The sequence below is a fragment of the Lysinibacillus sphaericus genome (assembly GCF_006864135.1).
In the GTDB taxonomy this organism is placed as follows: Bacteria; Bacillota; Bacilli; order Bacillales_A; family Planococcaceae; genus Lysinibacillus.
Map to the genome: position 1 here is coordinate 1 of NZ_SADV01000015.1, position 57,671 is coordinate 57,671.

Here is a 57,671-nt window from a genome sequence, read left to right on the forward strand (position 1 = left end):
GCACGAAGCGAAGCGTAGGAGGAGGCTCGGCGCTCGCCCGCGGAAAGCGAGCGGAATGCTTCGGAAAACAACAGTAGAGTCACAGTGCCAAATGAAAAAAGCGAGCTATTCAACGATTTAATCGTTGAATACCTCGCAATGTGAAAAGATATAGACTTTTTCAGTGCCCTCTTTTTATGGAGCCTCTTTTTAATATCTTTGCTCCACCTTAAATTAAACGATAATTCCGAAAATTAAGAATATAAGAAAGGGAAGTCAGAAAAAGTGGAGGTCTGTCCTATTTCCCCTATTGGTTGGCCTCGTAAAAATTATTCAAAGTCAGGGGCCATACTACCGAAAACCATTGCGGAAAAATTATTACCCTTCTCTGGAGAAAGGTAATACTGCCGCCGGATGGGCAAACGTTAATGGCATAGTATCCCCCTTCTATTTAACAAAGTATTTATTACTACGTTTTACATCTCTAAAAGTTACTTAGAGATGTAAAGATCAGCTGATTCCATCAACAAATTTTTCTGTTGTAATAATTTATTAATAATTTAATAAGGACCTTATAATAATTCCCCCTTACACTAAAAGAAATAAAATCAAATGAAGGAGGTATTCTCGTGGAAAAAGAGGTACTTATTCAGGCCCAAAATCTATGTAAGACATATTCCACAGGTAGTGAGCAATTTCATGCAATAAAAAATATTAATATCAAAATATATAAAGGAGATTTTACTGTCATTATGGGAAACTCCGGTTCAGGTAAATCGACATTGCTTTATCTTTTAAGTGGTCTAGATTCTATTACAGCCGGTGAAGTCTATTTTCATGGAGAAAGACTTGATACATTTACTGAACAGCAGTTAGCTACATTTCGTTCTAAAAAAATTGGTTATGTCTATCAAAGTAGTAATCTCGTTCCGGATATGACATTGCTAGAAAACATCACCCTCCCAGGATACATTGCAAAATATCCTAAAAAAGATGTGATAAAAAAAGCGGAGACGCTATTAAATAAAATGGGTCTTGAAGAGCAACGAAATCGTTTACCTTCGCAAACCTCTGGTGGACAGCAACAAAGGGCTGCTATTGCCAGAGCATTAATAAATGATCCAGAGATTCTGTTTGCAGATGAACCGACCGGGAGTTTAAATTACGATCAAGGTGTAGCTGTCTTAGATATTTTAACGAATTTAAACAAAAAGGGTCAGTCTGTTGTGATGATTACGCATGATATAAAAGCTGCTTGTCGTGCAAATCGGCTTATTATTATTCAGGATGGAAAGCTTGAAGGTATTTTAAATTTCGATCAATTCGATGATGCTAGCATACAAGAGCGTGAACATATTATCTTCTCTTATGTTGCGGGAAAGGAGTAAAAAATGCGCGCAATACTTACTCTTTGCTTTGCACATATCAAGAAAAGAAAAATCCAAAATGTACTACTAGCAGTTCTAATTATGCTATCCACCCTTTTATTAGCTACCTCTGTAACGATTATTATGAATATAAACAATATATTTGAGAAAACACATCATGATTCCAATGGGGCTCATCAAATTTTAACGATGGGTAAGGATATTCATAACCCTATCACTGTAAACAAGTGGTGGCAAGAGCAACAAGGAGTTACTCCCTCGAACCTTATTCCATATAGAAATTTATCTGGCTTTAAAGCGAGTGGTGTAGAAACGGCAAATCATCTTTACCTGTATATGATGAATACACCAAAAACGCCCTTTGTTATTGATCAATTACTATTTTCAGAGGGCGAAAATCAGGACTATCCTATAGAGGGAACGATTTGGATTCCCACATCGATGGCTGCTACTTCGAATATTTCACTTGGAGATGCTATCGAATTTAACACCGGCGAAAAAGCTTTTATATTAAATGTTTCTGGTATCGTTGTAGATTTGCCATATGGTGGATCCTTTACAACGAATGCTCGCATTTGGATGAACGACTCTGACTACCATAAACAATTTGATACGTTGATAGGGTCTGAAGAGTATATGATGGCCCTTCGCTTTGATGATTATCAGCAAAGTGCAAGCTATTGGATTGAGTTTGAAAAGTTTTTAAAAGGTCCATACCTTGAATCAAAAATGGATTACGAGCAAATTTCTTCATTTTATTTAATTATTAATAAAATTATCGGCTTTATCATGATAGCTTTTGGTGTAGCAATGTTATTCATTTCATTGTTTATTATTGGTTTTAGTATTTCAGATGCCATTTTAACGAACTATAAAACGATTGGTGTTATTAAATCTCTTGGACTCACTTCTCGGAAAATTAGTGCAACCTATGTTTTACAATTTGGTTTATTATCAGTGTTCTCAATTATTCCGGGTCTTATTGCCAGTACAGTCCTTTCCAGAGTGATCATAGAAAGCTCTTTATCTTATTTAAAGGCCGGAAAGCATTTAACGATTATTCAAGATTTTAGAATCGCCATGCTACTTGCTGTAATAATCCTTGTCATTGTTATCCTTACTGTGTTCATTTACTCAAACAAAGCACGCCACGTTGAACCAGTACAGGCAATTAAATACGGTATGTCAGAATTTGCAAACAGTAAATTGAATCGGCGTTTAAACAACTCTAATCGTCTTTCTAATTTAGTCAATTTGCCGTTTCAACTTCAAATTGGCATTAAAAATATCACCAAAAATATGAAAAGTTCCATTCTTATTATTGTTCTTACAGCCATTACTTCTGCTATTTTAGTGTTTAGCGCAGTCATTCTTAATAGCTTTATTTCCATCAAACAAAACACACCAGCATGGGGCTACGATTCATCAGATGTCGTAGTAACGGATATTAATGAGGCAACATTTTCAAAACAACAGTTTGAACAATTTTTACGCTCAGATGAACGCATTAAAAATCACGCTTGGCTAGATCAATTTATAGGAGTATTCCCTAATGAACCCAATCAACCGCTAAATATTAGTGTCGATACTATTGAAGGTAGTTTTGATGATGTTGGATACGAGACAATTTCTGGACGTAATCCTGTAAATAAAAATGAAATAGCCCTTGGTATTAATGTCGCGAAGGCTTTACACAAAAATTCAGGGGATATTGTAGAAGTCTATATCGAAGGCAAGCAGCATCATTTGATTGTTACTGGTATTTATCAATCGATAGCAAATATGTCTAATTCAGCGAGAATTACCGCTGATGTTATTAAAGTTTATAATGCTACCTATTCTGCTTCAGAACATAGTATGATCAATTTGGTCGATGAGACATTATCAGCTCAAATCGTTGATGATTTAAACAATAAATTTAAAAGCTCTATCTCAGCTGTCACCCAACAAACATTATTAGATGCTGTCTTTAAAGAAGTGATCGCTGTTTTAATAATCCCATTATCTGTTATCGGAATTTTATTTATCGCTGTAACATTCATCATTATTTTTAGTGTTTCTAGAATAAACGTAAGAAAAGAATGCGGAACTTACGGCATTTTTAAATCTATTGGTATGACCTCAAATACTATTAGATGGTCGATTTCATCAGGAATCCTGTTTCTTTCAGCACTAGGGACTATATTCGGGATTTTTATCGGTGTAAAAGTAATACCAGTAGCTTTACAAAGTATTATTGTAGAATATGGCATACTGGAGTTACCCCTTGTGATAAATTGGCCAATAACCATCGGATTATCTCTCTTAAGTGTTGTGGCAGCCTGTCTTGGATGTTGGATATCAACGAAAATCATCTCCAAAACCTCTCCCCGAATTTTGCTTGTTGAATAAAAAATTGCCCCCATCTGCCTAGGTAGTGGGGGCAATAATTTTGATATATGGATTGTCATTAATCAAGCTGTTCCTTTAATTTATTTATTTCAGTTAATGTTAATTCTGTAAATTCAGCAATTGTTTCTAAATCAATGCCTTTCTGTAACATTGTCAAAGCTATTTCTTGCTGCTTCTTTTTCTCCCCTTGTTCAATACCTTGTTCAATACCTTGTTCAATACCTTGTTCAATACCTTGTTCAATACCTTGTTCAATACCTTGTTTTATTCCCTTAGCTAATCCTTCTTTTTCCGCCAAATATTTTGCATCCTCTAACTTCGCTCCCTCGTCTAATATATATTTTAAACGGGATTCATAGGCAAATATTTCTTCTGGAGATTGACTTAATTCTTGCCAAATAGTTAAAGCATTTTCTATTTTTTTATCGTCCATAGCAAGTTCCTCCAACTCCAAATAGATTTCTTTATAGACTCTTTCCTTTCTTGCATCAACCATCCCTAGTAACAATAGCCATCTCGCAAGTACATTATCTAATGGGTTCAATTTATTATCAAACCAATGCTTAATAAATTTATTCATTTCTATAAAGTGAATTTCAAGAACATCATCAATTCTAAATTTTTCATTATCTTCATACAGATGAAATGTAGTATGATAAGCATCAGTTTGCTCAAACAAACTAAAATTACAAATATTAATGGTAATTGTTGGTCGTAATTTGTGATAAGCTGTACCCTTTCTAAGCTGTGAAGTATATATTCTTGACCAGTAAAAAAGGGTTCGCTTAATCATATCGTACTGATTGCTTAATTGAATTTCTACATTAATCATCAGATTTTCTTGGGTTCTCACGAGAATATCTAGCCGAGATTGCTTATCATCCCCATGCTCACCACTAAATTCTTGACTCAAAAAAGAGACTTCCTTAATAGCATCGCGACCTGTACGATTTAAAATTGCGTTAAGAAAGACAACCGTTATATCTTTATTATTATCATTTCCAAATAATTGCTTAAAGGCGTAATCAACTTTGAGATCTACAAATTTTTCAAGTGGAATTCTACGTAAAGCCTTTTCATTCATACCCATCACTCCAAATGATTTACCTTAATTATAGCATTTTGGAGCAAAAGAAGATAATTAGCTATATTTTGTTACATAACTATTATTTTTGTAGATTTATTACTATCGGTGCAAGCGTTGTTTCTTTATAATCCGCTACTTCTGTTGTCCCATTGCTAACAACTGATTCACCGAATGGTTGTTCACCATCATTTTCCGATGATTTGGTGAGGCGAACATGTGGCACAATTGTCAAAGTCTTTGCCCTTTCATCTATTTTCTCAAGCGTCTTACCCGTGCTTATATCGTTTGGAAAGCCACGACCTCCAAAATTTGTGCCACCATATACATTTCCGATATCATCCTTTATCGTAAAATCCAAATCAATACTGTCTCAATAATCTAATACTTGCTGGTCCAATTGTTGCCTCGCGTAAACAATTGCCGACATCATCACAATGTGGATAGCTTACTTAATTTCAAATAAATTAACAAAGGGGCTTATCCACGGCTCTGCTATCGCAATAGTGCTTGGTTGAATTTTGGCTTATATTGGTGGGGTTACAACTGGTGGAGCGAAAGGTCTTTCAGATGTTAGTTTCCTTGCGGGTATTGGCTTCTTAGGTGGTAGTATGCTTCGTGATTTCGCCATTGTTTCTATTTCTTTTGGGGCCAATTTCGATGAAATAAAAAAATCAGGACTTCGTGGCATCCTCTCTTTGTTCATCGGAGTAGTCTTATCTTTTATAATCGGTGTTATTTTTGCTACTAGTTTTGGCTACAATGATGCGGTTAGTATTGCAACAATTGGGGCTGGCACAGTTACGTATATCGTTGGCCCCGTTACAGGAGCAGCTTTAGGTGCAAGCTCTAAAGTAATTGTTATTAGTATTGCTGCTGGTTTGGTAAAATCAGTACTTGTGATGGTGGGCACACCTTTTGTTGCAAAGTATATCGGCTTGAATAACCCTGTTACTGCTATTGTTTATGGTGGGTTAATGGGAACTACTTCAGGTGTAACAGGATGATTAGCAGCTACAGATCCTAAACTAGTACCTTATGGAGCAGGCAGTTACTGCAACTTTTTATACAGGCTTAGGTTGCTTACTAGCACCTACCGTACTCTATTTATTAACAGATATGATTTTTTAGCAATAACAATAATGCAAAAATAATTTTTTTAGTAGCGCAAACGTTATCTAGTTTGTGCTACTATTTTTTCATCTACAGTTTTTTTGATAAGAGCAATGGCATTTACGTTCAAATGCTTAGTTTTTTTGCTTTAACAAACAAAAAGGAGGGACAAGACTTGGTTGAATTTACAATTTGCTTTCTTAAGAAGGGTGATCAAATATTATTGCTAAATAGAGACTTTCCAGAATGGATGGGAGCTTGGAACGGTGTAGGTGGAAAGATTGAGAAAAATGAAACGCCACTAGCTGGTGCCTTACGAGAAATTAACGAAGAAACGGGCATCTTACTGAACGATATTACATTCAAAGGAAAAATAAACTGGACTGATGGAATGACCGACTACGGCTGTATGTATGCTTTTATTGCTGAATTACCAGAATCCTATCATTATGTGACACCGATTAAAGTTGCAGAAGGCATTTTAGATTGGAAAGATCTATCATGGATTTTCCATCCTAAAAATGTAGGAATAGCAGATTTAAAATATTACTTACCGAAAATGTTGGATGAAACAACCAACTATGAATATATATTTACATATAAAGATAATAAATTGATCAACGTTACTTCTACCCCATTTGCACAAACATTTACTGTCTAGATGACACAAAAACTCGTAAACACAACAGAGGCGTTTACGAGGATTAATTATTCTCTTGGCTGTGCAAATCTCATTTTGCACAGCGACACTTGCATACTATCCACAGAACAACAGAAATCGCTTTGGCTAGCATCTATCATTTTTGAACTATAGTAAAAAACGTACAGGTTCCTCTAAATAGTCTGCCACACTACGCATAAATGCATTTACTGGCTCGCCATCAATAACACGATGATCAAATGTGCAAGACAGTGTCATTGTATGGCCAATTTGTATTGTATCTTCTACTACGATTGGCTCTTTCACAATTTTATGAGTGCCCAGGATTGCTACTTCAGGATAGTTCGTAATCGGCGTCGCAAATGTTGCCCCGTCCTTTCCTGTACTAGAAATCGTAAAAGTACTACCTGTTAAATCTTCTACCGTTGCTTTTTTAGAAAGAGCCTTTGCCAATAAGCTTTCTAGCTCCTCTGCAATTTCAAAAATACTTTTTTTATTTGCATGCTTTATCACTGGCACAAGTAGACCATCTGAAGTAGCAACTGCAACACCAATATGAATATAAGGGAAAATCACAAGTGCTTTTTGATCTTCATCTACCTTGGCATTAAACTGCTCATGTTCCTGTAAAGCTGTCGCTACTGCCTTGATAAAAAAAGGTAAGTAAGTTATTTTTTTGTCCTTCATTTCCGGCAGTTGTTGAATACTTTTCCTAAAAGCCACTAATTTCGTTACATTAATTTTTTCCATTCCGGTGCATAATACTGCTTTAGAAACAGCTTTTTGCATATTTTCAAAGATTGCTTTGCGCAAGCCACGAATAGGGATGATTTTATTTTCATTCACTTCATCTTCACTACGTTTTGACTTATTTTGCACTAGTGCTATCGCAGACGATGATTGTTTAGCATGTCTATCTAAATCACCTCGCAACACCCGTCCGTTTGGTCCACTGCCCTGTATTTCTTCAATGTTAATGCCCATAGTGCGCGCTGCTTTTCTAACTGAAGGGGCTGCCATCACCCTTCCTAATACTGAAAATTCAATCTTCTCTTTTGGCAAACTCTCCTCTTTTTTCTCTTCAAATGGCTGTGTTTGCTGGGGTGGTGACGAATCTGAGGTTTTACTAAATTGACAAAGCAGACTACCTACCGTAATGGTATTCCCCTCCTCGCCTCCAAGCTTCTCAATCACCCCTGTAATTGGCGCTGTAATCTCTACAACGGCTTTATCGGTTTGAACCTCTACTAACGGCTCATTAATCGCTACTTTTTGCCCTTGTTTTACAAACCAGCCAACAATTTCTGCTTCATGTAAACCTTCCCCTATATCAGGGAGTAAAAAATCATACATTACTATCCCTCCCTATTCTTTCATGACATTTTGTACTGCACTTACAATGCGCGCTACGGTTGGCATCCATTCTGCCTCAATGCTCGATACTGGGAACGGTGTATCATAACCTGTGACACGTAAAATAGGTGCATGCATAGCATACATACAGTTTTCGGCAATAACTGCTGCGATCTCCGCCCCTACACCGCCTGTTTTTGCCGCTTCATGAACAACGACTAGTCTGCCAGTTTTATCTACCGACTGAATGATAGTCTCATAGTCAATAGGTGCGATTGTGCGTAAATCAATGATTTCCACAGACACACCCTGCTCTTGTAATTGCGCTACTGCCTGTTTTACCGTTACGACACTCGGACCATATGTAACGATGGTCACATGCTCCCCTTCTTGAACAATCGCCGCCTGACCAATAGGCACTTCATAGTATTCTTCTTGTACTTCCTCTTTTATCGTTCGGTATAGCTTCAATGGCTCTAAGAACAATACTGGGTCTGGATCTTTAATCGCCGCTGCGAGTAACCCTTTAGCATCGGAAGGTGTACTTGGCATAACTACCTTTAAACCTGGTGAGTGTAAAAACAATGCTTCTAAACTATCTGAATGTAATTCAGGTGCATGAATCCCTCCTCCGTACGGTGCTCTAACAACCAGTGGCACGGTAACTGTACCTTCCGTTCGAGAACGAAGGCGTGCAGCTTGTCCTACCATTTGATCCATCGCCTCATAAATAAACCCTAAAAACTGTATTTCTGCTATTGGTTTAAGTCCTCTAGTGGCTAAACCTACTGCAGCTCCGATAATTGCAGACTCAGCAATCGGTGTATCAACTACACGCCTTTCTCCAAAACGTTCTATGAGCCCGTCCGTCACACGGAAAACCCCACCATTCTTTCCGATATCCTCACCGAGACAGAGGATTGTTTCATCATTTTCCATTGCTTGGCTTAAGCATGTATTGATTGCCTGTACTATTGTCATCTCCATCATTACACCCCTCCTCTTTGTTGCATTTGTCTTACTAAGTTTTGAGGCATTGTTTCATACGTTGCTCTTAGTACTTTTGGAATCGTTGTCTTTTCAATTGTAAGTGCCTTTTCATAGGCTTTTAAAACGATTTCTTCGCAGTCATTTAACAGCTCCTCCTCTTGCCTCTCATCCCATAGCCCAGTAGAAACAATAAATTTTTTCATTCTTTCTATAGGGTCATTTGTCAGCCATTGCTCAACTTCAGCTTGGTCTCTATATTTCGTCGGATCGTCTGCAGTTGTATGAGGTCCTTGGCGAAATGTAACAGCTTCAATCAGCACAGGCTCTCCATTTTTAGCTTTTTCTATAGCAAGCTTCGTTGCCTCATAAACTGCTAATACGTCATTGCCGTCTACTCTAATTCCTGTAATCCCATAAGCCAAAGCCTTTTGTGCGATTGTTTGGCTAGCGGTTTGTTTATGAATTGGATTACTAATTGCCCATTGATTGTTTTGAATAAAGAAAACCACTGGTAATTTATATACACCTGCAAAATTTAATGCTTCATGGAAATCGCCCTCAGAGGTACCTCCATCACCCATATAAGCAACCGAAACACTATCTTCCCCTTTATATTTACTAGCCCATGCCCCACCTACCGCATGTAAAAATTGCGCTCCAATAACGATTTGAATAGGAAAAATAGATAAATCAGTTAAATGCTGCCCAGCCATTTTACCCATTGTGTAACAAAAGAACTTATCGATAGGCATCCCGTGAACAAATGAAGCCGCAATATCTCGGTAACTAGGATAAATCCAATCATTCGAAGTCAATGCGTAAGCGCTTCCAACCTGTGCTGCTTCTTGCCCTCTAATTGGTGGATATGTTTTTATTTTACCTTGGCGCTGAAATTTCAATGCAATGCCATCAAAGATTCTTCCTTGTACCATATGTTTATACATTGCGATGCATTGCTCATCTGTAGCCGTTCTTTTAAAGAAAGTTTCCGAAAGCGAACAATCTTCCTCCAAAACTGACGCGGTGTCAATTTTTAAACACGACTGATTTAACCACATTTCAATTTCTCCCTCTAAACATGACTGATTTAACCACATTTCAATTCCTCCCTTTATAACGTTATTTCTATTATAAGTAAGAAACCGTAGCCGCGTCATTAGCTAATTTTGTTTTTATTTAGCTTTTTTCCACTTTAAGAAGAATTATTTAAATAAACCGTATATATACATGGTTGACATATCACGTGCAATTTCTTCAATCGGAATGTCTGTTTTGTCCAAAATAATTTTCCATAAATACCGCTCTCCAATGTAATACAATGAACCCGCAATAACCTCTGCATGATAATTTTCATTGCGAATCAGCCCCAGCTGTCGAACAATTTCTACGTTGGCAGATACCCTTTTAATAAATTGATCCGTGATTGATTCCCATTTCTCCTCAATTAACGGGGACACCCCCTTTGCTTCATGAATCAATCTAAATATTTCCTTGTTTTCAACTGCCAAGGATAAGTAATTATATGTATTTTTAAACGTAAATTTAAAAGCCTCTTGCTTATTTTTAGGCGTATAATTTAGTTCTACAATTTTATAGAATGGGCCCATGACATCCTCAACTAAAGTTGCCAAAATTTCCTCTTTCCCTAAGTTAAAATGAGAATAAATCGTCCCGTAACCTAGTCCTGCTTCCTTGGCAATTAACTTGATCGTCGTTTCCTTATATCCATTTGCTAAAAAAACATTTTTTGCCGCTACTAATATTTGTGCTCTTGTTCGCTCACGCTTATCCACCTATATCACCCTCCCAAATTTTCGCTTAACTAAACATAATAAATAATTTCTTTTATAGTCAACTTTTGCGTTTAAGAGGCTTGGCTAATTATTTTCTTGGTTGAGCAAATCGCATTCTGCACATCGACCAATTCAATGGTTTTTTGAATTTCATCATAGATGTTCCTCAAGTTATCGACTACCCGTAATTCAACATTACTTATCAATTATGCCTCGGCATAATTGCGTCCGGAATCGGCTTTGTGCTTGGGCCCGCGTGATGCAGGTCAGTTAGCCGTTATCGCATGGATGCGATGGTTTTAAGCTACCATCCTTTATTGAACTCCTTTCCGATTACCGTGACATCCGCCGGAGGCTTTAACTTCTTTCAGCGGATGTTTAGACACCCGCTGAAAGAAGTTAAGCATTTCCTCTACTAGATTTTCTATTTCAAATTTAGCAAAAGGATATTGTGTTGTTTCACTTGTAAAATAACCAGCATTTTGCTCCTGTAGTGAAAATTCGCGGATGTCAAACTCATATAAGTAAAGTTTTGTATTTTCCATTGCCTCAAACCACTTGCTTTCAATTACGACAACATGATCACATGACGCTGATGTTATATAAGCTCGTTTATCTTCTTCGATTATACTCTCACCAATATGGAAGCAAACTCGTGGACAATTTCTAGGTGTTAAAAAATTAGGCAAGCATGTATCGTTAATTGCCCATACTAGACCTTTTTCTGGATTTAAATCAGGCCGATCAGGTAATCGTGGATGAAATACTGTAATATCACTATCCTCACTGACATGCTATATGCGCACATAGTTCCCTCCTTTTTAATCGTCTCTTTATTCGTTGCTGTTCTTATTATGCTATTTACTCATTGCTGTATAGAATCGAAACGTTATGTCCCTTATGCACATTCATATTTTTTATATCATGTAGATGATGCATGCCATCTTTAAGTAAAAATACAAGCCAGAAATCCCCGATCGAATTTCTAGCTTTTCTAGTTTAAGGACTAGATTGAGTTTTGATAGGCAATACATTGTCTACAGTGGCTTGTCGTTTAACAGTGATCCACCTTCCACATAACATAACAATCAATGCAAAAAATACAATGACTCCTGCAAAGACAAGTGCTGCCTTATAGCTACTATAAACTGCTACAAGCTGACCCGCGATGATCGGTCCGATAATTTGTCCAAAGGCATAAAATGTTGTTAATAATGATACGACTGGACCGCTTTGCGTCGGGAATAGCTGACGTGCATAAGAGGTCGTTAACGTCACAATGCCTACAAATGTTAAGCCGAATAAAAATGACGATAATAATACACTCCATACTGTTTGTGAAAATACTGGTAACAGTATACCTAATACTTGCAATACATAGGCAACAACTAAAATTTTGATGGCAGAGAATTTTTCTAATAAAACAGTCCAAACAGGTGCTGATGGAATAGCCGCTACCCCAACAATGACCCAGCTATACGAAGAGTATGCTTGTAGTGAAGGAATATTGTGAATAATATCCACTAAAAATGTACCCGTGATAATATAGCCTAATCCTTCAAAGCCATAGGCGACGATCAACCATGGCATAAAGCCCTTTGTCATTTTTGCATCCGAGGATTTTACGGTTTTCACACTATCTTGTACATGCAAATCTCTCCAAAGTATAAATGTTGTCACTAAAAAAACTGCAGATAAAACCCCTAAACCGATCCATGTACCTTGCCAAGCAAAACGTACTTCAATAGCAGGGACTAATAAACCTGAAATAGCAATTCCTAATCCGATACCACCAAATAAATAACCTGACCATCGTGTAAGTGAATGCTTTGCTAAATAATCCATAACAATACTACATGTTAATACAAAAATAAGTCCCCCTGTAATGCCCGCAATCAGACGAAGTACAAGCCAAATACTATATATTTCAATGATTCCCATAAGAACAACAGAAAGGACATTCAAGACAACACTTAACAATAAAAAGTTCTTCTTTTGGCGATTGATAAATCCTGCCCACAAAGCGCCAATGAAATAGCCAATATAATTACTCGATGCTAAAAACCCTGCAACTTCAAACGAAAACCCGACATCCTGACGCATAAATGGCAAAATTGGTGTGAATGCAAACCGGCTAATCCCCATAGCCACTACAAGTAATAGCACCCCACCAAATAAAATTCCGATGTGCTGTCGATTCATCATGTCCCCCACCCCCTAAAAACTTTTTGTAATTAAAAGGATACAGAGTGAAAATTAATAAATCTAATATATAATTTATATAAAAGGATAAAAAATTTTTATAAGAGGTGGGATACATAATGAATTTACATGCTCTTAGATTATTCACAAAAGTAGCTGAGCTCAAAAGTGTTTCTAAGGCAGCGCAAGCTCTAATGATTAGTCAACCTGCCGTTACCATTCAAATTAGAAATTTGGAAAAAGAACTAGGCTTAACGCTGTTAGAACCAAAAGGTCGAGGAATTACCTTAACACAAAATGGGGAATTTTTATTTAAACAGGCTCAGCGACTATTTGATTTAGAATTGGATATTGAAAACAAACTAGAGCAATTAAAAAACACAGGTAATGAAGAATTACAAATTGCTTCTACCCATGTCCCATCCCATTTTTTATTACCAAAATGGCTCGCAAAGTATAAACAAGCCTATCCGACAACTAATATCCACATAAAAACGGCTAACTCCCAGCAGGTTATTGAAGAATTGCTTCACTATAAGGTTGATATGGCTTTTATCGTAAAAGAAGATGGGCATCATCCAGATATTAATTATCAATTTCTCATGAATCTTGATTATTGGTTTATCGTCCCATTTGGTCATCCGCTGGCAGAACAGAAAGTGACATTAGCGGAATTAATGCAGCAGCCATTTGTTTCACGTGAAGATGGTAGCTCTACGAAAGAATATTTGAATGCTTTATGTAAAGTTCATAAAATTCCACCACCAAGAGTAGGGCTTCAATTGGACGGGATCAATGAATCCATTTACGCCATTGCAGCTGGGTATGGTACGATGCTAGCTCCATCCATAGCGGCATCTAGCTTTATTCAACGACAGCAAGTAGCGCGAGTTTTTATAAAAGACATCGATATTCAGCGTCCTATTTATCTTTGCACAAGGAAAAATGAACAAAATACCTCTTCGACCTTTATTACTTTTAGTAACATCATTAATGATTCAATTTCATAACAATTACTTTTCAAAAGTTTGAACTACACAAAATTTGTGCAATAACGAATTGATGTGTAGTTTTTTATATCTAAAATTTGTCATCTACTATATCCCATTATCCCATCACCTACAGCTATAGTAGCCATCGTATTAAATAAAATATTACCTAGTGTGAAATAGCTTTTAAACGCAATGCACAATACTCCCGTTAGGAGGTTGTGCATTTTCTTATCTGAAAAATTTTCTGAAATTTCTGTCCCAGTCTCTTTTGTTTTGTTATACTAGAGTAAAAAAGTAGGGATTAAAATGATATACGACGTGATTGTAATTGGTGCAGGGTCGATGGGGATGGCTGCAGGCTATAATTTAGCGAAAGCAGGCAAAAATGTCTTGATGCTTGATGCCTTTAATCCACCTCACGATGAAGGTAGTCATCATGGTGAGACAAGAATTATTCGCTTTGCATATGGTGAAGGAGCTAGCTATGTACCTTTTGTCAAAAGAGCGGGTGAATTATGGAAAGAGCTTGCAATGTTAACGGATGAAGCTTTATTTTTACAAACAGGTGTAATGAATGTCGGTGAAGAGGCCCATCCTTTTATTCAAAATGTGAAAACTAGTGCTAAGCTCTACGATTTATCATTAGAGCAGTATTCAGCATCTGAGGCAATGGAAAAATGGCCTGGATTATCCTTACCCGAAGACTTCGTTGTTTGTTTTGAGCCTACTGCTGGAGTCCTTCGTGTAGAAGCCTGCATTAGCGCTTATAAAAAATTAGCCATTGAAGCAGGAGCAACCTTACATACAAATGAAAAAGTGCAGAACATCAAAGCTGGAGAAATTGTCCGTGTACAAACAGCAAATAATATATACGAGGCCAAACATTTAATTGTGACAGCTGGTGCTTGGGCAACTGAGTTACTACAAACAATGGACATCGCCATTCCTGTAACACCGACGCGAAAAACATTTGCATGGTTTGAGGCGGATGAGCAGCTTTATCATGAAGAAATTTTCCCGGCCTATTGTTTTGAATTTGCTGATTCTATGTACTATGGTTTTCCCAGTATTGATGGAGCTGGCCTAAAGCTTGGCAGACATGATGGCGGTGAGGCTATCAATCCAAACGATCCGCTACGGCTATTCGACGAACAGGATTTAATAGATTTACAAAACTTTATTAATCGTTTTATGCCTAAACATGGTGCGTTAAAATTCGGAAATACATGTAAATATTCGATGACACCAGATGAAGATTTCATTATTGATTTTTTACCAGAGTATCAAAATATTGTCATTGCAGCGGGCTTCTCAGGACATGGTTTTAAATTTAGTAGCGCTGTTGGTGAAGTACTAGCGGATTTAACGCTTAACGGAAAAAGTAAGCAGGATTTATCACGCTTTAGGCTTAGTCGATTTAATACAAACTGATACTTTGCTTCACTCCATGCACTTACTACTGTGTCGGATTACTGCTAGAGGACTGCCATAAAAGCAGTTTTCTGCTGTTTATGTACACTTATCATTTCATTATCTTTTTTACGAAATAGACGAAGACATCCAACAAAATAGCGTATAATAACCCAAGCCCAATGCGCACGATATAGAGAAAGAACGTAAAATCATTAGCAACCATATACTCTCGTACTGGGTCGTTATGGAGCAACCACGTATAGACAAAATCGATCGTGAAAAGCGACATTAAAAGTTCCTTATCATCTTGACCTATCCAATGTAAGATGCAAATACCAATCATAATGATAACAGTCCACGTAGTGAAATTATTAAATGGCACTGGGGCATAGCGTCTTCCAGCTAAAATCACTGTAATTGGAAATACAATAATAGCGAGTATACCAAGTATCCCCAGTTGATAGAGATCAAATAGATTGATACCAATTACTGCCACTAAAAACGCAACAATACACATCATCATAATTTTAACATGCAAAGAACGTAAAAATGCCATTTCATTCCCTCCCGAAGCCATAACTCAATCAAGTATGCTTTTTTTCGATATCCTTCAAATTTGCCTACGCAACCAAAATAACATCATCAGTGTAATTTTACACTGATGATGTTATAATTCAATCCGTATTCGTTATCCATGCCGATCGTTTTAAATAAGATATGCCTGCTGATTATTTTTGGTTGGGCAGTAGCCATCAAACTATTTTTTTGTTTGCTATCCTAAAATTTTTTTCAACATAAACTTTTTACTCACTTTTTGTGCCAATCGTAATTGTTTTATACGTTGTAAAGAACTCTTTCGCTGCCTGCCCCTGCTCACGGGCACCGGTACTTGAGTTTTTCATTCCTCCAAACGGCGCTTGTGGCTCAGCTCCACCCGTTTCATCGTTAACTTGTACAAGTCCAACCTCACTACGGTTAATAAAATCAAATGCTTTCGGAATGTTATTTGTATAAATAGAAGCACTCAATCCAAAATTAGAATCATTCGATAATCGAATCGCTTCTTCATAATCTTTTACTTTGATAACGGCTAAAACTGGTCCAAAAATCTCTTCATAGGCAATCGACATCTTATGTGATACATTCGTAAAAATTGTTGGGTCAATATAGTATCCTTCAAATATACCTTTTGTAGGACCCCCGCCAAATACTAGCTCTGCTCCCTCAGCTTTTGCTTTCTCGATGGTGGATAATATAGAATCATATTGTCCTTTAGATGACACAGGCCCCATCGTGACACCAACTTCTATTTTTTTAGCTTCTTCAATTAACTGCTCTACTACCTTTTCATAAACCGCTTCCTCGATGTAAACTCGACTAGTTGCTGTACAACGCTGTCCAGTCTGTTTCATCGCACCTTCAATCGTTAATTTTGCAGCTTGCTTGATATTGGCATCAGCTAAAATAATTGCTGCATTTTTCCCGCCAAGTTCAAGCTGAATTTTTTTATTAGTCGATCCAGCAGTATCTAAAATACTTTGCCCCACACTATTTGAACCTGTAAATGTAATCGCTTTTACTTCAGATGCCTCCAATAATACTTGCCCAACCTTTGAACCACGGCCTTGCACGACATTTAACACGTTTTTTGGCAAACCTGCTTGTTGAAATAATTCCCCTATTAATTCACCAGTTAAAGCACTTTCAATAGAAGGCTTCCAAACAACCGTATTGCCGTACACTAATGCCGGTGCTATTTTCCATAGAGGAATAGCGACAGGGAAATTCCAAGGCGTTATGGCAGCAACGACACCAAGTGGTACTCGCATTGTGTACAATAATTTCGCTTCATTGGCAGAAGGTAACACTTCCCCTGTTGCCCGCATCCCTTCTTGTGCAAAATAACGTAAAATGGAAGCGCCACGTTTCACTTCACCAAGCATTTCATGTTTCGTTTTACCCATTTCACTCGAAGCTATTTCAGCTACTCTATCAATATTTTTCTCAAGTAAGTCTGCTGTCACGCGTAAAATTTCTCCACGCGCAACAGAAGACGTATTTTTCCACCCTTCAAATGCTTCCTGAGCTACAATGATAACGTCTTTCGTTTCATCTATTGTCAAAAGCTCAACTTGGCCTATACATTGAGATGGTTTCGCTGGATTAAACTGTTTTCGTATTTCTCTAACGATAGTTGTCATAAAACTCCTCCTTAAAATAATGATCGCTTCGTTGACATTAATCTTTTTCAACAATTGTTTTACGTATATGCTCAAATGTCTCGTCTAAAATACGTAACATTTCATCTAGCTCTACTTTTGATAGAATGAGAGGTGGAGAAAAGACAACTGTATCTTGATCATACGTAACTGTTCGTAGAATCAATCCTCGTTTCATCGTTTCTTGTACAAAAATGGGACTAAGAGGAGACTCAAACAATTCACCCGTCTCACGGCTCTTCACTAATTCAATGGCTCCAAGTAATCCAAGCGTTCGCACGCGTCCGATAAAGCTATATTTTTCTTGCAGTGCTCGGAATCCTTCTAACATGGCATCGCCCATCTTTGCAGCATTTTCAACGAGATTTTCGCGCTCAAGAATCTCAATATTTTTCAACCCAACTTGACAAGCGAGTGCATGGCCGCTGTAAGTGTATCCGTGCATTAATGTCCCTTTAGAAAGTTCGCAAAGATCTTGATGCAGCTTTTCGGATATCGCCACACCACCAAGCTGAACATAACCACTCGATACTCCTTTAGCGAATGACATCATATCTGGCACTACCCCGTAATGTTCCATACCGAAAAATTTCCCTGTACGACCAAACCCGGTGATGACTTCATCTGCAATGAATAAAATACCGTACTCATCACAAATTTTTCGCACTTCTTTAAAGTAATCTTTTTGTGGAATATTAACCCCACCTGCACCTTGTACAGGTTCAGAAATAAACGCCGCCACAGTCTCAGGGCCTAACGCTTCAATCGTTTCACGTAAATTACGTACGGATTCGCTATATACATAATGGAAATCAGGTGCGTGCGAATTCGTAAAGTCACGAAATGCCTGTAAGCCTGTCGCATTTGTAGCACCCATTGCGACACCATGGTATGAATGGGTACGTGAAATAATTTTTTGGCGCTCTGGCTGTCCTTTTAGTAACCAGTAATGACGAGCTAACTTAATCGCTGTATCGTTCGACTCTGAGCCCCCAGAAGTGAAAAATACAGTGTTTAAGTCTCCAGGAGTTAAAGAAGCAATTTTCGTCGCTAAACGAATAGCCGGTTCATTGCTAAAAGAAGCGAAGCAGGAACTAAATGCTAATGTAGATATTTGTTCCTTCGCCACTTCGGCAATTTCTTTACGACCATGCCCAATATTTACATTCCATAAAGAAGACATCCCATCAATGAAGACATTTCCTTCTATATCTTTTAAATAAATGCCATTGCCCTCTGTAAAAATGGCTGCTGGCCCTTGTGTTTGTTGTTGCTCAATCGACGTTGTTGGGTGTAGAAAATGTTTTTGATCTAACTTTTTTAACTCTTCTTTTAGTTGAATTGTCATAAATGCCAACCTCTTTTCGTTTAAAATTTCATACACAATTTTAATAGCAATTCTCATGCCAACTGAAGAAAAAATTCCTTAAGGCGTTGTAATTTTTTTGACTCATTTCTAAAAGAAAAGGAATTGATTTTTATATAAGTTGATTGGAGTGGAGATTGGGCGACTCCTTGGGGATCAGCAATAGAGGAACGAAGGCTAAAAGCATCACATCATGTGATAATGCCTTCGTGACCAACATCGTGTTGGCCTGAGACCTTGGAGCGAGCAACGCGAGTGAAGCGGCTCATCGGACGCCCCCAGGAAGCTCTGCTCTGCGCGAAAGCGAAGCGTCAGCGGCAAATGTTCTCTGTAGCGAAAGCAAAGCGACAGCTACAAAGCGCCCAATCGGAACGGAAATCAACCCCACGTTATGAGAAAGCAGCATTTTTTTCTATTAGTTACTTCACAACAACTGCAACAAAATGAAAAAGGAACACTTTCATTTTTCGAAAATGTCCCTCAATCTATTAACATAATGATGCATTACATCATTTTCCTTGTATGAATTAGTAAGCATTGCAATATTACTAGTTACTGTGCATAGATGAAGTTTTGATGCAAAAATACATCATTAATCCTTTAATCCTCATATGAAATTTGTTTCGTTAATTGGAACTTTTGTATTTTACGTACTAATGTTGACTGATCACATCCAAGTGATTTAGCAGCTTGCCTAATACTTGGATAGTTAGATAGAGCTTCTTTAATAATCTGCTTTTCAAACGCAGCTACTTGCTCCTTTAAAGCACCACTAAACTTCGGAGTTACAACCTGTTCCTGAATGCTTTGTATTTCTACTGGGTTTTCTAGAACACGTGTAATAGTTGGGTTACTATCTAGCTCTTGTTGCACAATAAATGCTGTTATTTCTGGCTGCGTTGCTAGTAAGCAAATACGCTCTACCATGTTTTTAAGTTGACGTACATTGCCTGGCCAATCATAAGATTCTAATATTTTCATTGCCGATGACTCAATTGTCCGATGGATCCCATATTTATCTTCAACAATAGCCAAAAAATGGTTGACTAATGGGATGATATCTTGGCGACGTTGTCTTAAAGGAGGAATTTCAATAGGTATAATATTTAAACGATAATATAAATCCTCACGAAAATTACCTTGCCTCACCATCTCCGCTAGATTGCGATTTGTCGCAGCGATAATGCGTACATCAATAGGAATAGGCTTTCCGCTACCTAGACGCTGTACCTCTGATTCTTGGAGCACACGTAATAATTTCGCCTGTAGTAGCAAGGGCATCTCTCCAATCTCATCTAAAAACACTGTGCCACCTGACGCAATCTCAAATAACCCTGCCTTACCACCTCTTGACGCTCCCGTAAAGGCTCCAGCTTCATAGCCGAAAAGTTCAGATTCTAATAAATTCTCTGGGATTGCACTACAGTTAATCGTTAAAATTTGCTTATCATGACGGCGGCTATTTGCGTGAATAAGCTTTGTTATCTCTTCTTTACCTACGCCCGATTCACCACCAATTAATACAGTAGAATCTACCTGTGCAACTCTCATAACACGCTCTACAACCTGCATCATTGCTGAAGATACAGCGATTAAACTACTTTTTGTGTTTTCATTATGTAAGGCATGTAGTTTATTTTTAAAATTCTCGTTTTGAACTTCTAATTTTTTTACTTCTTTCTCTAACAGCTTTAATTGTGTCATATCACGAGTAATAGCAACTACATATTGTAATTCGCCGTATTCATCAAATATCGGTTTTCCAGAAACTAAAAAGCATTTGCCATTAATGAACGTCTGCAAAATAGTTACTTTTTCTTTTGATTCAATTACTTTCATCGAGATGGAATCACTCATTATTCCTTCAGCGATGACGTCTTTTGCATATCTCCCCATTAAATCAATGCCTACAATTTCAATATCTATATCATTTTGAAATATAATTTTGCCATCGCTATCACAGACTGTAACGCCATCGGATATGGAGTTTAATACTTTAATGGACAATGAGTTCATAAAGTCTATATAGCTATACTGCATGAATGGTTTGACATGGAATAAGCTACCTTGCGAAGTCTCTATTACATGAATAAAATTGCCTTCTACATCAAAGGTTTCTATTCCTTTACTATATTTTTTTATTATTTTTTCAAGAAGCTCTATTTGGATATCACTTTTAATCATTACCTCAGCATTTTTTACAATAAAAAAATGCTCCTCTTTATGTAGTTGAGTTATCGACATCTAGATCACTCCCTCTTGAACTTTAAAGGCTTTTTCATACAAAAAAATTCGCTCTTTCTACGGGGCATCTGGAAGCCTAAAAGGTATTAAAGTTTCCTTTGGCTTGATATCTCGCAGAAATATTGCGAATTTTTTGTATTTTTATAGTATTCTACTCTGATGCTAGCTTTTCCTCTATTTGCTCTGCTGGCCTTGTCGACAGCTTTCGCATAATCACGAACAACACAACTGAGCCAATTAATACAAATGTACTCAAATAGAATTGTGAACGTAAAGATTCGATGAGCGCTTGGCATAAATAGACGACTGTTAAAATAGCAATTGTCACATACGATAAATATGGAAATAACCACATTCTAATCGATAATGGCTCATCTGAAACTTTATCGTAATAACGTCGGAAACGAATTTGTGAAATAGCAATAAAAATATAAACTGCAATCATTAATCCTCCAACGCAATTACCTAAAAAGTAGAAAATAACTTCAGGTGAAATGAAGTATAGCATCGCACAAATATAGGCTACTACTGTACTACCAATAACAGCTGGTACAGGCACACCTCGACGATTTTTAATTTGCGAGAATATTTTTGGTGCATCCCCTTGACGCGACATTTCAAGTAGCATACGTGAGCTTGTATAAAGGGCTGAATTTAACACAGAGATTAGTGAAATAAAAATGACGATTTGAATAAGTTGAGCAGCAATTGGAAGCCCTGCCATCGTTAATATATTTGCATAAGGCGCTGCCAATATTTTCGAATCATTCCAAGGGATGATTAAAACCATAATAGCTACTGAGCCTACAAAAAATAACCCTAATCGAAAGACAACGTTGCGAATGGCGCGGACAATATTTCTCGCTGGATTTTCAGACTCTGCTGCCGCAATGGCTGCAACCTCAGCACCACAAATTGAAAATATAACAAAGACAATGGCCGTAAAAATCGGGACAATACCATTCGGAGCAAATCCACCGAATTCCGTTAATATCCCTAACCCCTTCGGTTCATAATTTGGCCAAATTCCTAAAATCATAGCTATACCAACAACTAAAAATACAATAATTGCCGTAACTTTAACGAAGGACAGCCAATATTCAAATTCACCAAATGATTTTACTGAATAAATATTAACAATTGTCATCAATAATGTTATGCCTACGCTTCCGAGCCATGTTGGTATCATCGGGAACCAATTATGGAGCATTCCCCCTATGAGTGCCGCTTCTAACCCCACAATAAATACCCAGCTTGCCCAATAAAGCCATCCTACTGTAAACCCTGCCCACGGACCAATATACTTCCCTGCATAGGAAGCAAATGAGCCTAGTTCTGCCGAACCTCCTGATTTCTTTCCTAATACTATTTCTCCTGATGCCATTTCCCCAACCATTTGCATGATCAGAACTATAAGCATGCATGCAATCGCATAGGAAATCACCGCCGCAGGACCGGTACTTAAAATATTTTTTCCTGTCCCTACGAAGAGCCCTGTACCAATAACCCCTCCAATGGAGATCATTGTAATATGCCGTGTTTTCAATGATTTTTGCAAAGCCCCCATTAAACCACCCCTTTGTGTTATGTAGACATTTACTAGCCCCTTTCCTCTACTTCAATGTCTATCGTTTAATGAGCAATTCTGATGCCAAACCTATTCAATTATTAAAAATTTCAAAAAATTATCAACCTGTACATCTATTGTTGCTAATATTTTTCTAACTCAGCGATTTTAGTATAGCGTGAGGTTGATTACCGTTCCGGCTGGGCGCTTTTTGCTGTCGCTTCGCTTTCGCACAGAGCAAAGCTTCCTGGGGGAGTCCGATGAGCCCCAAGGAGTCGTCCAGCCTTCACTCCATTCAACCCATACATAATATACGTTTTAACTTCTTTTTCAGCGATCCCTGAATTTGAGTGATAAGGCATTTTTTAGCGCCAAGTGTTTTCATATGCGATTTTAAAAATTTGATGCAAAAATACATCATTAACAGTTCATTTACATCATCTATCCATATACACGATTAAATGAACTCATAATATTCATCTCTTCCCTGTACTTCGCTACTGTCCGTCTGGATATTTGGATACCTTCAGCACTTAAAGTATTTGTAAGCTGTTGATCCGTTAATGGCTGTCGTTTATCCTCTGTCTCAATCAACTGCTTGAGCCGCTTTTTAATAAACATAATAGAATCCATCTTTCCAGAAATATTCATTACTCCTTTTGTAAATAACGATTGTAAAGCATATACGCCATGGGCGGTTTTTATATATTTTCCACGTACTGCCCGACTAATCGTTGATACATGTAGACTTAAAATGTCAGCTACATCTTTTAACCGCATAGGCTTTAATGCTTCAATGCCTTTATGAAAAAAATCTTCTTGCAATTCCACTAGCAATCTAGCTAATTCGTACAGTGTTTTATCACGTTGTTCGATCCCTTGTAATAATAAAAGTGCATCTTTCATTGTGTCTTTAAAATAGGTTTTACAGTTCGGATCATTCTTTAGCATTTCAACATAATATTTATCGATAGTGACGCTTGGTAAATATCCGCGATTTAATTTAATCATCCATTCCTCTCCTAATTTTTCTACTTCGATTTCTGGAATGACATATGGAATCGCTTCAAATTTATCTCCTGTCATCACTGGTTTTAAATTTTTTATATAGTTGACAGTTTTCTTCACGTCATGAAGAGACGTCTTATACTTTTTACTTAATTGTTTAATAGCTTGTGCGGCCACTAACTCTAAATCCTCTTCGATCAATCGAGAGGCTAATTTCGGTGCTAGCGCATCACTGTCTACCTGAATGAGTAAATACTCCTTATAATTACGTGCCCCTACTCCCATTGGCTCGAAAGTTTGAAGTAAGTCCAATAGCGCCTCTACATGCAAAACATTTGCATTACACTTATTTGCGACGATTTCTACATCAACATCTAAAAATAGACGTTCATCTAAAGATTGAATTAAAAACGTTATGATTTTTAAATCTACAGTAGATAGATTTTTATGCATTGGTACTTGTTCCAATAAAAACTGCTCATAGCTCTCTTTTGCTGCAAGCTTCATCTCAATGGGATTAAATGATTGATGTTGCGGTGCATAATATTGCGCAGAATAACTCTTATCAGAATAACTTGCTAATTGCATAATTTCCTCATATTGCATTTTCACCGTCGCATCAGTGACAACTAACAGTGGATTTTCGTTAGCCTTATCATAAATATACTGTTCTAATTCATTTGTTGAATATTGTAGTATTTCTAAATGCTGTACTAGCTGTGGTGATAACACTTGCATTATTTTTTGGGAAGTTTTGATAGCTATTTGCATACCCCATACCTCCATCGCGTAATTTTCTACATAGTAACACGTTTATTCTCTCTTTTTCCATTTTTAATCAAATGTTTTTTCGAATTATAGGGTAGCTGACATCCTTTTTGCCGAAGTAACTCATCGGACGCCCCTAGGAAGCTTTGCTCTGTGCGAAAGCGAAGCGGCAGCAACGAAGCGCTCAGGCGGAACGAAAATCACCCCCACGTTTTGGTGATAAACCACGAGCCTCCCTACTCTATGTATTAAAATTTTCTAATAATTCCAAAAAAGTAATTGACTGCAGTTATAAGCCATCATAAAATACACATATATAATAACAGTTACCACATTACGGTAAAAAATAAGGAGTGATCAAATGTTTCATGTACCAACTGTGCAATTTACACAAGAGCAGGAGCAATTCCGCTTAGATGTTCGAACGTTTCTACAGGATGAATTAGCAAAAGGAACTTTCACGCCTAAATGTGACTCTTGGCTTAGTGGAGATGATCCTGAATTCTCTAAATTAATTGGTCAAAAAGGTTGGATTGGCTTAACTTGGCCTAAAAAATATGGTGGTCAAGAGAGGAGTACTATTGATCGATACATTTTAACGGAAGAATTTTTAGCTGTTGGTGCTCCGGTTGCTGCACATTGGTTTGCTGATCGCCAAACAGGCCCACTTCTTTTACGGTATGGAACAGAAGAGCAGCGAGAATATTTCTTACCGAAAATTGTGAAAGGCGAATGCTACTTCGGCATAGGTTTAAGTGAACCAAATAGTGGATCAGACCTGGCTTCGGTTAGCACACGTGCTGAAAAAGTAGAGGGTGGATGGATTGTCAACGGTCAAAAAATATGGACGAGTAATGCACACCTTTGCCACTATATGGTGACTTTAGTACGGACTAGTCCTTTTGATGGCAAAAGCAAACATGCAGGGCTCAGTCAATTGATTGTTGATTTACATGCGGAAGGAGTAACGGTTGTTCCAATTAAATTTTTAACCGGAGAGCATCATTATAACGAAGTATTCTTTGACAATGTTTTTGTACCTGACAATATGGTTGTAGGGGAGATCGGTAATGGCTGGGCTCAAGGATTAGCAGAGCTTGCCTTTGAGCGCAGTGGTCCAGAGCGAATTTTAAGCACTTTCCCATTAATCGATGAACTTATTCAAGAGTTAAAGCGCCAAAAAAATTTAGAAGGGTTACAGCAAGCGTCTAAAATAATAGCTCGTCTTTGGGGCCTACGTAATTTGTCAATTGGCGTAGCCCAGCTTTTAGAATCTGGTAATGGTGAAGACGTATCTATTCCTGCAGCACTTGTGAAAGCACTCGGTACGAAATTTGAGCAAAGTATTCCTGAAATTACACGCTTAATCGTACAGACTTATCCTACTCTTGACGCTCATCGAAAAATTGATCGCTTTATGGCTGAATCCATTTTACATGCACCAGGTTTCACTATCCGAGGAGGAACTTCAGAGGTACTGTATGGCGTTGTAGCGAAAGGGGTTGTAGCACAATGAGTGAAATGAAAGATATGATTCTTGATGTTGTAGAACGCATGTTAAAAGAAAAAGTCGATAAAGAGTTAGTCGATACAGTGGAACAAGGTCATTGGGCACCAGAACTATGGGATTTGTTTAAAGAAAACGGTATGACAGCTGTAGCCTTTACAGAAGAAAATGGCGGTGCAGGTGGCGACATAGAGGATTTATTAAATATTGTTCGTTTAACTGGAAAATACGCGGCACCAATCCCATTTGCAGAAACAACATTTGCAAATTATTTATTAGAGTTTACTAGTTTACAAGTAATTGAAGGCTTGGCCACGTATATGCTCTACCCTAACCAAGCCTTTACGTTAGAGAATGGCAAATTAACGGGAGAGGCGATCCACATCCCTTGGGCACGTCATACAAAACATCTAGTGACACTTGCCTATAGCACAGAGGGTACTCATCTTGTAGAAATCGATTTAAGCCAAGCTGAAATTAAGGTAGGATCAAATTTAGCAGGCGAACCGCGTGATACCGTGATATTCCATCATGCTAAAGTTTCACAAGTATCTGCTGTGTTATCTCCTGACAAGATACACGCTATTACAACACTCAAAACTGCTTTTCAATTAGCACTGATGACTGGTGCCGTCGATAAAATAAATGATTTAACTGTTCAATATACGAAAGAACGTGAGCAATTCGGTCGACCGATTCATCGCTTCCAGCTCGTTCAGCAGCATATTGTACATTTAGCAGGTGAAACAGCGATTGCTCTAGCTGCATTTAATAATGTAACGGAAGCACTTCTAAAAAACAATCAAAATAGTGAGGTTGCTTACGCCTGCATTCGTTTCGAAGAAATTATTCAAGCAGTGACAACAATTGCGCATCAAGTACACGCTGCAATTGGTACGACACACGAGCATAGTTTGCATCAATTTACACGCAGACTTTGGTCATGGCGCGATGAAGGGGCTAGCACCTCTTATTGGACTAATTTAGTAGCAACACAGCTACTAAAAAATAGCGGAGATAGTCTATGGGGATATTTAACTTCAAGTAGCGCAAACTCTCCACTTCTCAAAGTAGAAGGATAAGGCCAATGACCAACATTAATTTGTGACAAACCACTAATGACATGATAAGGAGTGTTATCAATGACTGATTTACTTTTTGAAGTGCAAGACTATGTTGCTACAATTACATTAAATAGACCTGAGGCGTACAATGCTTTTAGTGAAGAGATGATTGCTAAATGGATTGAAGCCCTTGAAACTGTTCGTGATTCAGAGGATATTCGTGTTGTCATCGTAAAGGGTAATGGAAAATCATTCTGCGCTGGTGGGGATATTAAGGCGATGCAAGCTGGGGAAGGATTTTTCCAAAGCGAGGACGATATCTCTTCTACAGGCTTAGCACGAAAAAATTCTCTGTGGAAAAAGATTCAGCGTATTCCCCTTCTCCTTGAAGAAATTGATAAGCCCGTTATTGCACAGGTACATGGATTTGCAATGGGGGCAGGACTTGATATGGCCTTAATGTGCGATATACGGATTGCCGCAAAATCTACAAAGATTTCAGAAAGCTACATTAACGTTGCGATCGTGCCAGGCGACGGTGGCGCTTATTACTTACCAAAATTAATCGGCATCGATCAAGCCTTGGACATGTTCTGGACAGCTCGTGTATTAACTGCCGACGAAGCAAAAGACAAAGGTGTTGTGACATTTGTTGTAGAAGACCATGAGCTTGACGAATACACATTGAATTATGCAAAGGAATTAGCTAGTCGTCCAACTACGACATTGCAATTCATAAAGCGTGCTGTATATCAAAGTCAACGGATGGATTTACGTAGTGCCCTTGATTATATTTCATCACAAATGGCTATCGTTACAGAGCTAGATGATTTTAAAGAGGGTGTGAACGCAGTTGTAGAAAAACGTAAGCCTATTTATAAATGACGTGTTTAGGAGGACGAACAATGCAACCTCTTGAAAATATTCGAGTATTAGATTTATCTCGCGTTTATGCTGCTCCTGCTGGCTCCATGTTGTTGGCAGATTTAGGGGCAGAAGTAATTCGTATAGAACATCCAAATGGTTCTGATAGCATGCGTGATTGGGGGCCATTTGTGAATGGTCAAAGTACGTATTATTTATGTGCCAATCGCAATAAAAAATCGATCACATTAGATTTAAAGACAATGGAGGACAGAGAAAAATTTAAAGAACTTGTCAAAGATGCTGATGTCGTCCTCGAAAATTTTAAAACGGGTGACATGGAGCGAATGGGGCTCAGCTATGAAGAATTGAGCAAAGTGAATCCTAGAATCATCTATTGTGCAGTTACAGGATTCGGTCAAACTGGTCCTCTTGCACACGAACCAGGCTTCGATCCAGTAATTCAAGCGATGAGTGGTTTAATGCATGTCACAGGCTCACCTGATGGAGAAGCGACAAAAGTTGGTGTTCCTATTGCAGATATTTTAACCTCTAACTATGTCGTCATTAGTATTTTAGCCGCTTTACGAATGCGTGATCAAACAAATAGAGGGCAATTTATTGACTTAGCTTTATTAGACGTTCAGATGAGTAGCTTAGCGAATGTAGCGAGTGCTTATTTAAATACAGGTTTTATTTCAGAACGTCTCGGTAATCGTCATAATAATGTTGCGCCCTATCAAGTATTTAACTGTGCGGATGGTCCCCTAATGATTTGCGTTGGGACAGATGGACAATTTAAAAAGTTTTGCACGATGTTGCAACGTGAGGAATGGGTCAATGATCCGCGCTTTTTAACGAATACGATGCGCAAGCAACATGAAGCGGAGCTTGTTCGGATGATTACTGACATTACTATGACAAAAACACGGGATGAATGGATTACCTTGTTACAGCAATACAAAATTCCAGGTGGACGTGTGAACACAATTGCTGAGGCACTAGAACAACCGCAATTTATGGCACGAGACATGATTGGTGAAATAGAGCACGAACAATATGGTACAATCAGATTCATCAAAAGCCCGTTAAAGTTCTCTGATTTAGATATTCAATATAAATTAGCACCACCGATACTTGGTGAACACACAGACCAATTCCAAAAGTCCTCTCTACAAAAATAAAACTGCGCTATAATAGAAGTACTTTTATGGTTCATCACTGAAAGTTCGGAATGACATTTTATAAAAAAGTATGTCATGTGGATAGGTTGATTGGAGTGGAGACTGGGCGACTCCTTGGGGATCAGCGTCACAGATGAAACCCTGCAGCGAAGCGAAGCGGCTCATCGGACGCCCCCAGGAAAGCGCCCAGTCGAAACGGAAATCAACCCCACGTTATGGTGATGGGCCAGTTTTATCTTCATTAATAAATGTTTTTATGCGCAAAAGCATAGCTGCATGTATATCTGAAGATAAATCCTCCGGCGGATGTCGAAGAAAATTTTATTACGTAGGTGACGGAATGAATCAGAAGATTTTCGAAAAAAACTATACAATGTCATCGCTGCACAAAGCTATTAAAGTGTTAAAAGCTTTCTCAAAAGATGAACCAAGCCTTTCCCTAACTGAGCTAAGTAAAAAAACAGGGATCAGCATTTCGAGTTTACAGCGCTTCGTTTCTACCTTTGTGTACGAAGGCTTTCTTCACAAAGATGAACGTACAAAGCGCTATCAATTAGGTCATTCACTTCTGTATTTAGGCAATTTAGTAAAAGAAGAATCAAGTCTTATTATTGTCGCAGAACCTATTTTAAAAAAGCTAAACGAAGAAATCGGCGAAAGTGTTTCCATGAATATTATTGATGGATTGGAAAGACGATGTATATTAAACTTTGATTCAACATATCCGCTTTCAACGAAAATGTTTGTAGGTGACACCTCTCCCCTTTATGCCGGTGCTTCATCTAAAATATTGCTCGCATTTATGCCGAATGTTGAAGAATATGTAGAGAATATAAGTCTTGAACCTATCACTGATCAGACAATACTTTCAAGAGAGCAGCTGTTAAAGGAATTAAAACATATCCGTTTACAACAGTTTGCGACTAGTAAAAGCGAACGTGTACGTGGCGCATGTTCTATATCTGCACCGATATTAAATGCATCTCAACAAATCATCGCTTCAGTAACACTGGTCATACCAGAGGTACGCTACAGTGACTACGATGAAAATTTATTAATTGACACTATTCAAAGCGTTGCATTAGAAATCGAAAAGCAATTGTATTAATCGAAACAAAGAATAAAGTGATAGTATTATGCATTTGAGCGACTCAAAAAGGAGAGCAGCGTTTATTAACGCACTCTCCTTTTTAACATTTAATCGACTTAGCACCAAAGTCAGCGATACTATTTTTTCAAGTAAATATTAGTTGATTGGAGTGGAGACTGGGCGTCTCCTTGGGGATCAGCGTCACAGATGAGACCCTGCAGCGAAGCGAAGCGGCTCATCGGCTCATCGGACGCCCCCAGGAAGCTCTGCTCTGCGCGAAAGCGAAGCGTCAGCGGCAATGTTTTATCTGTGCGAAAGCGAAGCGGCAGCAACAAAGCGCCCCGTCGGAACGGAAATCAACTACACGTTATGGTGATAAGTTAATTATTTACTAATTCCAAGAAATCATCCCAATAATTTAAGCGTGGCAGTTCAACATGCTTGTTATAGGATTGATTTTTTAAAATTACTTTTGTCTTCACATCTTGCAGTGTTTCTAATACAGCTGGTTTATCATCTACATAAACATCTAAAGCTAGCTCTTTGATGATCGCTACTTTCTCTGTATCTTGCATTCCGCAGAAAAAATGACCTTCTGTAATTGGAAATCCTTGTGCTTTCATCCATGCTTGTGTTTGCTCACAATATTGCTTAGGACGTGAAGTAATATAATAAATGTCATGTCCCTGCTGTGCCAAAGCTTGAAGCGTCTCTAGTGCTCCCTCAAAAGCAGGACAATCCGTAAAATAAATTTCCTCTAATGAACTATTCCACATCGCTGCTCCTTCAGCATCTGTTAATGCAAAAGGTTCGTGAATTTCAACTCTTTGCAAAGCTTGAAATACTTCTAGCGAAACATTTTTATCAAGTTTTTTATTATAGAGCGCAAAGGCATGTGCTCGTAAATCTATGAGTGTGTCATCTATATCAAAGCCAAATTTCATGTTGTTTTTCTTCCCTTCAAGAAGCCTTGGTGATAAAGTTAGTCGCGAATGTTTGCTCTTTTTCAATTTGCATCGCTAATACTTCTTCAATGGCTCGCTCGCGCATTTGTTGAAAATCGTGTACGTTAAAATGAACAAGTGTATCTTTATTTAATAATGACGCAAGACAATCTGCATCCTTGAGTGCACTATTGAGCCCGAATGCTCCAGTTGGTGTCATCGTGTGAACAGCATCCCCTAATAGTACAAGCCCCTCTGTCCCCCAGCAGTCACAATGACTACTGAATACATCAAGCAAGACAAAATCTTGCCAAGATCTGATATGTTCGTTTGCAGTATCAGACAGTTCTGGGAATTGTTCTAAAAGCCGTTGGATAAATGGTGTAAATGCTTTTTTTCTGAGCTGAGGAAAACTCCCTTGTTCAATATTCCAGCCGATTTGAATGAACCCACCTACCTGCGTAAATAAGGATAGCTGTTTTCCACCTATTAATGCCATTTTAATCGATGGTTCCCATCCCTGAGGGGCAGGAATTTTTGCCCACAATAAATCAAAGCCATGTTTATGCTTTTGAATCTCAATGTGCGCTTGCTTTCGAATAGTAGAGTAACGCCCGTCAGCACCGATAATTAACTGACTACTAATTTCAATCTTTTCCCCATTTCTTGATGCAACGACACCCGTATATCTGCCCAAAGAATCAACTAAGAGCTTCATTACCTTCGTATTCAAGAAACAAGAAAAGTGAGGAAAATGCTGTGTTTCTTGTAAAATTCCCTTTAATAGATTTGCTTGCGGCACATGAATTCCTAAATGTCCAACAGCTTCAACAGGGAAAATAGTTTTTATTGCTCTACCGTCTGCGTAATATTCAAGTTTTCCCATACGTAATAAACCGAGCGCTTCGACTGCTTCAAATAGCTGATGACTTTTTAAAACAGCTTCACCCTCCTCATTTAAATGCTCACCGCGAAATGCCTGCCCAAGTGCTGCGTTTTGTTCCAGTAGAATTACGGAAAGACCTTTTTTCGCTAGTAAGTGCGAAAGAAGTGCTCCACCTGGCCCAGCCCCTACGATACAAACATCTGCTTGATAATTCACTTTCCTTCACCTATCTTTGGATAAGCAATAATACGTAAATCTTGCCCAACCTGCTCAAACGAAGCAAACTCTACATCCCATGCTTCATCCATAGTAGATGGATTTGGACCAGCAATCGGTGTTAATGATAAGCGACCACCGAGAATTTTTGGCGCTATATAAATCACATATTTGTTAATAGCACCTTGCTGTAAAAAGGAAGAGTTGATCGTACTTCCACCCTCTACTAAAATATCCGAAATGCCATATTGATATAGTTTTTCAAGCATATCGTCAACAACAAGGCCCTCAGAGTCATGTCGAACTGGCAATACAGTCACGCCTTTTTCCTCAAATGCTGTTATTTTTTCTTGGCCGGCATTCTCACTACATACAATAATTGTTTTCGCTTCTTCTACATTCAGAACATTGGCATGAGCTGGTGTACGAAGGGAGCTATCCATAATAATGCGTACTGGATTTTTTCCGTAAGCTTCTTTTAATCTTGTTGTTAAGGATGGATTGTCAGCTAAAACAGTACCAACACCAACTAAAATACCATCCACCTCATGTCGAATACGGTGAACATCCTCACGCGCTGCCTCACCAGTTACCCACTTGGAATGTCCTGTATGAGCAGCTATTTTCCCATCTAAAGTCATCGCATATTTTGAAATAATAAATGGTCGTTTTGTTAGCATATTGTGAATAAAACGTTCATTTAAACGGCGAGCTTGAGCTTCTAAAACACCCACCTCTACCTCAATACCCGCATCTCGTAACAGCTGTATACCACGTCCAGCAACAGCAGGATTTGGATCTTGCATGGCTACTACTACTCGACTAACTGCTGATTCCTTCACTAAATTTGCACAAGGAGGTGTTTTTCCGTAATGCGAACATGGCTCAAGAGTTACATAAAGTGTCGCACCTTTAGCATGTTCTCCAGCCATACGAAATGCATGTACCTCTGCATGTGGTTCCCCTGCTTTTCTGTGTAAACCTGTTCCAACAATTACACCGTCTTTGACGATTACAGCCCCTACTAGTGGATTAGGATTTGTATTTCCTTTTGCACTAGCGGCTAAGTCAAGTGCTAACTGCATATATTTTTCATCTGTTGTCATCTTCGTTCCTCCACCTCTTCGCGCAAATGGCCAGATTTCTCTACTTTCGTGTCTAAATAAAAACGATTTGTCTCCGTTAATCCTCCCCATAATGGGACATGTCCTTCTGCTGCTAAACCATGTGCCTGTAATGCGGCAAGCTTCTTCGGATTATTGGTAATGAGTGTAACTGGTTTTGAACGAAGTGCTCCTAACACAGTAATGGCATCTTCGTAAGAACGAGTATCATCTGGGAAGCCGAGAGCATGGTTTGCTTCAACCGTATCTAACCCCTCTTCTTGTAATAAATAAGCAAGCGATTTCGAGAACAATCCGATGCCGCGGCCTTCATGATCAGCTAAGTAGAAAATGGCCCCACAGCCATGCTCCACAATCATTTTCATCGATTCATGTAATTGATAACCACAGTCACAGCGTTCGCTTCCAAAAATATCACCTGTATGACAAATGCTATGCATGCGAATTAAAGCATCCTCAGCATGTGTAAAATCTCCATAAACAAGCACTGATGACTGTTGTAAAAAAGCTAAATTTGCAGATGCTAACCCATCAATAATTTCCTCTTTTGACTGATTGGCTCCTACTTTTAACCAGTTATACCATTGAAATGTCGCCGAAAATTCACCCTGTTTTACCGGTAATTTCACTGGACCAACTAGGCAAATACTTTCAGTTTCTGATTGCTTCACGATCGTCATTTTGTCTTTCACTATATCTAAAACTTTAGTAGTAATTGTCATATTTTCTCCAACCTTCTAATGTTAACAGCTAGCAAAACAAACTAACTGAGCACTTGTATTTTTACATAACTTACATAACGTAACTTAGTTTATAATAATAACTAACAACTGTCAAACTCCAGCTCCTACTCTATTAAGAAACAAAAACTGCTATATTACGTTTTTATCATATACTACTAGCTTATGGAGATGCTATTTTTTCTGTGCAGGCTAGTCTATAATAAGCTGAGGGAACTGTAATGACGAAAGGAAGTTTAGAATGCAATTAGAAAAAAATGTGCAAGTGAAACAGCCAAAATATCAACAAATAGCTGTCGACCTAGCCTCAAAAATCGTGGAAAGAAAGTATCGAATTGGCGATAAAATTTACGCAAGATCATCCCTAGCTAGTCAATACAATGTCTCTGCGGAAACTGCAAGAAGAGCAATTGCTGTTTTGCAAGACTTGGAAATTGTGGAGGCCACCAAAGGTAGTGGAGTTATCATCATCTCATATGAAAAGGCTGCACATTTTGTCCGCCAATTCCATGATGTTCAATCAGTCCATGAGCTACAACATGAGCTTATGTCTAGCATTCAGAAGCAGCACCAAGAATTAATAAATCTACAGGAAAAGACCAAACAACTGATTAGTCGAACTGAACATTTCCGATCCGTCAATCCGTTTATTCCTTATCAATTAGAGATGACAGCTGAAAGCCCTTGTATCCACCAAACAGTACAGGAATTGAATTTTTGGCAAAATACATCTAGCACGATTGTCGGAATTCGTCGTAAAAATGAATTATTACTATCACCTGGTCCATATGTCTCCTTGGAGGAAGAAGACATTATTTACTTTATCGGGAATGATGAAAGTTTCGCTCGAGTTCAGAGCTTTTTATATCCAAATTAAAATCCGCTTAAACGCTGATATAGCAGCGTTTAAGCGGATTTTTTCTATTTTGTCGATTTGACAGAAGTAACAACTTTTTGTTAGGGTTAAGTTGTTACTTGTTTATATTTGGGTATCATTATCCTCAAATAGTATTTATCTTTATTTAGTGAGTGTCCAAACACCTACTAAAATAGAGGGACTCAGCCTAAAAATGCCTCGTCTAGTGGCAATTTATATGTGCGTAGTGAAGTAACACCCATTACGCCAAGGCGAAATTGATCTACGAAAGGAGTGGTTCTAGTGGAAAAAATAAAAGTGGAACATGTTTCTAAAGTTTTCGGGAAACATATTCCCCAAGCCTTAGAACTCGTCAAGCAACAAAAAAGCAAGACTGATATCTTAAAAGAAACAGGTGCAACAGTCGGTGTATACGATGCAAGTTTTACCGTAAATGAAGGTGAAATCTTCGTTATCATGGGATTATCAGGAAGTGGTAAGTCGACACTGATTCGACTTTTAAACCGTCTCATAGAACCTACAAGTGGAAATATTTACATCGATGGAGAAAATATTTCTAAAATGGGCAAAGAGAGTTTACGTAATGTAAGAAGAAACAAAATGAGTATGGTCTTTCAAAACTTCGGTTTATTCCCCCATCGTACACTTCTTCAAAACACAGAATACGGCCTTGAAATCAGAGGCATCTCAAAGGAAGAACGGCAAGCAAAAGCAGAGCAAGCTCTCGACAATGCAGGCTTACTTGCTTATAAGGACCAATATCCTAGTCAATTATCAGGCGGTATGCAACAGCGTGTTGGATTAGCACGGGCACTTGCAAATGACCCTGAAATATTACTAATGGATGAGGCTTTTTCTGCACTCGATCCATTAATTCGAAAAGAAATGCAAGATGAGCTACTCGATTTACAAAGCACATTGAAAAAAACAATTTTATTTATCACCCACGATTTGAATGAAGCATTACGTATTGGTGATCGTATCGCCATTATGAAAGATGGCTCAATCATCCAAATTGGTACTGGAGAAGAAATTTTAACAAATCCTGCAAATGATTATGTTAAAACATTCGTAGAAGACGTCGATCGTTCTAAAGTATTAACTGCTGAAAATGCCATGGTTCGACCTGTATCTGTCAATGTAGATGTAGATGGACCGACCGTAGCACTTAAAAGAATGCGTGAGGAAACGGTTAGTTTATTAATGGCCGTTGACAAGAATCGACATTTAAAAGGCTATATTACTGCTGACGACGCACGGGCTGCAGCTAAAAGACAAGAACAAACGGTACATTCAATTGTTCAATCTGATATGTTAACCGTTCCACCAGATATGCTTTTACAAGATATATTAGGTTTGATTCATAATAGTCCTACTCCTATTGCGGTTGTAAAAGATGAGCGCTTGCTTGGTGTTCTTATCCGGGGCGTTGTCATCGAAGCACTTTCAACTAGCGATGAGGAGGCGAATGCACATGAATAATTTATTAGACAATATTCCCGCAATACCAGTTGGACCATGGGTAGAATCAGTTATGGACTGGTTGACGAGTAATTTTTCAGTGTTTTTTAACTTGATTCAAAAAAATGGAAAACTACTCATGAATCAGGTCACTGATTTATTAGTGAGCATTCCTCCGATTATTCTTATTTTACTTGTTGTCATTTTTGCTTTTTTCGTTACCGGTAAAAAATTCGGGCTCGCAACGTTTTCATTAATTGGTTTGTTATTTATTTATAATCAAGGCTTATGGACGCATCTTATGGAAACAACCACACTCGTGCTCTTTTCAAGTATCATCTCAATCATATTAGGTATTCCTCTTGGCATTCTAATGTCGAAGTCAACTGTAGCAGAAAATGTGATTAAGCCGATACTCGATTTCATGCAAACAATGCCTGGCTTCGTATACTTGATTCCTGCCGTTGCCTTCTTTGGTATTGGGATAGTCCCTGGTGTATTTGCATCCGTTATTTTCGCCTTACCACCAACTGTACGTATGACGAACCTAGGAATTCGCCAAGTACCAAAAGAATTAGTAGAAGCTGCGGATTCATATGGAAGTACCTCAAAACAAAAACTATTTAAAGTAGAAATTCCTCTTGCCAAATCAACTATAATGGCAGGGATTAACCAAACAGTTATGCTATCACTGTCAATGGTTGTAACTGCCTCAATGATTGGTGCACCTGGTCTAGGACGTGAAGTATTAACTGCACTACAACGTACACAGGTTGGTAATGGCTTTGTTGCAGGTTTAGGTCTTGTAATTTTCGCGATTGTTATAGACCGCCTAACGCAAAGTTTTAATAAGAAGAAAGTCGTATAGAAAAAGAGGCAATTTATTGACGAAAATCTTAGTTCTTTACTTTCACCGCTGAGATTTACGATTTGTAGTTTGCTACAAAACTATTAATATTTGAAAGGAAGATTCGATGAAACTGAAAACATTAACTAAATTAGGAATGGCTTTAGGGCTTGGCTTTTTGCTAGCCGCATGTAATGGTGATGATTCAAGTAAGAGTAGTGGTAACTCAAAGGACGTCAATCTAGCCTACGTTGAATGGGATACAGAAATTGCTTCAACTAATGTAGTTGGTCAGGTACTAGAGGATTTAGGCTACAATGTATCATTAACACCACTTGATAATGCAATTATGTGGGAGGCTGTTTCAAAAGGTGAAGCAGATGGCATGGTCGCTGCATGGTTACCAAATACTCATGCCCCACAGTACGAAAAATATAAGAACGACCTTGATGAACTAGGTGAAAACCTTACTGGTGCCAAAATAGGTCTAGTAGTACCAAGCTATATGGACGTTAACTCGATTGAGGATTTAAAAAACCAAGCAGATAAAACAATTACGGGTATTGAACCTGGTGCTGGGATTACAGCTTCTACTGAAAAGGCCTTAGATGAATATGATAACCTAGCAGGTTGGCAGCTATTAACTTCTTCATCTGGAGCTATGACCACTTCTCTTGCTAAAGCAATTAAAAATAAAGAAGACATTATCGTGACAGGCTGGTCTCCTCACTGGAAATTCGCTAAATATGATCTTAAATATTTAGATGATCCAAAAGGCGTTTATGGTGGCGAAGAAACGATTAACACATTCGCTCGTAAAGGTTTAAAAGAAGATCAACCAGATGTCTATTCTGTACTAGATAACTTCCACTGGACATCAGAAGACTTAGAGAGCGTAATGCTAGAAATTATGGATGGCAAAGACCCAAAACAAGCTGCTAAAGATTGGGTGGAAGCTAACGCAGACAAAGTTGCTGAATGGACGAAGGATATTAAATAATTATTAAAAATGCGTGTCTAAATAGCAGTTTTGAACTGCTTTTAGACACCTTTTTAATTTTCTACTATATGGACACCTCGTATATAGATAAAATACATATTGTGTTAAAATAAATTTATGGTTTACAAAAGGGAATTATTAGTATTTTGTGTATAATAAAGCTAAATGTAGAACCAATAGGGAAAATGATTGGTTTTATAGTTTAAAAAATGTATTGTCGAATTAGTTAATCCAAAAAGAAATTTACTTTGGAATTTTTTTCTCATATTATATAAATTATAAAGGATTTGAATATAAGATGATCGAATTATTTGCTATGAATATCAATAATTCCATTTGTTTTTCAACGTACAAACAACTAATGCAATTATTACCACAAAAAAAACAAGACAAATTAAAAAAATTTACTAGAATAGAAGATTTGATAAGAGGTCTTTTTGCGGAAATTTTAATACGAAATATTATTATACAACAAAAACTTAAAAATAATTTTCAATTTGAGTTTGCAACGAACCCTTATGGAAAACCATATTTATCTGATGTAGAAAGCTTTTATTTTAATTTAAGCCATTCAGAAGATTGGGTAGTATGTGCATTAGATAGTAACCACATTGGCATTGATATAGAAAAAGAAAAGTCTATTGATATTACGCTAGCAAAGCAGTTCTTTACAGAAAAAGAATGTGATTACATTTTTTCATTAGAAAATTATCAATTGAATAGATTTTTTGAAATATGGACTTTAAAAGAAAGCTATATTAAAGCAATCGGATTTGGTCTATCCCTTCCTCTAAACTCTTTCTCCATTATAAAAGATGGCATTGATCAAACTTTTAAAATTGAGTCACAATTCAAGGACATAAAATTTTATTTAAAAAATTATTTAATAGATACAAATTATCAGATCGCAGTTTGCGCACGTAATTATGATTTTCCTTCTGCTATAAAATATGTTGATCCTGAAGATTTAGTGATAGCAGCTTTAAATAATAGCTCACTTAAATAGAAATAAAGTCTTTATACTGTCCTCATAAATTATTCTTTTAAGTTATTATTCGGATTGTAAACACTTAAACCTGAAAGATTTTTTTCTTTAGTAGAACGCTATAATTTAATTTCAGCTTAAAAATTAGCACTAACGAGTATGATGTTGCATTTGAAGATCAAACTTATAGCTTTCCTGAATTAAAAAATTTCTTTACTTTTTATGTAATAAAAAAAGGCGCCCTTTCAGAGTTATCTTAAAAGTTGGCGCCAATGTTAAGATTCGTTCTATCAATTCTGTTTTAAACCAAAGAGCTTTTAAAAACAATTTTTAAAATCGAAATTTATTAACTTGCAATAAATAAACTTGGATTTGTTCTTCATCAAGCTTCGCATTATAAAGATTAGCCAAATGCTCCATGGTTGCGATATGATGGAACTAACCAATCATTTTCATTTAATGCTAATGCGCTTCCGACTTGTGATGCCTCTTCCCTTCGAATGGTACAAACGTTCCTATCTTGCCCTGCCGCTGTAAACTTACTGCTTTTCTATCAAACGCTCTAACCCTTAATAAATGATTATAAAATTTTTCTACCTATTCTTTTGTAATAAGAGATTCATAATATTTAAAAGTTTTCCTTCTTCACATACCAATCTTCTTATCGGAAAATATTATTCCAAACAATCCACCCTCTATTATTTATTCACTTCAAATCAAAAAAGTTTAACTTTTACAATTTCAGCGTTTTAATCTTTTATATTAATAGAAAAGAGTTCAATTTTATATAGTTTGGTAAAGGCTGAAGGTTCATTAAATCGTTTTCGAACAATACTAAATTTTCATTTTCTTCAATCTCTTCGAATCCTGAAAATCTATAAGTCATATACATCATTCGATTTTTAGTAGTTGGAACGAATTCTGCACGTAGACGTACATTTGCATTCTTAGCTAGATGTATAACATAATTGAGCATAATTGTACCAATTCCCCTGGACATAACTCTGCACGACATAAGTAATAGCTTTATTGTCCATACATTTTTGTCACATTCAATTAGTACAACTCCTATTTTTCCATATGGCCCATATTTATCATTTAAATCAGCTATTAATAATTTATGCCTATCCGATTTACTAAAATTATCGAGTTCTTCATAGGAATAAGTATACCCCGTTGCATTTAATTGATGGGTTCTTACCGTTAACTCCTCTGCTCGCTGCAAATCACCATCACTAACTGGAGATATGGTAAGTACCATATTAAGGGTTTTTAAAAATTCCTCCGTTGTACCTTCATAGCTTTCTTCTTCTTTATTGCGTTCTATATCACTTAAATACATTTTTCTTCTCATTTTCGAATCTTCTGTTATAAAATTCGGATTCATTTCAGGTAGACTAAGTAAGCCACTTAAATCATTTGCATCTATACACATAATTTCCGGGACTGAAAAACTGACTTCCTCTCTTTCGAAAGGCTGATCATCTATAAATGCCAAAGTATCAAGTCCAATATTAATAGACTTTGCTATCTTTTTAATAGATGATCCCTTTGAATTCCAGTTAATTTGAGGATAAATAAAATACTTCTCAATACCAAATTCTTTAAGTTTTTCAATTGCTAAATGATGTTCATTTTTACTTGCAATAGATTGTAATATGCCACGATTATCTAATTCTTCTAAAATTTCTTTTATATCTTCATGTAATTTAACACTCTTATCTTCAAGTAAAACACCTTGCCATAATGTATGATCCAGATCCCAAACAACACACTTTACCTTTCTCTCTTGTGAACTAATCTCTAACATGATACACCTCCGACAAGAATCACTCTTCTAGTTGTTTCCAATAATATTTTTAGCAATTAATATTTCATGCATCTGTGTAGTTCCTTCAATGATTTCATTAATCTTTGCATCTCTATAATATCTTTCTACTGAATATTCTTGGCTTAATCCATTAGCACCATGAATCTGCACAGCATCTCCTGCAACTTTATTTAGCATTGTAGAAGCAAAGTACTTTGCATTCCATGTCTCCATAATAGTTTCGGGGTCTCCGGTATCCTTTAGATAGCCAGCATTTAAACACATTAATCGCGCAGCCTTTACATTAACAACCATTTCTGTTATCATTTTTTGAATTAATTGATTTTGACTTAATGTACATCCAAATTGTTTTCTTTTCTTTGCATAACGTACGCTTTCTTCAATACACGCCTGTCCAATGCCAACACACCCCCATGCAATAGTATATCTACCGTAGTCTAAACAAGAGAATGCGACATGGGATAATCCAGTGCCAGGTCTACCAATCATATTTGTCTCAGGAATATGGCAATCATCCATGCATAGTTCTGCTACCATTGATGCCCTCACACCCATCATTCCATGAATTTCTTTAGCCGAAAAACCTGGGCTATTTTTTTCTACTAAAAATGCAGTTGGTTTACCATCTAATTTTGCAAAAATAATGAAAATATCAGCTATTTGGCCCATAGTAATCCATTTTTTGCTACCGTTTAAAATATAGTTGCCATTTATAAGTGCAGCAGATGTTTCTATACTTTTAGCATCACTACCTATTTGGGGTTCAGTTAAACCAAAAGCTCCTATGATTTCACCCTTCGCCATTTTTGGAAGCCAATATTCCTTTTGCTCATCTGTCCCCCACTTTTCAATCGCAAGTGCTACCATACCATGTACTGTCAACAATGCTCTAGTTGATGAACATCCTCTTCCCACTTCTTCATTAAGTAATCCCAAAGTAATCATGTCGTAGCCTAATCCATCATACTTCTTAGAAATAGTCGCTCCTAAGTACCCACTTTGGGAAACCTTCTCTATAAGTTCGGTAGGTAAATATTCATTTCGGTCATATTCACCAGCGTAAGGAATTATCTCAGATTGAACAAATGCTCTAAAACTTTCTTGATATTTTAATTGTTCTGATGTAAATTCTATATTCATATTTTCACCATCATTCATTTAGTATTTACTTCATTTTCGATAGTTGTTTCATGTTGCTTTTTACTAATAAAAGAGACAATTGAATCAATCGTTCTGAAATTATTAAGATCTAAATCTTTATTCTTAACTTTTATATTAAATTCTTTTTCAATAAACATTACTAACTGCATTGCGAAGAGTGAATTGACAAATCCTGTTGAAAATATATCTTCATTATCCATTATTTCATGGTTTTTAAAAAACTTAGAAAGATAAGTTTTTATTTTCATTTTAGTTTCAGACATTTTATCATACTCCTTTGGGCATTTTTTTAATAAGTATAGAATCCTTGACCAACTTTTTTGCCGAGCAATCCTGCATCAACCATCTTACGTAGTAAGGGACAGCACCGATACTTTGAATCTTGAAAGCTTTCATATAAAACATCTAGTGAATTTACAACAGTATCGAGTCCAATTAAGTCAGCTGTTTCCAGTGGTCCCATCTTATGTCCATAACATTTTTTAAATATGTTATCTACATCGTTAGGTGCAGCTACTTGATCCTGTACAACAAAGGCAGCCTCATTCATAAAAAGATGAGAGATTCTGTTTGATACAAAACCAGGTGAATCATTAACAATAATGCACTCTTTCCCAATATGTTTAAGAAGCTCTTTTGTTAGCAAAATAGTTTCCTCAGATGTATGATATCCTTTAATTACCTCAATAGTAGTCATAAGCGGTACAGGATTCATAAAATGTGTTCCAATAAACTTCTCTGGCCTCTTGGTTAATGCTGCTATTTTAGTAATAGGAATACAAGAAGTATTAACTAAAAATACGCAATTTTCTGTACAAATTTCATCTACTTTTTCATAAACTGATTTTTTAACCTCCCATTTCTCAGGGACGTTTTCAACAACAAAGTCTACTTGTTCTAATAGTTGGTAATCTGTTGAAAAATTGACTCTTGATAAAATTATTTCGGAGTCTTCGTCTATCTTGTTTTTGTTAAATAAAGCGTGAAAACGAATATTTTGTCGTATTTCTTCTTTTGCATGCTCTAATTTTTCCTCAGAAATGTCTAATAATATGACATTTACCCCCTCTTGAGCAAAATTCTGAGCTACTCCTCTTCCCATTACTCCTGCTCCAATGACGGCTACTTTTCTCATACTAAATTACTCCTTCTGATTTTATTTACATAATTTTAATAATTATATAAAAATTTAATTCATCTCATTATTGGGCATTCATTCAATAAACACGTTTATTTTTTTTTAAAATATATCCATTTTAATGTTTGCTGTTCAACCTTACTATTTTCTTATATGATAAGAACTTATAATCTGTATTTATCACTCTAGATATTTTTGTAAGGGAGTCATCTAGGCTAACTTCAATAAAAGTAGTTATACCAAAAACAATCATTTTTTCTATTGAACATTTCCAATTCATTGAACTTGGCATATTTTTCACTAGTTCTTTCTTTAAGTCAGAAGCACTTTGAAGAGCATTTTGGGTAAATACTGAAATTATCGGTATTCTACTATCATCAACCTTTATTCTTTCAACAAGATCTATAAATTTATCAATCCCTTTTTCAGCAAACGGAGTATGGAATGCATAGGGGACATTTATTTTTACAACCTTTATAGCGCCCTCCTCTTCCGCTCCACCTAAAATTTTAATTATATCACTTTTATTTCCAGATATAACAATGCAGTACTTACTATTTTCACTAGCAATCTTGACAGTATCGGAAAAATTGTTTTTTTCTATTAAGCTTACAACTTGTTGGTAATTCAAACCTATTATAGTTGCCATAGACTCCTCATGCCTTGAAATATCTTTCGGATATTCATATATAGTTAGGAGCATGTGCAATCCTGTTTCAAAAGAAATAGATTTTCCACATGACATTGCAGTAATCAAGCCCATACTATAACCTAAAAATACTTTAGGCTTTACACCTATGGAAATATATGTATCGAACACTATATTATCGCAGGTGTAGATAGCTATCCAATCATTGAAAAAGTCATCGTATTTCGTTTTTTTGGAATAAAATAGATAGTCCCACAAATCTAAATCTAATTCCTTTTCCACAATGGAGCAATATTTACGCAATAATTCTAATTGCTCTTCATCGAGTAAATGTAATAAGCTTTGATATTCTGATCCAACTCCCTGAAAAAGAAACGCATTTCCACCATCAAAATAATCCACTGTTTCCCTCCTATGATATAATTTAATGCACCATTATTCTGATATTAAAGTATTCATAGTATTGATATAAGTGCAATCAATACTATGAATACTTATTCTCCAAATACTTAAGAGATTTATAAGTTTTCTTCTATTATTCGAGCTATCTTTTTCACATTTACATTATTGTTAATAAAAAAATGGTTGCCGTTTAAATCGTATAATTCACAATCTCCATCGCATAAATATTTCCAGCTTTTTTTTTGATAGAAATCTATATTATCTTCTGTCCCATTTAAAACAGATATATTACACTGAATCTTTTCTTCCCTTTCTTTGTAAACATAATTTTCTACTATCCTTATATCATTTTTTAGAATAGGTAAAATAAACTCTAGTAATTCTTTCGATTCTAGTACCTCATCAGCAATTCCACCTAATGCTACGATACTATCCATAAACTCTTTATCAGGCATTTTATGACTAATAATAATATTACCTTTTACATTGGGCGAAAATCTGCCTGAAAAAAATAAATGCTTTGGCTTTCTATTGCTAGTATTAATGATTTTATAATATAGCTCATACGTCAAAAGTGCTCCCATACTATGCCCATAAATTGCAAACTCTTCTTGTTGGATTTTATCTTGTATTTGGCAGTAAATATCTTCCACCGCTTCATTTATATTTTGATAAAAACCTTCACAGAATCTTTTTCCTCTTCCTTTTAATGCAATAGCATGTATTTCTATACGTTGATTTATAAATTTATTCCAATTACGGTATATCAGCTCTGAACCACCGGCATATGGCAAACAAAATAACAACATCACGAGTTCCCCTTTTATGTTTATCCTATTTTAGTCTTTTTAATGATCTGTTGATCGAATCACCTTAAAAGTGCTATAAGTTCATTAAATATTTTAAAAGGTTCACTTATAACATTACTTTTATCAGCTGCATCTTGGTTTACATGAATGACAAAACTATATCCATTATATTTATAAAGAATATTCTGAAACCCTAGTCCATGCCCCTCATGCCCTAACATATCGTTCACATTAAAAATACCTAATCCCATATTCACTTTGTAGTCAGTTGGATAATTCATTGAAATATCTATATAGTCATTGAATATTTCTTTGTTTTTTAGTAATAATCCATCTACAAATGCATCAAGCCATGTAAGTAGATCCTTAGCATTAGATATCATACCTCCAGATGCCCAACTTGCACTTAAAGCATTATTTGTCACATCTTTTTTCTCAGGGTTAGTATAGCAATGACTAAAATTATCTAAATTAGGTAACTTATCTATTAACCTCGTTTGTTCAAGCCCCAACTTATTGCAAATTCTATTTTGTATATTCTCTTCTAAACTTACATGTGTAATTTTTTCGATAATTAATCCTAATAATATATATCCGGTACTAGAGTATATCCAAATGTTATTATTAAATGTCTGATCATATGGTAAAGATAAACCATAGTATAATAATTCTTCCTTAGTCCATTCTTTATTACTTTCTAAACCTTTAATAAAACTAGGATGTTTTACAAAGTCATGTATTCCACTAGTGTGATTTAATAAGCTTTTTATTGTTATATTATTAAAATACTCTGCTTTATATTGTTCTACTAATTCTGGTAAAAAACGTATAACGGAATCCTCTAAATTTAATAACCCTTCCTCCATCAATTGTAATATTATAGTTGCCACAAATGTCTTAGTAATGCTTCCTATTTTAAAATTAGTAGTAGACTTCAGATTTATATTATTCTCAATGTCCGCAAACCCTTTCGAAATAACCGTATTTTGTCCATCAGGAGCTTTTATTCCCAATATCAATCCTGGAGCCTTGTATTTATTTAAAAACAACGATAAATTGTTTTCTAAACTAGCTATATTTAATTGCTTTTTATTTAAAGAAATAAATCCTAATAAAACTTCTTTATATTTTTTTGCTAAATTAGCTATAGTATTAGATTTATATGCTTTTGTATTGAACGTTAATAATATTTTTAATTTCCCATTGCTTATGTTCCCGTTAAACTCCAATTCAAAATGTCTTTCACTATTGATACTAATATTACTTCCATATTCCTCTTCAATTATCTCAAATATACTATTTTTATTTTCTATATCTGTTTCTCCATGATAATTAAAACAAATTTGAGGAGTCATGAACCAATCCATATCTTTTTTATTTTCTTCTTCAGTTAAATATTTCAGGATGTGATAGCCTATACCATTTCTAGGGATAGCGTTTCTTATTAAGATTGTTCTATCTAAATAATCTATCAAATTATTAGTTTCTGGAGCTTCTAAAATAATAGGGTAGATAGATGTAAACCATCCTATCGTACTTTGAATACTTACATCATTAAATAAATCTTCTCGTCCATGCCCTTCAAACATAATTGCATTTTCTCTATTTCCAGTCCAATTCTGTAAAACAAACGATAACGAAGACAGCAAAATATTAACAACACTTGTTTTGTATAATTCGGAACATTTTTCCAACAAAGCCCTGGTTTCTTCTAGACTAAGAGATATTTCATAAGTATCGCTATCTCTCATAGTATTAGTATCGTGACTAAAATCAAAAGGAATGTTATTTATTTTTTTTTGGATATTTCTCCAATAGGACTTTTCTTTTAATAACGCTTCACTATTACTAAAGTGATAAAGTTTTTTAGACCACTCTTTGATTGAATTAGATTTGTTCGTTAATTTAATATCTTTCTTACGTAAAAACTGATTATATAAACATTGGATATCATTTATTAAAATACCCCATGATACAGTATCGACTGCCAAATGATGAATTAAGATGTATATATAATCAAAACTGTTTGTTTTAACTACAACCGTACTCATCAGTGGACCTAATTTTAGATCTACAGTTTTTTGTAATTCCTTTACTTTTTCCAAAATAATTGATTTGTCCTGTTCTAGATCATCCAGGTAAATGACTTCATAATTAAAAGGATAATTTGCCCCTACTATCTCCCCAGCTACTTCATTATTAACTGTTGTAAAGCGCATTCTTAATGAATCATGAAGCTTTTGTACTTCTTTTAATACGTCCCTTAACACATCCACATTAAGTCTTTCATTACATTTTAAAAAAGTTGCTTGATGAAAATACTCTGGATCAATTTTATGTGATTCAAAAAACCATTTTTGAATAGGAGTTAATTTAAACTCACCTACAGTAGGTTCTATTAATAATGAACTACTTTCAAGTGAATTAATAACTTCTACGATTTTTTTAATAGTTCTGTATTTAAAAATATCACTTAGCTTTATTGTTAAATTCTTTTCATTTAACTTATATATAAATTTAATTGCTTTAATGGAATCTCCACCCAAGTGGAAAAAATCATCGTTTATCCCCACTTTTTTATGAACAAAAATTTCTCCCCAAATTTCCACAAGTAAACTTTCGTATTCATTTGAGGGCTTTTCATAATTATTCTCTTTTAAATATCTATCGCCATTTAGTTCCTTTAAAATTCTTCTATCAGGTTTATCACTTTGATTTTTAGGTATAGAATCTAATTGCATAAAATAAGTTGGAACCATGTATTCGGGTAACTCATTCAATAAAAAAGTTCTTATTTCTGAAGGCGTCATTTTTTTATCAGCTACTACATAACATGCTAGATTGTTTTCATAATGTTGATCCTTTATTGTTACAACTACCGCTTCATTTATATGTTTATTTAGAAGTAATCTTCTCTCGATTTCTTCTAATTCTATTCTATATCCCCTTATTTTTACCTGATAATCCTCTCTGCCTACATACTCAATATTTCCGTCTGGTAACCAACGAGCTATGTCACCTGTTCTATAAATTTTTTCGCTTTCAATATAAGGATTTGGAATAAATTTTTGTTCCGTTAATTCTAGATTATTTAAGTATCCTCGCGCTATACCAATTCCACCAATACAAAGTTCACCATGAACTCCTATAGGCTGTATTTTTTGATTTTTATCTAAAATATAAATATTTGTGTTATATATCGGTTTTCCAATTGGTACTGTTTTATTATCTTCGTTTATTTTATTAGCTGTCCAAGCGGCTGCACATACAGTAGTTTCAGTTGGTCCATAGGCATTTACATATTGAACTTTACCATTCCATTTTTTAACTAATTCACTATTTGATTCGGAACCTGCTGTTATTAATAATCTTAAATAGTTATTTTTTTGAGGACTTAAATTTGAAGCATAGACAGGAGGCAATGTAGCTACCGTTATTCTATTGATATTTAAAAACGCTTCAAAGTCGTTTATATCCTTAATTACATATTTAGGAACAATAAAAAGTGTTGCCCCGGTTAACAATGCCATGCTCATTTCCCAAACCGCTGCATCAAATGTACAATTTGCAAATTGCATGATGTTATCCTTTTCACAAATGTTATACTCATTTTCAAAATAGGATTTTAAATTAGCTAAACCTTTATGTTCAACCATTACTCCCTTAGGTCTACCAGTGGATCCGGATGTGTAAATAATATAAGCTAAATCATTTTTCTCATTTACATTTTCCAAATTTTCAATATCTTTTTTATACACTTTATTATCTTCAATATGGATCGTTTCCTTTTCTTTCAACAAACCTGTATTGATATTCTCCTGGGTTAAGAGAATTGCTACTCTACTATCTTCTAGAATATATTGGATTCTCTCTTCAGGATATTCTGGATCAATAGGTAAATATGCACCACCAGCTTTTAATATTGCTAATATACCTACTACCATCTCTATAGATTGATTGACGAAGATACCAACTACAGTATCGCGTTTTACGCCCTTGTCCCTCAATATTCTCGCGAGTTGGTTAGACTTCTCATTAAGTTGACTATATGTCGCCTTATTATTTTCGTATATAACTGCAATTTGATCGGGTGCCTTTTTAACTTGTTCTTCAAACAATTGATGCATTGTTTTATTCTTGTCAATTATCATAGATTTATTATTAAATTGATTTATTTTATCTTTTTCCTTTTGGGAAAGTATATTAATATCTTTCAATTTTCGATCTATATTTTCAATAATTGAATATAAAAGATTACTAAAGCAGTCAATCATCAATTCTATTGTTTCTCTTTTATAAATTTTTGTACAAAATTCAAAACAACAATTCATTGCATTTTTTTCTTCTGTTATATTTAAAGTCAAATCAAATTTTGATGTTTTATTTATATAATTGTATTTTTTTATTTTCAATGCATCCATTTCAAAATTAGCTTCATCTAAATTTTGATAAACAAACATTGTATCGAATAAAGCATTCCTACTTGTATCTCGATTAATTTCTAGCTTTCCTATTAACTCATCAAATTGATAATCTTGATAATCAAATGCCTTTAAAACCGTTTCTTTAGTTTCTTTTAAAAATTTTTTAAATGTCTTATTTGACTCAGGATAATTCCTTATTGCAACAGTATTTACAAACATACCTAACAGATTTTGTAAATCATTGTGATTCCTACCGGACATTGGTGTCCCTATAATTAAATCTTCTTGATTTGTATATTTTGATAAAAGAGTTGAATATGCAGCAAGTAAAACCATATACAACGTGCTATCATTTTCCTTTGCAATCTTTTTTAGTTTATTTGTTATAATAGAATCTATTTCAAGTGTGAGAGAATCCCCTTCAAAGTTAAATTTACTAGGTCTTTTATAATCAGAAGGTAAATTTAATATTGGTAATTCGCCTTTAAATACATCTAGCCAATATTTTTCTTGTTCTTTTATCTCCTTTGTATGGAAAAATCCCTTTTGCCAAGCAGAATAATCCTTATATTGTATATCATTCACCATTAAATCTTTTTCATTAACATAACTGGCTAATTGCTCTAGTAAAATATTTATGGACGTACCATCTGCAATAATATGATGAATATCAAAGATTAGTATATGCCGTTTATTATCTATACGAATGACGCCTACTCTTAATAAAGGAGCCTTCTGCAATAAAAACGGTTTTGAAAATTCTCTAATCTTTTTATCAATATCCATTTCATTTGTCACTTGCATTCTTTCTATTTTAAAATCAATTTCTTCAAAATCATGAATTTTCTGTACTATTACTCCGTCAACTACATCAAAGCTAGTTCTTAGTATCTCATTATTTTTAATTAATTTTTTTAAACCATCTGTTATTTTCGATACATTCAACTTACCTATTACTTCCATTGCTTCCGTAATATTATAAACATTACTAGCTGTTTCGAGTTCTTGAATAAGGTATATTCTTTTTTGAGCTGATGATGCCTCATAGTATTCTTTTTCTTGTATCTTTTTAATTTTTCTATACTCTTTTTTACGAACTGAAGATATATAGGAAGCGATATTTTTTATATTTTCTAGGCTAAAAAAATCTTTTATTGGAATGTCTATATTTAGTTCTTTATGAATTCTTCCAACTACCTTTACAGCATTTAAAGAATGCCCACCTATGTCAAAAAAACTATCGTTAATACTTATCGTATAATTTATCTTTAAGATGTCTTTCCATATTTGAATTAGTTTTTCCTCAATATCATTTTTGGGAAATTCATATATGCCTAATTCGCTTTCATCTTCTAATTTATCGAGCTTTAATTTATCAACCTTACCATTAATTGTAAGTGGTATTTTCTCTAATTTAATGAAGTTTGCTGGCATCATATAACTTGGCAATGATTCTTTTAATTTCTCTCGTATTAAATCTTTACTATAATTACAGTTAGCTACATAATATGCGTATATATATTTATTATCTTCAATCTCTTTTACCAATACGACCGCTTCATTTATATCATTTATTTTTAATAATGCGTTTTCTATCTCGCCAAGTTCTATTCTATATCCCCTTATTTTAACTTGATTATCTATTCTCTCAATAAATTCAATATTCCCATCCGGAAGCCACCTTACCAAATCACCAGTTTTATACATTTTTCCATCTGTTTCAAATGGATTTTTCACAAATTTCTTTTCAGTTAAATCGTTTCTATTTATATAACCTGATGCTAATCCTTCTCCCGATATACATAGTTCACCTGGTACTCCTATCGGCTGTAATTTGTTATTATTATCGATAACATATAATTTTGTGTTTGAAATTGGTTTACCAATCGGAACAAATATATCTTCCTCTCCTATATCATTGATTGGATAATAAGTTGCGAAAATAGTACTTTCCGTTGGGCCATATAAATTTATTATTCTATTAGGACCCAAAAATCCAAATGCTTTCTTAGCTTGTTTTAAAGATAATTTTTCCCCACCTATTAGTATTTTTTTTACATTTTGCAGGGATTTCAAATTTAAATCTACTAAAGAATGGAATAACGCAGTTGTAATAAACAATATACTTATTTTTTCTCTTTCTATTAACGATCCTAATTCTTTCAAATCGAGGGTATGATATTTTTCTGGAATTACAATTCTTGCTCCATTTAATAAAGCACCGAATATTTCGAAAATAGATCCATCAAATACATAACTTGATAACTGTAAGAAGGTATCATTTTTATTGATATTAATATAATTTGTATTGCCCCCTAGGCGACTGATAACACAGGATTGATTTATTAATGTTCCTTTTGGCCTACCTGTTGAACCAGATGTATAAATGATATACGCTAGTTCATTCCCTTCAAATGGAATATTAAGGTTATCAACATTTAATTTTTCTTTCTCTTTTAGATCAAGATTTATTATTTTACACCCTTGGTTAACTATATCCATCGAATTTCCCTGTTTTAATAATATTTTACAATTTGAATCTTCTAGCATATATTTAACTCTTTCTTCTGGGTATTCATAATCAATAGGTAAATATGCTGCACCAGCTTTTAATATTGCTATAATTCCTATAATCATTTCTGGCGATTTCTCAGCAATTAATCCAACTACATCCCCTTTTTCCACGTTATTTTCCTTTAGTTTATTTGCGAGGTTATTGGATTTTTCATTAAGCTCTTTATATGAAAATTTTTTATTTTTAAAAACAATCGCAATATGATCTGGGTTATTTTCTACTTGCTTTTCAAAAATTTCACTTAATGATAGATTTTTAGGAAAAGGCATACTTGTATTATTAATGTCTTTCAATATATTTTTTTCCTTGTCACTTATAATATCGATATGATCTATTCTAATTGTTAAGTTATTTACTACCTTCTGTAATATATTTATTAATATATTTTTAAGAATAAAAATCTGATTCTCTTCGACATAATCAAAGCTATTAAATATTAAGGAAATTGAATCTCCTTCCACTCTAATATTTAAAGTAAGATCATTATTTGGTAGCTTTAAAACATTTTTTATTTGAAGATCACTATGTAATCCTTCCATTACACAAAATACATTTATTTTCTCGTAAATAAAGTTTCTTTTATATAATTGTTCTAAAGGATAAAATTCATATAAAAATGAATTAAAAAGAACATTTTTTTCATTTAAAAGAACTTCTTTAAAATTCACTTCTTTCGTTAATAGTTGTTTTGATAAAAGGTACTCATTATTTGGTTGTCTTGTATTATCTTTACTATATGGTGGAATTCCAATCGCAAAATGGGAGTTTGAACACATTCTAGATAAAGCCATTTTGAATACTGTTAATATTAATGTATATATCATTATATTTTTGTCTTTTGTTATTTGTTTAACTTTTTTAGTTATTTCTTTATCAATATCAACTTTTAAGAAATAAGATTCATTGCCCTTTTGATTTTTCTGAAATACTAAACGATCAAATTCCGTTGCCACCATTTCATTCCAAAAACTTTTAGATTTATTTATCACATCATACTTTACTTCTTTCATTCTAGCTCACTCCTCTTTAAAATTGTTCTGAGTTTGTGAAACCTATTAATAGAAATAGTCTTTATAGGGGGAAATCTCCCCCTATAAAGGGATAAATTTTCTTTGGAAGTATCTTTTTAATTGCATTTATTTACTTTTTAAAAAGTAAATTCTAAATCTTCTTCGTTAAAATTATTGGATATTAAATTATTGTAAATATTAGATAATTCATTCTCGGTAATTAGGTCAATAGTTTCAATCTTTATATCCAGATTTTTTGATGTTAAATGTATAATGCTTTTAAAGTATTCTATAAGTTTTTCAATTGTTGTTTCTTTAAATAATGACGTTGCATAGCTTAAATCAAACAATAATTCCCCTTCTTTTTCCTGACAAACAATTGTAATGTTGAACTTTTCAGTATTTTCTTTGAAAGGATATGATGTTACTTTTAAATTATCTAGTTCTATTCTATCTTCCAGCATATTTTGAAGAACGAACATAACATCAAATAATGGAATTCTGTTTAAATCTCCCACCACACCTACCTTTTGAACCAACTCATCAAATTGATATTCTTGATTATCAAAGGCCATTATCGTCTTCTCTTTTACAATGTTTAAATAATCTTTAAAATTTAATTCATTATCTACGTTTGTTCTAATTGCTAAAGTGTTGACAAACAAACCAATAACATTTTCCAAATCTTCTGATGTTCTTCCAGAGACAGGTGTTCCAACAACTATATCTTCCTGTTGGCAATATTTTGATAATAAAATATTTATATTTGCTAATAAAACCATGTACAGTGTGCTGCCAGTCTTGCGTCCTATTGCTTTTAAATTATCTGTAATAGATTTATCTATTTTAAATTCGATACTATTTCCTTTAAAGTCTCGTCTATTTGGCACAGGATAGTCCGTAGGGAATTTTGTTTCAGGTAATTTCCCTTGATACTCGCCTAACCAATATTTTTCTTGTTTTTTTAGTTCTTCACTTTTTAATCTCTGTAATTGCCAAGCAGAGAAATCCTTATATTGAACTTTTAATGATTTCAACTTTTTGTCGGAATACAAATCGCTAAATTCTTTTGTTAATATCGCAACAGAAATGCCGTCAGATATAATATGATGAATATCAAAAATAACAATATTTCTATCTTCCTCTATATTTATTACTCCAACTCTAATAAGAGGAGGCATTTTTAAGTTAAATGGCCTAATAAAGTTTGCTATCTTTTCTGAAATTTCATCTTCGTTTTTTACTGTTAGCATTTCAATTTTAAAAACTAAATCATTTATTGGTTGAATTTTTTGTACTATGTCTTCATCAACAATTTCAAAACTTGTTCTTAATGATTCATGCCTTTCTATTAACTGTCTTAATACTCTATTTATTATATTTAGATCGAGTTTGCCTATTACTTCTATTACCTTTGACATATTATAAGCCGTTCCATTATTTCTCTCCTGTAGCATATACATTCTTTTCTGTGCAGAGGAAGTTCTATAATATTGTTGTTTAACTGTTAATTTTTCTATTTCTTCGTATTTATTTTTCCCCACTTTGCTAATATATTTAGTGAGTTCTTTAATATTTTTAGCCTTAAATAATTCTTTTATTGGTATTTTCACATCTAATAACTTGTGAATTCTGCCTACCAATATTGTTGCATTTAATGAATGTCCTCCCAAATCAAAAAAGTTGTCATTTATTCCTATTCTTTTTATTCCTAAAATTTCTGACCAAATTTCCACTAATTTTTTTTCCACCTTATTACGTGGAGCAACATAGTCATTTGAAATTTGATCTTCTTTATTTGGATCAGGTAAGGCTTTTCTATTTATTTTTCCATTTGAATTCAGTGGCATTTCTGAAACTTCGATAATAAATGTAGGTATCATGTAATCAGGCAAGGTTGCTGATAAATAATCCTTAATGTCAGATGTATTTAATTTTCTATAACAGGATACATATGCACAAAGATATTTTTGATTATTTTGATCAGTTTTTCCTACAACTACTGCTTGTTTTATATTTTCAAGACTCAATAATCTAGTTTCTATTTCTTCAAGTTCTATTCGATATCCTCTAACTTTTACCTGATTATCTATCCTTCCTAAAAATTCTATTTCTCCATTTTTCAGCCATCTTGTTAAATCACCAGTTTTATAGATTTTCATACCTTTTTCAAACGGACTTTCTACAAACTTCTTCATGGTTAAATTTTCCTTATTTAAGTAGCCTCTTGCTACACCATCTCCACCTATACATAATTCTCCTGGAACTCCTATAGGCACTATTTGCATATCTTCATCAAGAATATATACTTGAGTGTTATTTATTGGTTTTCCAATAGTAAGGTTGTTGTCTTCATTTACACAAAGTTTGCTTGTAGACCAAATAGTTGTCTCTGTAGGTCCATATACATTAAATACTTTTAAATTATCGTTTCTATTTAATTCTTCAACTAAATTTTTAGGAACTTCTTCTCCACCAATTAGCACTGTTTTTAATTCTTTTATTGATTTTTTAAACTTATCGCTTTCTAATAGGGATTTTAATCTGGAAGGCGTACATTGCATTACCTCCACTTTATTTGCAACAATTACCTTTGATAACTTATCTCCATCAATTACCTCTTCCTCATTTGCAATTATTATTTTCATGCCTTGAGCAAGTGGTACTAAAGTTTCTAAACCGAAAATATCAAATGAAATTGTTGTAATACATAATATGTTGTTATTCTCATTTAGATTGGTTGCAGCTACAATACCTTGTATAAAATTATTTACTTGTTTATGTTCAACCATCACGCCTTTTGGATTTCCTGTTGAACCAGAAGTATAGATTACATAAGCTAAATCATAATAGTTATTTACTATACTAAGATTATTATCTTCTAAAGAATAACTATCTTTCTTAATATTAATGATACTACCATTAAACTTTAAATCATCTTCTAATTCCCTGGCTGTTATTAAAATTTCTACTCCTGAATCTTCAAGCATATACTCTACTCGACTTCTAGGAAGATTTTTATCAATTGGTAAGTATGCTCCACCTGACTTTAAAACCCCCATAATACCAATGATCATTTGAATGGATCTGTCTACAAATATCCCCACTATTGAATCAGCTTTTACCCCTTTTTCCCTAAGGTTTCTTGCTACTTGATTTGATTTTCTATTCAATTCATCATAAGTTAATTTATCATCCTTACATACAACTGCAACTTCATCAGGAACTCTTCTTACTTGCTCTTCAAATAATTGTTGTATTGTTTTGTTTTTACAATAAGTTACCTCTGTATTGTTAAAATCTTTAATCATTTTTTTCTTTTCATTATCTGTCAAAAGTTGAATGTTCGATATGGTAATAGCATTATCTTTAACTATATTTTTTAATATCGTTATATAATATTCTCCCCATAATGTAACACTATCACCTTTTAATAAACTAGTTTTATAATTCAAATTAACGTTAAATGCGCCATTTTCCTCGAGGATTTCCAATGTAAAATCAAACTCAGCTATTTTTGATTTATAATCATATGTTTTGATTTCAACATTATCAATTTTAAACATTCTTTCTTCCATATTCTCGTATATAAACATGACATTTATTAATGGGTCTCGATCACCATTATTTTCTGTATTTAGTTTATTAACAAGAAAATTAAATGGATAATTCATATGAGCATAAGACTCTAGAGAACTTTGTTTTAATTCATTCAAAAATTCAGTAAATTTCTTTTCGCCAGAAATCTGATTTCTCAAAATAATTGTATTAGTAAACATACCAATATTTTGATCAAATTTACTATTCCCTCTGTTAGTAACAGGTGTGCCAATTATTATATCCTTCGTTTTTGAAAGCTTGTAAAGTAATACTTTAAATGCCGCAGCTAGTACCATAAACAGTGATGACTCTGATTTTTTCGCAAACTGTTTAAGGTCAAAAACCAAATCTGTTTCTATTGGCAGTTTTACAGTATTACCTGCAAATTGATTAGTCGTATAATGGTTATGATCAAAAGGAAGATTTAACTTTTCTCTTTCACCCGATAATTTATTTAACCAATATGTTTCGTTTTCCTTTATTTCCTCAGAATTTAAAAATTCATCTTCCCATAAGACATAATCAGAATATTGGCTATAAAGCGGCTCCAGATCTTCACCTGAATATAATTTTATTAGTTCCTGGCCTAAAATATCTAATGAACGTCCATCGGCTATTGTATGATGTAAATCTATTAATAATATTTCCCTTTCCTGCGAAACTTTCAATAAAGTTACATTAAACAATGGTCCTTTTAATAAATCAAATTTACTAATATTCTCCTTGATTAAATCATCTACACTCTGATATTC

General features: G+C 35.0%; 41 protein-coding genes and 3 pseudogenes (1 of these 44 running past the window's edge). 16 read left to right on the forward strand and 28 right to left on the reverse strand.

Features of this window, described 5'->3' with window-relative positions:
* Positions 1–357: 357 nt before the first annotated feature.
* Positions 358–414, reverse strand: coding sequence for a DUF4184 family protein (locus C7Y47_RS26150; RefSeq protein ID WP_366151280.1), 57 nt, complete (start codon positions 412–414; stop codon positions 358–360).
* A 194-nt stretch (positions 415–608) separates the two neighbouring features.
* Between C7Y47_RS26150 and C7Y47_RS16255 the strand changes: the two genes are divergently transcribed.
* Both C7Y47_RS16255 and C7Y47_RS16260 read left to right on the forward strand, forming a co-directional pair.
* The gene (locus tag C7Y47_RS16255) at positions 609–1,367 is read left to right on the forward strand and encodes an ABC transporter ATP-binding protein (protein ID WP_142509730.1); all 759 of its coding nucleotides are present in this window, start codon (positions 609–611) and stop codon (positions 1,365–1,367) included.
* A 3-nt stretch (positions 1,368–1,370) separates the two neighbouring features.
* Positions 1,371–3,758, forward strand: a complete 2,388-nt coding sequence (locus tag C7Y47_RS16260) for an ABC transporter permease (RefSeq protein ID WP_142509731.1) — start codon at positions 1,371–1,373, stop codon at positions 3,756–3,758.
* 58 nt (positions 3,759–3,816) lie between these two features.
* Here the strand turns inward: C7Y47_RS16260 and C7Y47_RS16265 are convergent, their stop codons facing one another.
* Both C7Y47_RS16265 and C7Y47_RS16270 read right to left on the reverse strand, forming a co-directional pair.
* Positions 3,817–4,842, reverse strand: a complete 1,026-nt coding sequence (locus C7Y47_RS16265) for an Rpn family recombination-promoting nuclease/putative transposase (RefSeq protein ID WP_185903511.1) — start codon at positions 4,840–4,842, stop codon at positions 3,817–3,819.
* An 82-nt stretch (positions 4,843–4,924) separates the two neighbouring features.
* Positions 4,925–5,203, reverse strand: a complete 279-nt coding sequence (locus tag C7Y47_RS16270; RefSeq protein WP_142509733.1) for a DUF5643 domain-containing protein — start codon at positions 5,201–5,203, stop codon at positions 4,925–4,927.
* Positions 5,204–5,273: 70 nt separating this feature from the next.
* On the opposite strand from C7Y47_RS16270, the pseudogene madM reads away from it, so the two are divergent.
* Both madM and C7Y47_RS16280 read left to right on the forward strand, forming a co-directional pair.
* Positions 5,274–5,973, forward strand: a pseudogene (gene madM, locus C7Y47_RS16275) (malonate transporter subunit MadM); the annotation flags it as partial.
* A 157-nt stretch (positions 5,974–6,130) separates the two neighbouring features.
* Positions 6,131–6,616: an NUDIX hydrolase gene (locus C7Y47_RS16280; RefSeq protein ID WP_142509734.1), complete on the forward strand. Its 486-nt coding sequence runs from the start codon at positions 6,131–6,133 to the stop codon at positions 6,614–6,616.
* Between the two features lie 147 nt (positions 6,617–6,763).
* Here C7Y47_RS16280 and C7Y47_RS16285 read toward each other — a convergent pair whose 3' ends face one another.
* The 6 genes and pseudogenes from C7Y47_RS16285 to C7Y47_RS16310 form a co-directional block, all read right to left on the reverse strand.
* Positions 6,764–7,969 (reverse strand): dihydrolipoamide acetyltransferase family protein, encoded by a 1,206-nt coding sequence (locus tag C7Y47_RS16285; protein WP_142509735.1) that lies wholly within the window; start codon positions 7,967–7,969, stop codon positions 6,764–6,766.
* 12 nt (positions 7,970–7,981) lie between these two features.
* Entirely contained in the window at positions 7,982–8,959 is a 978-nt protein-coding gene (locus C7Y47_RS16290) for an alpha-ketoacid dehydrogenase subunit beta (protein WP_142509736.1), read from the reverse strand.
* Complete coding sequence (pdhA, locus tag C7Y47_RS16295; RefSeq protein WP_255505223.1) at positions 8,959–10,056, reverse strand: pyruvate dehydrogenase (acetyl-transferring) E1 component subunit alpha; 1,098 nt, start codon at positions 10,054–10,056, stop codon at positions 8,959–8,961. Before pdhA ends, C7Y47_RS16290 begins: the two co-directional genes overlap by 1 nt.
* Before the next feature lie 105 nt (positions 10,057–10,161).
* Positions 10,162–10,752, reverse strand: a complete 591-nt coding sequence (locus C7Y47_RS16300; protein ID WP_142509737.1) for a TetR/AcrR family transcriptional regulator — start codon at positions 10,750–10,752, stop codon at positions 10,162–10,164.
* Between the two features lie 314 nt (positions 10,753–11,066).
* Positions 11,067–11,534: pseudogene (locus tag C7Y47_RS26155) on the reverse strand (DUF6886 family protein); the annotation flags it as partial.
* Positions 11,535–11,751: 217 nt separating this feature from the next.
* The gene (locus C7Y47_RS16310; protein WP_142509796.1) at positions 11,752–12,954 is read right to left on the reverse strand and encodes a YbfB/YjiJ family MFS transporter; all 1,203 of its coding nucleotides are present in this window, start codon (positions 12,952–12,954) and stop codon (positions 11,752–11,754) included.
* 119 nt (positions 12,955–13,073) lie between these two features.
* Between C7Y47_RS16310 and C7Y47_RS16315 the strand changes: the two genes are divergently transcribed.
* Together C7Y47_RS16315 and solA are read left to right on the forward strand one after the other, a co-directional pair.
* A complete protein-coding gene (locus C7Y47_RS16315; protein ID WP_142509739.1) occupies positions 13,074–13,964 on the forward strand; it encodes a LysR family transcriptional regulator in 891 nt (296 codons plus the stop codon).
* A 288-nt stretch (positions 13,965–14,252) separates the two neighbouring features.
* On the forward strand, positions 14,253–15,377 hold the full coding sequence (gene solA / locus C7Y47_RS16320; protein WP_142509740.1) for an N-methyl-L-tryptophan oxidase: 1,125 nt from the start codon (positions 14,253–14,255) through the stop codon (positions 15,375–15,377).
* A 91-nt stretch (positions 15,378–15,468) separates the two neighbouring features.
* Here the strand turns inward: solA and C7Y47_RS16325 are convergent, their stop codons facing one another.
* The 6 genes from C7Y47_RS16325 to rpoN all read right to left on the reverse strand — a co-directional run bounded on the left by C7Y47_RS16325 (position 15,469) and on the right by rpoN (position 24,534).
* On the reverse strand, positions 15,469–15,915 hold the full coding sequence (locus C7Y47_RS16325; protein WP_142509741.1) for a hypothetical protein: 447 nt from the start codon (positions 15,913–15,915) through the stop codon (positions 15,469–15,471).
* 247 nt (positions 15,916–16,162) lie between these two features.
* A complete protein-coding gene (locus C7Y47_RS16330) occupies positions 16,163–17,560 on the reverse strand; it encodes an aldehyde dehydrogenase family protein (RefSeq protein WP_142509742.1) in 1,398 nt (465 codons plus the stop codon).
* Between the two features lie 37 nt (positions 17,561–17,597).
* On the reverse strand, positions 17,598–18,926 hold the full coding sequence (locus C7Y47_RS16335; RefSeq protein WP_142509743.1) for an aminotransferase family protein: 1,329 nt from the start codon (positions 18,924–18,926) through the stop codon (positions 17,598–17,600).
* 618 nt (positions 18,927–19,544) lie between these two features.
* Positions 19,545–21,188: a sigma-54 interaction domain-containing protein gene (locus C7Y47_RS16340; protein ID WP_142509744.1), complete on the reverse strand. Its 1,644-nt coding sequence runs from the start codon at positions 21,186–21,188 to the stop codon at positions 19,545–19,547.
* 151 nt (positions 21,189–21,339) lie between these two features.
* On the reverse strand, positions 21,340–22,755 hold the full coding sequence (locus tag C7Y47_RS16345) for an amino acid permease (RefSeq protein ID WP_142509745.1): 1,416 nt from the start codon (positions 22,753–22,755) through the stop codon (positions 21,340–21,342).
* A 441-nt stretch (positions 22,756–23,196) separates the two neighbouring features.
* Positions 23,197–24,534, reverse strand: a complete 1,338-nt coding sequence (gene rpoN / locus C7Y47_RS16350; protein WP_142509746.1) for an RNA polymerase factor sigma-54 — start codon at positions 24,532–24,534, stop codon at positions 23,197–23,199.
* A 358-nt stretch (positions 24,535–24,892) separates the two neighbouring features.
* On the opposite strand from rpoN, the gene C7Y47_RS16355 reads away from it, so the two are divergent.
* From C7Y47_RS16355 to C7Y47_RS16375, 5 genes are all read left to right on the forward strand, one after another.
* Positions 24,893–26,047: an acyl-CoA dehydrogenase family protein gene (locus C7Y47_RS16355; RefSeq protein WP_142509747.1), complete on the forward strand. Its 1,155-nt coding sequence runs from the start codon at positions 24,893–24,895 to the stop codon at positions 26,045–26,047.
* The gene (locus C7Y47_RS16360; RefSeq protein ID WP_142509748.1) at positions 26,044–27,120 is read left to right on the forward strand and encodes an acyl-CoA dehydrogenase family protein; all 1,077 of its coding nucleotides are present in this window, start codon (positions 26,044–26,046) and stop codon (positions 27,118–27,120) included. Before C7Y47_RS16355 ends, C7Y47_RS16360 begins: the two co-directional genes overlap by 4 nt.
* 60 nt (positions 27,121–27,180) lie before the next feature.
* A complete protein-coding gene (locus C7Y47_RS16365; RefSeq protein ID WP_142509749.1) occupies positions 27,181–27,987 on the forward strand; it encodes an enoyl-CoA hydratase/isomerase family protein in 807 nt (268 codons plus the stop codon).
* A gap of 20 nt (positions 27,988–28,007) precedes the next feature.
* Complete coding sequence (locus tag C7Y47_RS16370; RefSeq protein ID WP_142509750.1) at positions 28,008–29,150, forward strand: CaiB/BaiF CoA transferase family protein; 1,143 nt, start codon at positions 28,008–28,010, stop codon at positions 29,148–29,150.
* 340 nt (positions 29,151–29,490) lie between these two features.
* Complete coding sequence (locus C7Y47_RS16375; RefSeq protein ID WP_142509751.1) at positions 29,491–30,258, forward strand: IclR family transcriptional regulator; 768 nt, start codon at positions 29,491–29,493, stop codon at positions 30,256–30,258.
* A 362-nt stretch (positions 30,259–30,620) separates the two neighbouring features.
* Here C7Y47_RS16375 and C7Y47_RS16380 read toward each other — a convergent pair whose 3' ends face one another.
* The 4 genes from C7Y47_RS16380 to C7Y47_RS16395 are packed head-to-tail and all read right to left on the reverse strand — an operon-like array spanning position 30,621 to position 34,132.
* Positions 30,621–31,184, reverse strand: a complete 564-nt coding sequence (locus tag C7Y47_RS16380; protein ID WP_142509752.1) for a 5' nucleotidase, NT5C type — start codon at positions 31,182–31,184, stop codon at positions 30,621–30,623.
* Between the two features lie 16 nt (positions 31,185–31,200).
* A complete protein-coding gene (locus C7Y47_RS16385; protein WP_142509753.1) occupies positions 31,201–32,286 on the reverse strand; it encodes an FAD-dependent monooxygenase in 1,086 nt (361 codons plus the stop codon).
* Positions 32,283–33,392, reverse strand: coding sequence for a bifunctional diaminohydroxyphosphoribosylaminopyrimidine deaminase/5-amino-6-(5-phosphoribosylamino)uracil reductase RibD (gene ribD, locus C7Y47_RS16390; protein WP_142509754.1), 1,110 nt, complete (start codon positions 33,390–33,392; stop codon positions 32,283–32,285). The genes C7Y47_RS16385 and ribD overlap by 4 nt, the downstream gene beginning before the upstream one ends.
* Positions 33,389–34,132 (reverse strand): GTP cyclohydrolase II, encoded by a 744-nt coding sequence (locus C7Y47_RS16395; protein ID WP_142509755.1) that lies wholly within the window; start codon positions 34,130–34,132, stop codon positions 33,389–33,391. Before C7Y47_RS16395 ends, ribD begins: the two co-directional genes overlap by 4 nt.
* A gap of 259 nt (positions 34,133–34,391) precedes the next feature.
* Between C7Y47_RS16395 and C7Y47_RS16400 the strand changes: the two genes are divergently transcribed.
* The 5 genes from C7Y47_RS16400 (at position 34,392) to C7Y47_RS16420 (ending at position 39,341) form a co-directional block, all read left to right on the forward strand.
* Positions 34,392–35,027, forward strand: a complete 636-nt coding sequence (locus C7Y47_RS16400) for a TrkA C-terminal domain-containing protein (protein ID WP_142509756.1) — start codon at positions 34,392–34,394, stop codon at positions 35,025–35,027.
* 282 nt (positions 35,028–35,309) lie between these two features.
* The gene (locus tag C7Y47_RS16405) at positions 35,310–36,509 is read left to right on the forward strand and encodes a quaternary amine ABC transporter ATP-binding protein (RefSeq protein ID WP_142509757.1); all 1,200 of its coding nucleotides are present in this window, start codon (positions 35,310–35,312) and stop codon (positions 36,507–36,509) included.
* Positions 36,502–37,356 carry an ABC transporter permease gene (locus tag C7Y47_RS16410; RefSeq protein ID WP_142509758.1) on the forward strand — a complete coding sequence of 285 codons (855 nt, stop codon included), beginning with the start codon at positions 36,502–36,504 and terminating at the stop codon, positions 37,354–37,356. The genes C7Y47_RS16405 and C7Y47_RS16410 overlap by 8 nt, the downstream gene beginning before the upstream one ends.
* Before the next feature lie 106 nt (positions 37,357–37,462).
* Complete coding sequence (locus tag C7Y47_RS16415; protein ID WP_142509759.1) at positions 37,463–38,335, forward strand: glycine betaine ABC transporter substrate-binding protein; 873 nt, start codon at positions 37,463–37,465, stop codon at positions 38,333–38,335.
* 298 nt (positions 38,336–38,633) lie between these two features.
* The gene (locus tag C7Y47_RS16420; RefSeq protein ID WP_142509760.1) at positions 38,634–39,341 is read left to right on the forward strand and encodes a 4'-phosphopantetheinyl transferase family protein; all 708 of its coding nucleotides are present in this window, start codon (positions 38,634–38,636) and stop codon (positions 39,339–39,341) included.
* Between the two features lie 391 nt (positions 39,342–39,732).
* Here C7Y47_RS16420 and C7Y47_RS26300 read toward each other — a convergent pair.
* From C7Y47_RS26300 to C7Y47_RS16460, 9 genes and pseudogenes are all read right to left on the reverse strand, one after another.
* Positions 39,733–39,905: pseudogene (locus C7Y47_RS26300) on the reverse strand (thiamine pyrophosphate-dependent enzyme); the annotation flags it as partial.
* A gap of 172 nt (positions 39,906–40,077) precedes the next feature.
* Positions 40,078–41,130, reverse strand: a complete 1,053-nt coding sequence (locus C7Y47_RS16425; protein WP_185903512.1) for an HAD-IIIC family phosphatase — start codon at positions 41,128–41,130, stop codon at positions 40,078–40,080.
* A gap of 27 nt (positions 41,131–41,157) precedes the next feature.
* Complete coding sequence (locus tag C7Y47_RS16430; protein ID WP_255505225.1) at positions 41,158–42,309, reverse strand: acyl-CoA dehydrogenase family protein; 1,152 nt, start codon at positions 42,307–42,309, stop codon at positions 41,158–41,160.
* A complete protein-coding gene (locus C7Y47_RS16435) occupies positions 42,306–42,575 on the reverse strand; it encodes an acyl carrier protein (RefSeq protein WP_142509761.1) in 270 nt (89 codons plus the stop codon). Before C7Y47_RS16435 ends, C7Y47_RS16430 begins: the two co-directional genes overlap by 4 nt.
* Positions 42,576–42,601: 26 nt before the next feature.
* Positions 42,602–43,447 (reverse strand): 3-hydroxyacyl-CoA dehydrogenase family protein, encoded by an 846-nt coding sequence (locus tag C7Y47_RS16440; RefSeq protein ID WP_142509762.1) that lies wholly within the window; start codon positions 43,445–43,447, stop codon positions 42,602–42,604.
* Positions 43,448–43,568: 121 nt separating this feature from the next.
* Positions 43,569–44,501, reverse strand: coding sequence for an acyltransferase domain-containing protein (locus C7Y47_RS16445; RefSeq protein ID WP_185903513.1), 933 nt, complete (start codon positions 44,499–44,501; stop codon positions 43,569–43,571).
* Positions 44,502–44,617: 116 nt separating this feature from the next.
* On the reverse strand, positions 44,618–45,310 hold the full coding sequence (locus tag C7Y47_RS16450) for a thioesterase II family protein (protein ID WP_142509764.1): 693 nt from the start codon (positions 45,308–45,310) through the stop codon (positions 44,618–44,620).
* 59 nt (positions 45,311–45,369) lie between these two features.
* The gene (locus tag C7Y47_RS16455) at positions 45,370–53,319 is read right to left on the reverse strand and encodes a non-ribosomal peptide synthetase (RefSeq protein WP_142509765.1); all 7,950 of its coding nucleotides are present in this window, start codon (positions 53,317–53,319) and stop codon (positions 45,370–45,372) included.
* 137 nt (positions 53,320–53,456) lie between these two features.
* On the reverse strand, positions 53,457–57,671 hold the 3' end of the coding sequence (locus C7Y47_RS16460) for a non-ribosomal peptide synthetase/type I polyketide synthase (protein ID WP_185903514.1). It continues 4,947 nt past the right edge of the window; 4,215 of the gene's 9,162 nt are visible here — the last part of the coding sequence; its start codon lies beyond the right edge, outside the window; it ends in the stop codon at positions 53,457–53,459.

Coding starts and splice junctions, on each gene's coding strand:
- C7Y47_RS16260 (WP_142509731.1), top strand. CDS start 1,371: ATGCGCGCAATACTTACTCTTTGCTTTGCACATATCAAGAAAAGAAAA.
- C7Y47_RS16265 (WP_185903511.1), bottom strand. CDS start 4,842: ATGAATGAAAAGGCTTTACGTAGAATTCCACTTGAAAAATTTGTAGAT.
- C7Y47_RS16285 (WP_142509735.1), bottom strand. CDS start 7,969: ATGTATGATTTTTTACTCCCTGATATAGGGGAAGGTTTACATGAAGCA.
- C7Y47_RS16290 (WP_142509736.1), bottom strand. CDS start 8,959: ATGATGGAGATGACAATAGTACAGGCAATCAATACATGCTTAAGCCAA.
- pdhA (WP_255505223.1), bottom strand. CDS start 10,056: ATGTGGTTAAATCAGTCATGTTTAGAGGGAGAAATTGAAATGTGGTTA.
- C7Y47_RS16310 (WP_142509796.1), bottom strand. CDS start 12,954: ATGAATCGACAGCACATCGGAATTTTATTTGGTGGGGTGCTATTACTT.
- C7Y47_RS16315 (WP_142509739.1), top strand. CDS start 13,074: ATGAATTTACATGCTCTTAGATTATTCACAAAAGTAGCTGAGCTCAAA.
- solA (WP_142509740.1), top strand. CDS start 14,253: ATGATATACGACGTGATTGTAATTGGTGCAGGGTCGATGGGGATGGCT.
- C7Y47_RS16325 (WP_142509741.1), bottom strand. CDS start 15,915: ATGGCATTTTTACGTTCTTTGCATGTTAAAATTATGATGATGTGTATT.
- C7Y47_RS16330 (WP_142509742.1), bottom strand. CDS start 17,560: ATGACAACTATCGTTAGAGAAATACGAAAACAGTTTAATCCAGCGAAA.
- C7Y47_RS16335 (WP_142509743.1), bottom strand. CDS start 18,926: ATGACAATTCAACTAAAAGAAGAGTTAAAAAAGTTAGATCAAAAACAT.
- C7Y47_RS16340 (WP_142509744.1), bottom strand. CDS start 21,188: ATGTCGATAACTCAACTACATAAAGAGGAGCATTTTTTTATTGTAAAA.
- C7Y47_RS16345 (WP_142509745.1), bottom strand. CDS start 22,755: ATGGGGGCTTTGCAAAAATCATTGAAAACACGGCATATTACAATGATC.
- rpoN (WP_142509746.1), bottom strand. CDS start 24,534: ATGCAAATAGCTATCAAAACTTCCCAAAAAATAATGCAAGTGTTATCA.
- C7Y47_RS16355 (WP_142509747.1), top strand. CDS start 24,893: ATGTTTCATGTACCAACTGTGCAATTTACACAAGAGCAGGAGCAATTC.
- C7Y47_RS16360 (WP_142509748.1), top strand. CDS start 26,044: ATGAGTGAAATGAAAGATATGATTCTTGATGTTGTAGAACGCATGTTA.
- C7Y47_RS16365 (WP_142509749.1), top strand. CDS start 27,181: ATGACTGATTTACTTTTTGAAGTGCAAGACTATGTTGCTACAATTACA.
- C7Y47_RS16370 (WP_142509750.1), top strand. CDS start 28,008: ATGCAACCTCTTGAAAATATTCGAGTATTAGATTTATCTCGCGTTTAT.
- C7Y47_RS16375 (WP_142509751.1), top strand. CDS start 29,491: ATGAATCAGAAGATTTTCGAAAAAAACTATACAATGTCATCGCTGCAC.
- C7Y47_RS16380 (WP_142509752.1), bottom strand. CDS start 31,184: ATGAAATTTGGCTTTGATATAGATGACACACTCATAGATTTACGAGCA.
- ribD (WP_142509754.1), bottom strand. CDS start 33,392: ATGACAACAGATGAAAAATATATGCAGTTAGCACTTGACTTAGCCGCT.
- C7Y47_RS16395 (WP_142509755.1), bottom strand. CDS start 34,132: ATGACAATTACTACTAAAGTTTTAGATATAGTGAAAGACAAAATGACG.
- C7Y47_RS16400 (WP_142509756.1), top strand. CDS start 34,392: ATGCAATTAGAAAAAAATGTGCAAGTGAAACAGCCAAAATATCAACAA.
- C7Y47_RS16410 (WP_142509758.1), top strand. CDS start 36,502: ATGAATAATTTATTAGACAATATTCCCGCAATACCAGTTGGACCATGG.
- C7Y47_RS16415 (WP_142509759.1), top strand. CDS start 37,463: ATGAAACTGAAAACATTAACTAAATTAGGAATGGCTTTAGGGCTTGGC.
- C7Y47_RS16420 (WP_142509760.1), top strand. CDS start 38,634: ATGATCGAATTATTTGCTATGAATATCAATAATTCCATTTGTTTTTCA.
- C7Y47_RS16425 (WP_185903512.1), bottom strand. CDS start 41,130: ATGTTAGAGATTAGTTCACAAGAGAGAAAGGTAAAGTGTGTTGTTTGG.
- C7Y47_RS16430 (WP_255505225.1), bottom strand. CDS start 42,309: ATGAATGATGGTGAAAATATGAATATAGAATTTACATCAGAACAATTA.
- C7Y47_RS16435 (WP_142509761.1), bottom strand. CDS start 42,575: ATGTCTGAAACTAAAATGAAAATAAAAACTTATCTTTCTAAGTTTTTT.
- C7Y47_RS16440 (WP_142509762.1), bottom strand. CDS start 43,447: ATGAGAAAAGTAGCCGTCATTGGAGCAGGAGTAATGGGAAGAGGAGTA.
- C7Y47_RS16450 (WP_142509764.1), bottom strand. CDS start 45,310: ATGTTGTTATTTTGTTTGCCATATGCCGGTGGTTCAGAGCTGATATAC.
- C7Y47_RS16455 (WP_142509765.1), bottom strand. CDS start 53,319: ATGAAAGAAGTAAAGTATGATGTGATAAATAAATCTAAAAGTTTTTGG.